General features: G+C 67.2%; 38 protein-coding genes and 5 pseudogenes. 22 read left to right on the top strand and 21 right to left on the bottom strand.

Annotated features, from left to right (window positions below):
* Window positions 1-402 precede the first annotated feature (402 nt).
* On the top strand, window positions 403-1,974 hold the full coding sequence (locus J0695_RS18850; protein ID WP_307798680.1) for a PucR family transcriptional regulator: 1,572 nt from the start codon (window positions 403-405) through the stop codon (window positions 1,972-1,974).
* 17 nt (window positions 1,975-1,991) lie between these two features.
* Here the strand turns inward: J0695_RS18850 and J0695_RS18845 are convergent, their stop codons facing one another.
* Entirely contained in the window at window positions 1,992-3,218 is a 1,227-nt protein-coding gene (locus tag J0695_RS18845) for a geranylgeranyl reductase family protein (RefSeq protein ID WP_206963249.1), read from the bottom strand.
* A 155-nt stretch (window positions 3,219-3,373) separates the two neighbouring features.
* Between J0695_RS18845 and J0695_RS18840 the strand changes: the two genes are divergently transcribed.
* Both J0695_RS18840 and J0695_RS18835 read left to right on the top strand, forming a co-directional pair.
* Window positions 3,374-4,738 carry a dipeptidase gene (locus J0695_RS18840; RefSeq protein WP_206963248.1) on the top strand — a complete coding sequence of 455 codons (1,365 nt, stop codon included), beginning with the start codon at window positions 3,374-3,376 and terminating at the stop codon, window positions 4,736-4,738.
* 133 nt (window positions 4,739-4,871) lie between these two features.
* Window positions 4,872-5,075, top strand: a complete 204-nt coding sequence (locus J0695_RS18835; protein ID WP_307798679.1) for an MBL fold metallo-hydrolase — start codon at window positions 4,872-4,874, stop codon at window positions 5,073-5,075.
* A 12-nt stretch (window positions 5,076-5,087) separates the two neighbouring features.
* On the opposite strand, the gene J0695_RS18830 is transcribed toward J0695_RS18835, so the two are convergent.
* The gene (locus tag J0695_RS18830; RefSeq protein ID WP_206963258.1) at window positions 5,088-6,125 is read right to left on the bottom strand and encodes an NUDIX hydrolase; all 1,038 of its coding nucleotides are present in this window, start codon (window positions 6,123-6,125) and stop codon (window positions 5,088-5,090) included.
* Window positions 6,126-6,692: 567 nt separating this feature from the next.
* On the opposite strand from J0695_RS18830, the gene J0695_RS18825 reads away from it, so the two are divergent.
* From J0695_RS18825 to J0695_RS43955, 5 genes and pseudogenes are all read left to right on the top strand, one after another.
* On the top strand, window positions 6,693-6,896 hold the full coding sequence (locus tag J0695_RS18825) for a hypothetical protein (protein WP_206963247.1): 204 nt from the start codon (window positions 6,693-6,695) through the stop codon (window positions 6,894-6,896).
* Window positions 6,897-7,421: 525 nt separating this feature from the next.
* Window positions 7,422-7,661 (top strand): annotated as a pseudogene (locus J0695_RS18820) (transposase); the annotation flags it as partial.
* A 727-nt stretch (window positions 7,662-8,388) separates the two neighbouring features.
* Window positions 8,389-12,075 carry a laminin G domain-containing protein gene (locus tag J0695_RS18815; protein ID WP_206963257.1) on the top strand — a complete coding sequence of 1,229 codons (3,687 nt, stop codon included), beginning with the start codon at window positions 8,389-8,391 and terminating at the stop codon, window positions 12,073-12,075.
* Between the two features lie 216 nt (window positions 12,076-12,291).
* Window positions 12,292-18,747, top strand: coding sequence for an RHS repeat-associated core domain-containing protein (locus J0695_RS18810; RefSeq protein WP_307798678.1), 6,456 nt, complete (start codon window positions 12,292-12,294; stop codon window positions 18,745-18,747).
* 642 nt (window positions 18,748-19,389) lie between these two features.
* Window positions 19,390-19,617 (top strand): annotated as a pseudogene (locus J0695_RS43955) (NF041680 family putative transposase); the annotation flags it as partial.
* Window positions 19,618-19,647: 30 nt separating this feature from the next.
* On the opposite strand, the gene J0695_RS18805 reads toward J0695_RS43955, so the two are convergent.
* On the bottom strand, window positions 19,648-19,824 hold the full coding sequence (locus J0695_RS18805; protein WP_206963246.1) for an integrase core domain-containing protein: 177 nt from the start codon (window positions 19,822-19,824) through the stop codon (window positions 19,648-19,650).
* A gap of 480 nt (window positions 19,825-20,304) precedes the next feature.
* On the opposite strand from J0695_RS18805, the pseudogene J0695_RS18800 reads away from it, so the two are divergent.
* Window positions 20,305-20,478, top strand: a pseudogene (locus J0695_RS18800) (transcriptional regulator); the annotation flags it as partial.
* A gap of 27 nt (window positions 20,479-20,505) precedes the next feature.
* Here J0695_RS18800 and J0695_RS18795 read toward each other — a convergent pair.
* The 4 genes and pseudogenes from J0695_RS18795 to J0695_RS18780 all read right to left on the bottom strand — a co-directional run.
* Window positions 20,506-20,736 (bottom strand): annotated as a pseudogene (locus J0695_RS18795) (IS256 family transposase); the annotation flags it as partial.
* Window positions 20,737-21,185: 449 nt separating this feature from the next.
* On the bottom strand, window positions 21,186-21,650 hold the full coding sequence (locus J0695_RS18790; protein ID WP_206963245.1) for a hypothetical protein: 465 nt from the start codon (window positions 21,648-21,650) through the stop codon (window positions 21,186-21,188).
* 432 nt (window positions 21,651-22,082) lie between these two features.
* Entirely contained in the window at window positions 22,083-22,553 is a 471-nt protein-coding gene (locus tag J0695_RS18785) for an NUDIX domain-containing protein (protein ID WP_206963244.1), read from the bottom strand.
* Between the two features lie 2 nt (window positions 22,554-22,555).
* Complete coding sequence (locus J0695_RS18780; protein ID WP_206963255.1) at window positions 22,556-23,275, bottom strand: helix-turn-helix domain-containing protein; 720 nt, start codon at window positions 23,273-23,275, stop codon at window positions 22,556-22,558.
* Window positions 23,276-23,548: 273 nt separating this feature from the next.
* On the opposite strand from J0695_RS18780, the gene J0695_RS18775 reads away from it, so the two are divergent.
* Together J0695_RS18775 and J0695_RS18770 are read left to right on the top strand one after the other, a co-directional pair.
* On the top strand, window positions 23,549-23,800 hold the full coding sequence (locus J0695_RS18775; protein WP_206963254.1) for a hypothetical protein: 252 nt from the start codon (window positions 23,549-23,551) through the stop codon (window positions 23,798-23,800).
* On the top strand, window positions 23,788-24,033 hold the full coding sequence (locus tag J0695_RS18770; protein WP_206963243.1) for a DUF7848 domain-containing protein: 246 nt from the start codon (window positions 23,788-23,790) through the stop codon (window positions 24,031-24,033). Before J0695_RS18775 ends, J0695_RS18770 begins: the two co-directional genes overlap by 13 nt.
* A 665-nt stretch (window positions 24,034-24,698) precedes the next feature.
* Here J0695_RS18770 and J0695_RS18765 read toward each other — a convergent pair.
* On the bottom strand, window positions 24,699-25,079 hold the full coding sequence (locus J0695_RS18765) for a winged helix-turn-helix domain-containing protein (RefSeq protein WP_307798677.1): 381 nt from the start codon (window positions 25,077-25,079) through the stop codon (window positions 24,699-24,701).
* A gap of 353 nt (window positions 25,080-25,432) precedes the next feature.
* On the opposite strand from J0695_RS18765, the pseudogene J0695_RS18760 reads away from it, so the two are divergent.
* The 3 genes and pseudogenes from J0695_RS18760 to J0695_RS18750 all read left to right on the top strand — a co-directional run bounded on the left by J0695_RS18760 (window position 25,433) and on the right by J0695_RS18750 (window position 28,598).
* Window positions 25,433-27,112: pseudogene (locus tag J0695_RS18760) on the top strand (replication initiator).
* Entirely contained in the window at window positions 27,109-27,294 is a 186-nt protein-coding gene (locus tag J0695_RS18755) for a helix-turn-helix domain-containing protein (RefSeq protein ID WP_206963241.1), read from the top strand. Before J0695_RS18760 ends, J0695_RS18755 begins: the two are co-directional and overlap by 4 nt.
* A complete protein-coding gene (locus tag J0695_RS18750) occupies window positions 27,294-28,598 on the top strand; it encodes a tyrosine-type recombinase/integrase (RefSeq protein ID WP_206963240.1) in 1,305 nt (434 codons plus the stop codon). The genes J0695_RS18755 and J0695_RS18750 overlap by 1 nt, the downstream gene beginning before the upstream one ends.
* Before the next feature lie 92 nt (window positions 28,599-28,690).
* Here J0695_RS18750 and J0695_RS18745 read toward each other — a convergent pair whose 3' ends face one another.
* The 3 genes from J0695_RS18745 to J0695_RS18735 form a co-directional block, all read right to left on the bottom strand.
* Window positions 28,691-28,948, bottom strand: a complete 258-nt coding sequence (locus tag J0695_RS18745; protein WP_206963239.1) for a hypothetical protein — start codon at window positions 28,946-28,948, stop codon at window positions 28,691-28,693.
* Between the two features lie 591 nt (window positions 28,949-29,539).
* Window positions 29,540-30,049 (bottom strand): hypothetical protein, encoded by a 510-nt coding sequence (locus tag J0695_RS18740; protein ID WP_206963238.1) that lies wholly within the window; start codon window positions 30,047-30,049, stop codon window positions 29,540-29,542.
* Between the two features lie 272 nt (window positions 30,050-30,321).
* Window positions 30,322-31,563: an IS256 family transposase gene (locus tag J0695_RS18735; RefSeq protein ID WP_206963253.1), complete on the bottom strand. Its 1,242-nt coding sequence runs from the start codon at window positions 31,561-31,563 to the stop codon at window positions 30,322-30,324.
* A 196-nt stretch (window positions 31,564-31,759) separates the two neighbouring features.
* Here J0695_RS18735 and J0695_RS18730 point away from each other — a divergent pair, with 196 nt between their 5' ends.
* Window positions 31,760-32,728, top strand: coding sequence for an ATP-dependent DNA ligase (locus J0695_RS18730; protein WP_206963237.1), 969 nt, complete (start codon window positions 31,760-31,762; stop codon window positions 32,726-32,728).
* On the opposite strand, the gene J0695_RS18725 is transcribed toward J0695_RS18730, so the two are convergent.
* Together J0695_RS18725 and J0695_RS18720 are read right to left on the bottom strand one after the other, a co-directional pair.
* Window positions 32,718-33,704: an endonuclease/exonuclease/phosphatase family protein gene (locus J0695_RS18725; protein ID WP_206963252.1), complete on the bottom strand. Its 987-nt coding sequence runs from the start codon at window positions 33,702-33,704 to the stop codon at window positions 32,718-32,720. The genes J0695_RS18730 and J0695_RS18725 overlap by 11 nt on opposite strands.
* 116 nt (window positions 33,705-33,820) lie before the next feature.
* On the bottom strand, window positions 33,821-34,483 hold the full coding sequence (locus tag J0695_RS18720) for a M15 family metallopeptidase (RefSeq protein WP_206963236.1): 663 nt from the start codon (window positions 34,481-34,483) through the stop codon (window positions 33,821-33,823).
* 87 nt (window positions 34,484-34,570) lie between these two features.
* Between J0695_RS18720 and J0695_RS18715 the strand changes: the two genes are divergently transcribed.
* Both J0695_RS18715 and J0695_RS18710 read left to right on the top strand, forming a co-directional pair.
* Complete coding sequence (locus J0695_RS18715) at window positions 34,571-35,266, top strand: response regulator transcription factor (protein ID WP_206963235.1); 696 nt, start codon at window positions 34,571-34,573, stop codon at window positions 35,264-35,266.
* Complete coding sequence (locus J0695_RS18710; RefSeq protein WP_206963234.1) at window positions 35,259-36,362, top strand: sensor histidine kinase; 1,104 nt, start codon at window positions 35,259-35,261, stop codon at window positions 36,360-36,362. Before J0695_RS18715 ends, J0695_RS18710 begins: the two co-directional genes overlap by 8 nt.
* On the opposite strand, the gene ligD is transcribed toward J0695_RS18710, so the two are convergent.
* Window positions 36,337-37,221 (bottom strand): non-homologous end-joining DNA ligase, encoded by an 885-nt coding sequence (gene ligD, locus J0695_RS18705; protein ID WP_206963233.1) that lies wholly within the window; start codon window positions 37,219-37,221, stop codon window positions 36,337-36,339. The genes J0695_RS18710 and ligD overlap by 26 nt on opposite strands.
* Window positions 37,222-37,274: 53 nt before the next feature.
* Here ligD and ku point away from each other — a divergent pair, with 53 nt between their 5' ends.
* From ku to nadE, 3 genes are all read left to right on the top strand, one after another.
* Window positions 37,275-38,231 carry a non-homologous end joining protein Ku gene (gene ku / locus J0695_RS18700; protein ID WP_206963232.1) on the top strand — a complete coding sequence of 319 codons (957 nt, stop codon included), beginning with the start codon at window positions 37,275-37,277 and terminating at the stop codon, window positions 38,229-38,231.
* Window positions 38,232-38,430: 199 nt separating this feature from the next.
* Window positions 38,431-38,601, top strand: coding sequence for a DUF8839 family protein (locus tag J0695_RS18695; RefSeq protein WP_206963231.1), 171 nt, complete (start codon window positions 38,431-38,433; stop codon window positions 38,599-38,601).
* A 76-nt stretch (window positions 38,602-38,677) separates the two neighbouring features.
* A complete protein-coding gene (gene nadE, locus J0695_RS18690; protein WP_206963230.1) occupies window positions 38,678-39,508 on the top strand; it encodes an NAD(+) synthase in 831 nt (276 codons plus the stop codon).
* Between the two features lie 67 nt (window positions 39,509-39,575).
* Here nadE and J0695_RS18685 read toward each other — a convergent pair whose 3' ends face one another.
* Genes J0695_RS18685 through J0695_RS18675 form a run of 3 tightly spaced genes read right to left on the bottom strand, consistent with a single transcriptional unit; the run spans window position 39,576 to window position 42,739 of the window.
* Window positions 39,576-40,493, bottom strand: coding sequence for a carbohydrate ABC transporter permease (locus tag J0695_RS18685; RefSeq protein ID WP_206963229.1), 918 nt, complete (start codon window positions 40,491-40,493; stop codon window positions 39,576-39,578).
* A complete protein-coding gene (locus J0695_RS18680; protein WP_206963228.1) occupies window positions 40,490-41,404 on the bottom strand; it encodes a carbohydrate ABC transporter permease in 915 nt (304 codons plus the stop codon). The genes J0695_RS18685 and J0695_RS18680 overlap by 4 nt, the downstream gene beginning before the upstream one ends.
* Before the next feature lie 39 nt (window positions 41,405-41,443).
* Window positions 41,444-42,739, bottom strand: coding sequence for an ABC transporter substrate-binding protein (locus J0695_RS18675; RefSeq protein ID WP_206963251.1), 1,296 nt, complete (start codon window positions 42,737-42,739; stop codon window positions 41,444-41,446).
* Between the two features lie 268 nt (window positions 42,740-43,007).
* Between J0695_RS18675 and J0695_RS18670 the strand changes: the two genes are divergently transcribed.
* A complete protein-coding gene (locus J0695_RS18670) occupies window positions 43,008-45,041 on the top strand; it encodes an NPCBM/NEW2 domain-containing protein (RefSeq protein WP_206963227.1) in 2,034 nt (677 codons plus the stop codon).
* Between the two features lie 3 nt (window positions 45,042-45,044).
* On the opposite strand, the gene J0695_RS18665 is transcribed toward J0695_RS18670, so the two are convergent.
* Window positions 45,045-46,001 carry an ROK family protein gene (locus J0695_RS18665; RefSeq protein WP_206963226.1) on the bottom strand — a complete coding sequence of 319 codons (957 nt, stop codon included), beginning with the start codon at window positions 45,999-46,001 and terminating at the stop codon, window positions 45,045-45,047.
* A 139-nt stretch (window positions 46,002-46,140) separates the two neighbouring features.
* Between J0695_RS18665 and J0695_RS18660 the strand changes: the two genes are divergently transcribed.
* Window positions 46,141-47,175, top strand: a complete 1,035-nt coding sequence (locus J0695_RS18660; RefSeq protein ID WP_206963225.1) for a LacI family DNA-binding transcriptional regulator — start codon at window positions 46,141-46,143, stop codon at window positions 47,173-47,175.
* Between the two features lie 20 nt (window positions 47,176-47,195).
* On the opposite strand, the gene J0695_RS18655 is transcribed toward J0695_RS18660, so the two are convergent.
* The 3 genes from J0695_RS18655 to J0695_RS18645 form a co-directional block, all read right to left on the bottom strand.
* Window positions 47,196-48,494, bottom strand: a complete 1,299-nt coding sequence (locus J0695_RS18655) for a DUF6986 family protein (RefSeq protein WP_206963224.1) — start codon at window positions 48,492-48,494, stop codon at window positions 47,196-47,198.
* A gap of 105 nt (window positions 48,495-48,599) precedes the next feature.
* On the bottom strand, window positions 48,600-49,562 hold the full coding sequence (locus tag J0695_RS18650; RefSeq protein WP_206963223.1) for an electron transfer flavoprotein subunit alpha/FixB family protein: 963 nt from the start codon (window positions 49,560-49,562) through the stop codon (window positions 48,600-48,602).
* A 61-nt stretch (window positions 49,563-49,623) separates the two neighbouring features.
* Window positions 49,624-50,409 carry an electron transfer flavoprotein subunit beta/FixA family protein gene (locus J0695_RS18645; protein ID WP_206963222.1) on the bottom strand — a complete coding sequence of 262 codons (786 nt, stop codon included), beginning with the start codon at window positions 50,407-50,409 and terminating at the stop codon, window positions 49,624-49,626.
* Window positions 50,410-50,423 lie beyond the last annotated feature (14 nt).

The raw sequence follows: 50,423 nt of genomic DNA, 5'->3' as shown, positions 1-50,423 counted from the left end.
GGCGACCAGTCCGGCGAGCGGGCCCGCGAGCGTCCGGGCCGCCTCGAACTGCTCGGCGATGGTGGCGGTGGGGCCGCCGCGCAGCAGTGCGTTCCCGCCGATGGCCACGACGGTCACACCGGCGGGAGTGATGCGGGTCTCGGGATTTGGGGGCATGGCCGCAACCTTAGGAACTGGCCGGTTTCCGGTCATGAGCAGCGGCTGCCAGCGGCGGAGGCCGTCCGTTGACGCCGGATGACAGCGGGGCGAACTCGGCCCCGTTTCCGCCCGGTTAACGTCCCGTTACCAGCCCGTACTCCGTTTACACACGCCTCTGACCTGCTCATAGTGAAGGGCGTGGCAGGCACAGCACACCTCTCGTCAGCGGCGCCATCGGTGCCTCCCTCCCCCCTTTCGCTCCCCGTGGAGCCGCCCGGGGCCGACCCGTTTCCCGGTGTCGGCATCACGGTCGCGGAGGCCCTCGCGCTGCCGTGTCTGGCCGGTGCGCGTCTGGTCGCCGGACGGCAGGGGGCGGAGCGGCGCGTGCGCGTCGTCAACATCATGGAGGTGCCGGACATCGTCCGCTGGATGCGCGGCGGCGAACTCCTCCTGACGACGGCGTACGCGCTGCGCGGCGACGAGGACGCGCTGAGCGCCCTCGTGCCCTCCCTCGCCGCGCGCGGCCTGGCGGGCCTCGGCGTCAAGGTCGGCCCCTACCTTCCGCGTCTGCCGCGCGCCATGCTCGAAGCGGCCGACGAGCTCGGCTTCCCCGTCGTGGAGTTGCCGGGCGAGGTGATGTTCAACGACATACTCGCCGAGGTCATCGGCACCGTGCTCAATCGCCGGGCGCTGTCCCTGGAGCGTTCCCAGAAGGTGCACGAAAAGCTCACCACCGCCCTCCTGCGCGACGGTTCGTACCAGGAACTCACCTCCGTCCTCGCCGACCTGGCCCACTGTCCGGCCGCCGTGCTGGGCCCCGACGGTACGGTGCTCGCCTCGGCCGGCGATCCCCCGGACGACGCCGAAGTGTCCACGCAGCGTGCCATCGGCGCGAACGCGCGTCCCTTCGCGGCGCACGCCTCGGCCGCGCTCGGCAGGGTCGCCCTGTGGTGCGGTCAACCACCCACCGAAGACCAGCTCGCCGCGCTCGAACACGCGGCGACCCTCGCGGGGATGGTCGCCGTCCAGGAACGCGCGGTGGCGGGCCGGGAGCGCCGCTCTCGCGCCCTGCTTCTGACGGAGCTGGTCTCGGCCGCCCCGCAGGACCGCGCCGAGACCGCGCGCAGAGCCGCCGCCATGGGCTGGGAACTGCAAGTGCCGCGCGCGGCCGTGCTGGTGGAACTGGGTGACGTCCGCGAGAGCCCGGGGACGGCGGAGCTCAGCCCCGAGGAGCGGCTGCTGCCCTTCGTACGGGCCATCGTGGGGCCGCGGGCCATCGGGTGGGGGGTGAGTTCGGGTCTCGCGCTGCTCGTCGAGCCCGGCGAGTCGCTTCACACCGTCGTACGGGCCGTGTACGACGCCGTATCCACGGCGCTCCCGAAGGCGCGGGTACGGGTGGCCGCGGGCGGCGTGCAGGCGGACTTCGCTGACCTGCACCTCAGCTACCGGGAGGCCGTCGCGACCATGACCCTGGGCCGGGAGCTGCACGGCACCGACTTTGTCTGCGAACACCGGGACCTGGGCGTGTACCGGCTCCTGAACCAGCTCCCGGGGCGCGAGCTGACACGCCTGGTCGAGGAGGCCCTGGGCACCCTGCTCGCCTACGACAGCCTGCACGAGGGCAGTCTCGTACACAGCCTCGGCGTGTACCTGGCCCGCGACCGCAACGGTGTGGAGGCCGCCGAGCTCCTCCACATCCACTACAACACCCTGCGCTACCGTCTGAAGCAGATCGAGCGGCTCACCGGAGGATTCGACCGCGATCCGATGAGCCGCCTGCAGACCGAACTGGCAGTGCACGCACACCGGTTGCTGACGGCGCGGGCCCGCGGCTGACGGAGTACCCGGAGTGCCTAGTCCCGGTCCATCGCGGACAGCGCACGCTGGGCCAGCGGGTGGGTACGCACCAATTCACCCAGCGAGGTCGAGCCGCGGGTGATGTCCGCGAAGGCGTTCCACGCGGGCCGCAGACCGGTGATCGCCAGGTGCAGCAGCATCGGACGGCGCTCGAAGGCCGCGAGCATGCGCCGCCCCACCGCCATCTCCACACCGAGCCCGGCCTTGATGGCGAACGCGTAGTTCAGCGCCTGGCGGCGGGCGTCGACCGCGTCGTGCGACTCGGCCACCCGCACAGCCCACTCCCCCGCAAGACGGCCCGAGCGCAGGGCGAAGGAGATTCCCTCGCGCGTCCACGGCTCAAGAAGTCCGGCCGCGTCCCCGCAGACCAGCACCCGGCCGCGCGACAGTGGCGAGTCGTCGCTGCGGCACCGCGTCAGATGCCCCGAGGAGACGGCGGGCTCGAAACCGGCCAGCCCGAGGCGGGCGACGAAGTCCTCCATGTACCGCTTGGTGGCCGCGCCCTCGCCGCGCGCGGAGATCACCCCGACGGTCAGGGTGTCGCCCTTGGGGAACACCCAGCCGTAACTCCCGGGAATGGGGCCCCAGTCGATGAGCACCCGCCCCGCCCAGTCCTCCGCGACGGTCTGCGGCACCGGGATCTCCGCCTCCAGGCCGAGGTCCACCTGGTCGAGCTTCACCCCGACATGAGCCCCTATGCGGCTGGCACTGCCATCGGCGCCGACGACCGCCCTGGCCAGTACCGTCTCCCCGTCGGAGAGCACCACGGCGACGGTCCGCCGGTCCGGTACGGCCGATCCGTGCTGCTCGACACGCGAGACCGTGACACCGGTCCGCAGCTCGGCGCCCGCCTTCTGCGCCGACTCGACCAGGGCCTGGTCGAACTCGGGCCGGTTGATCAGCCCGAAGAGCATCTGCTTGGACCGGCGGGTGCGGGTCAGCTTTCCGTTCAAGGAGAACGTCACCGCGTGCACCCGGTCCCGCAGCGGAAGTTCGAAGCCGGGCGGCAGGGAATCGCGCGAGGGGCCGATGATTCCACCGCCGCACGTCTTGTAGCGCGGCAGTTCGGCCTTCTCCAAGAGGAGCACCCGCCGTCCCGCGACCGCCGCGGCGTGGGCGGCCGAGGCCCCCGCGGGCCCTGCGCCGACCACGACGACGTCCCACACCGACAGGTCGTTCTCCGCGCCTGCGTCCGTGCCTGCGTCTGCGTTCTCGCTGCTCACGATGTGCTGCTGCTCCTGATCCGACCAGTGGCCCGTGCTGTCGACGGCATCCTACGGCGCGGTTGCGCTCGATCCCGCTGTGGGAGGATCGATCTCACCTTCGTCGTACAAACACGTACACGTATCCCAACGTCGCACCCACGAGGAGCGTGCCCATGAGCGCGAATCCGATCGCCGAGACCGTCGCTTCGCTGATGCCCCGCGCGAAGGCGGAGCTCACCGAACTGGTGGCGTTCCATTCGGTGGCGGACGTGGCCGTGGCCCCGCGGAGCGAGTGCGAGGGGGCCGCCAACTGGGTCGCGGACGCGCTGCGCTCCGAGGGTTTCCAGGACGTCGCCCTCCTCGACACGCCTGACGGCACCCAGTCGGTGTACGGCTTGCTGCCCGGCCCCGAGGGCGCGCCGACCGTACTCCTCTACGCGCACTACGACGTACAGCCGATGCTCGACGAGGCCGCCTGGGTCTCGCCGCCCTTCGAGCTGACCGATCGCGACGGCCGCTGGTACGGGCGCGGTGCGGCCGACTGCAAGGGCGGCGTGATCATGCACCTGCTCGCGCTGCGCGCCCTCAAGGCCAACGGCGGCATCCCGGTCTCCGTGAAGGTGATCGTGGAGGGTTCGGAGGAGCAGGGCACGGGCGGTCTCGAGCGGTACGCCGAGGCGCACCCCGATCTCCTCGTCGCCGACTCCATCGTGATCGGTGACGCGGGCAACTTCCGGGTCGGTCTGCCCACCGTCACGGCGACGCTGCGCGGCATGACGATGATCCGGGTCACCCTGGAGACCCTTGAGGGCAATCTGCACTCCGGTCAGTTCGGCGGCGCGGCCCCCGACGCGCTGGCCGCGCTCATTCGCGTACTGGACTCGCTGCGAGCCGAGGACGGCTCCACGGTCGTCGACGGGCTCGCGGCCGACGCCGCCTGGGACGGCCTGGCGTACCCGGAGGCCGACTTCCGCAAGGACGCCAAGGTGCTGGACGGCGTGCGCCTGATCGGCAACGGTACGGTGGCCGACCGCATCTGGGCCCGTCCCGCCGTCACTGTCATCGGCATCGACTGCTCGCCGGTGGCCGGCGCGACGCCGTCCGTCCCGGCCAGTGCCCGCGCCCAGATCAGCCTGCGGGTGCCGCCCGGCCAGGACGCCGCCGAGGCCACGAAGCTGCTGTTCGCGCACATCGAGAAGCACACTCCGTGGGGCGCGCGAGTCTCGTTCGAGCAGGTGGGCCAGGGACAGGCGTTCCAGGCGGACACCACCAGCCCGGCGTACACCTCGATGGCCGAGGCGATGCGGATCGCCTACCCCGGCCAGGAGATGCAGTCCTCGGGCATGGGCGGCTCGATCCCGCTGTGCAACACTCTCGCCGCGCTCTACCCGGAGTCGGAGATCCTGCTGATCGGCCTCAGCGAGCCGGAGGCGCAGATCCACGCGGTGAACGAGAGCGTGTCGCCGGACGAACTGGAGCGGCTCTCGGTCGCCGAGGCGCACTTCCTCGTCAACTACGCCCGTTCCAAGCAGGGTTAAGCGCTCAGCGCAGGTCCGTGCGGCGGACGGCCGTCCTTCCGTACGTTCGCCGCACGGACCTCGTCGAAGTACTCCCCCGCCTGCACCTGCTCCGCTGACCCTGATCGACGCGGGGTACGCGGACGGCGCCGCCGTGTCCCCCGTCGGCGCGGCGCAAGAGCTCGCCGACCGCCCCGGTCACACGGACGGCTCGATCGCCGCCGTCGGCCAGGTCATGCTGGGCGTCCTCAACACCGACCGCACCCGAGCCATCGCTTCGTGCCGCCGCCTGGCCACTCTCGCGCCGGACACGGTCTGCTTCGGCCACGGCGACCCGCTCACCGAGAACGCGGCATAAGTCCTGCGGGCCTCAGCCGACCGGGACACCGGCCTCGAGGTTGATCACGGCTGACCGCTCCCTGGCCCGCAGCGCCCAGCGCAGCCGCTTGAAGTGGTTGGGCGGCAACAGCCCGGCCGCCTCCTCCTCGGTGGCGAACCGCCAGCCGCGCAGCTCGGACCCCTGCAGCGAGAGCCTCCCCGCCTCGGCGGGGCCCAGCAGCCCGCCGTCGAACAGCATCCGCAGGCCGCCGTACGCCGGCGGCCGGGGCGGCTCCCAGTCCACCACCAACAGCCTTGGCACCCGGTCCAGTTGGATCCCGATCTCCTCGGCCACCTCACGTATCCCCGCGCGGGCGGGCGCCTCGCCCCGCTCCACTATCCCGCCGGGGAACTCCCAGCCGGGCTTGTACGTCGGGTCGACGAGCAGCACCCTGTTCTCCTCGTCGAAGAGGAGCACCCCGGCGGCGACGGTCTCGCCGGTCGGCTCGGGGGTCTGGACGATCTCGCAGATCCCGGCCGCCCCGGTCCGTATCGCCTCGGCTATGCGCTCGGCGGTCCCGGACGGGGTGAGCGCACTGTTGTCGATCACATGGGCGTCACCGCGGAGCCAGCCGAGGGCCGTGCGGTACGGGTCGATGTGGTCGTACGCCCACTGCCGTACGCGCTCGCTGCCCTCGGGGTCGCCGTCCGACTCCTCACGGGCGGCGATACGTTGGCGCAGGATCGTTTCGTCAGTTGCCAGCAGCACATGCCGGACCGGGATGCGACGGGCGGCCAGGGACCCGAAGATCTCGTCCCGGTACTCCTGCCTGAGCAACGTCATCGGCACCACGAGCACCCCGCCCACCTCGGCGAGCAGCGCCGCGGCAGCGTCGACCACCATGCGCCGCCAGATCGGCAGGTCCTGGTAGTCGGTGACCTCCGCGAGCCGCTTCTGCGGCAGCAGGAAGCGCAGCGCCCCGCCGATCACTTCGGGGTCGTAGAAGGTGCTGTTCGGGATCAGATCGATCAGTTCTCGCGCGGCCGTGGTCTTGCCCGCACTGAACGCACCGTTGATCCAGACGACAATCACTGATACTCCAGGATGGGAAGGCCGCTGAACAGCGGCGGAGCCGGTTTCGCGGAGCCATCTGGGAGAGGTATGGGAAATGAGAGTGTCGATACCCAACTATCCACTCCTCCACCGCGATCGTCACCTCGCTGTACGTACCCTCCACACCGGGCAGCTCATGCCGGGTGGGACCGCATAGTCGGTGTCCGTGGTGACCCTGCCGGTCTTGCGGTCGGTGCGGTGGCGCTTCATCTGGACGGTAGATCTCAAGCCAAATAAGACGTTTGTGGTGCTATGAACCTTGTGGTTCGGGTTCTCTGCGTTTGGCGGGGTCGTTGATCCAGACGCCCGCGTCAGACGAGGACCGGGCAACCGAGCGCTGACTGCGGGACGAGCGGCTCGACTGGTTACCTCCGGCACTCGCCTCACTCGACCGGCCGTTCGTCATCGAGCACCCCGATGAACTGCGCGACCTCGTCACCGCGCTCACCTATCGCTTGGAGGAAGGCGCTCGCGTGCCTTATCGCGGGTGAAGCCCTGCCCACAGTCTTCCCCGGCGTATACCGTGCCGATACAGAACGGGTCGTGATCAAGAAACTGAAGTCGCGCGATCTGCCCGTGTCGGCCTTCGCCGCCCTGCCCCTGCTCGCCACGGCCGCTCCGGTCGCCGCCGACCCCGTACCGGCGCGCGAACTGCGCTTCATCACTTACCCCCCGTCCAGACTCCTCCCCGTGCGTGGGGGTATCTGGTGTGTCAGATGCCGATCACGGCAGCGGCCACCGCGCTGAGGACGGCGAGCACGAGGAAGATATCTGCCGTCCAGGCGTGTCATGCGGTGCTTCTCTTCGGCTGCTCCGGGACGGGTGCGGCGTGAGGTGCCCGCGAGCCGGGCGGCATTGACACGTTCTACCGCACGTTCCGTGCTACCTACGAAGGAATCGAGCAGGGATCCTCCGAACGCTGTGACATAGACGGGGTCCCCGGCGGCTCGGTGCACAGTCAGGGTTGCGCTCCGGTCGGTGCTCACCTGTCGGATGGATCGGTACGGAATCTGGTGCGTGACGAGTGGGTTCACCACGGTTACCCCGCTGTCCAGAAGGATCTTCGAGCCGAGGATCCGCCGAGCCAGGGCTACGGCGCCGAAGCAGACCGCCGTTCCTGCTAGCGGACCTCCACTGGAGCGTGTCGTTAGCCTCGGGCTTTCGCGAGGTGGGTTGTCCGATGCTTGATCAAATAAGCGGAGAGTGCTCCTGACCTGCAACAATGGGACTTGTCTAGGGTCCAGTCAGCCGCAGGAAAGAAGCACTCTCCAGGTGAGTAAGCGTATCGGGTTGTACCCGCGTGTCCGCGTCGAGGGCGGTGGCAGCGGGACGGTCTCGCAGGCGGGGGCGGTGTTGCTGGTCGAGGCGGTCCGCAAGGTGGGCCTGGACACCGCGATATCGACGGCATTGGCTCCGTGGCAGAAGTCTCGGACGGTGCACGACCCCGGCAAGGTCCTGCTGGATGCCGCACTCGCGACGGCCCTGGGCGGGGACTGCCTGGCCGATGTCGCTTCGAGAGGAGTATCCCAACCGCCACCGACAGAAGACTGCCCACGCCCAACGGCGTAGACGACGAAGCGGTTGCCGTCACTCCGAATCCCGTATCGGGCAGGGCGCCTTGACGTCAACACCGGCCTGCAGTACGGGCACCGCAACTACACGCAACTGAGTCACAGATGCAGGGGACGAAAATCGAACGGTGCGGCCCGTGCCTCGAGTTCGGTGCAGGCCAGGGCTGTCGGCGCGGATCCGACCTATTCCTGTTGCGGGACCGAATGTCCGCAGTGCAGCCACATAGTTTGCCGTCATCCCGCCGCCACCTCGCGGGGTCATCGATGCACTCCCCCCCCCCCGATGCCGTTCTGGAGGAGGCGCCCCCTTCGGGCTGACGCTTGTGGTCCTGTTTCTGGAGCTCGCCTGCCGCGCGCCCCCTCCAGTTGTGAGCGTTCGCATAGTTCCTTGCGTATGCGGAGGAGATGTGCGTTCCGATTGGCTGCCCGAATCGCGTGCCAATGCTCTGACCTGGGGCTTTCAAGCACCTGGCAGGTTCATGAAGTCATCACATGTCTTCCAGGATTTCCTTGCGTGAACCCATTCTTTACCTCTAACTTACCCACAGGATCCTCACTGGATCATGAGCAAGGCGGGGCCTGGGGAGGCTCCGGAGGGGTGGGTTGGTTCAGTCATGTCCATTTTCACAAGATCGACTTCGCGGCTCGGTGCCGCGTTGTTGAGCATCATGCTGACGGGGGTGGTGCCCGCCTACGCATCCAGCCCGGACATCCGCGCTGCGACGACCGCCTCGGACGCCCCGCAGACCGAGGAACAAGCCGCCCTGCAACAGGCCGCCACCTCCGGCGAGCGCGTGGAGGTCACCGGGCAACGCACCGAGCGCGAGACGACATTCGCGAACCCGGACGGCGAGACCTTCACGCTGGAGAAGTCCATCACCCCCGTGCGGGTGGAGAAGCCGGGCGGTGGCTGGGCCGTGCCGGATGCCACGTTGGTGAAGCGCGACGACGGGTCGGTCGGGCCGAAGGCAGCTGTTGCGGGAGTGACGTTCTCCGCCGGTGGTGACGGCAAGGATCTCGTCAAAATCAGCGAGGACGGCCGGTCGGTTTCCCTCGGCTGGCCGGGCACGCTGCCCGCGCCGAAGCTCGACGGGACTCGTGCGACGTACGAGAACGTGCTCCCGGATGTCAATCTGATCATGACTGCGACGGTCGAGGGCTTCCACCAGGTCCTCGAGGTCCGCACCGAGGAAGCTGCCGCGAATCCGGCACTCCAGCGCATCGACTACGCGCTGGACGCTGATGGGCTGAAGATCAGGGACGGCGCCGGCGGCGGGGCGGAGGCCGTCGATGGCAACGGGCAGGTTGTCTTCCGGTCGCCTGCGGCACGGATGTGGAACTCGGCCGGCGACGTAGCGCAGGAGTCCGCCGACGGGGGATCCGCGGCGCAGACTGCCGGACTCGCCCGCATAGGCGCTGCCGATCCCGAGCCGGGAGCCACTGTTGACGTGGCACCGGGTGAGGAAGGTGACCCCCTCACCGGCCCTGGTGCCGGTGACGAATCGGCCGTGCTGGATCTGGCGTTGGGGAGCAGTTCCGTCACGGTGAGGCCTGACTCCGAGCTGCTGTCGAAGGCCGGACCGGCCACCCTGCCGTATTACATCGATCCGTCGATCGAGCTGAACGAGGACGAGCGCACAGTGTTGTCCTCCGACGGGGATGTGTTCTACAACTTCTCCGGCGGCGATAACGGCATGAGCGTCGGCAAATGCGGCTCGGCGGTCATCGGCGGCGTCACCTACACCTGCGGCAACGGCTACGTGAACCGCATGTACTTCGAGTTCAGCCCCAGCAAACTCAAGGGCAAGGAGGTACTCGACGCGTCCTTCAACGTGACGGAGACCTGGTCCTTCTCGTGTGACGCCCGCTGGATCGATCTTGAACGCACCGACAACATCTCGGCATCCTCGAAGTGGCCGGGCCCCAAGAAGCTCGACCAGATGGTCGACCGGAACGTCTCGGCAGGACGCGGCTCGGCGTGCAGCCCCTCCCAGCCCCGCTCCGCAATCGAGTTCCACGACTACGCGCCCGAGCCGGACGAGAACCTCACCCCGACCGTCAAGGCGTTCGCCGACGGGAAGATGTCGCGCCTCACCCTGATGCTGATGGCGAAGAGCGAATCAGACACCATCTCGTGGAAGCGGTTCGACGACGACGCCGTCCTCAAAGTGACCTACATCGGCAAGCCGGCGCTGCCCGGCGATATCGGCATCGCCGCCGGATCCGGGCGCGTATGTTCCACTGACTCTTCGAAGCCGAGCATCGTCTCCAGCCCCCAGCCCACGCTCCAAGCGCGCCCCCGCACGATGCCGGGCGGAGAGGCAGGCGCCACGCTCAAGGCAGCGATGGATGTCGACAAGCAGACGGGCAGCACCTGGGCCGAAGTGATGACTGACTCAGGGCAGCCCACCACCTCCACGGTCGGCAGCAACACCATGGTGGCGGCCACCACTCCAAAGCTGACCGAAGGCGTCCTCCACCGCTACCGGGCCTGGACCCGCTCCTACGCGGGATCCGTACTGCGTTCAGGGCCATCCAACGCCTCCGCCACCGGCCCCGGCTGGTGCTACTTCATCGTCGATGCCACCGCACCGAAGGCACCGACGATCAAGTTCAACGGCCCATACACCCCCTGCACCACGAACGACTGCGCGGCGAACGGCAAGCCGGGTGTTTCCGGATCGTTCACCTTCAGCCCGGCCGCCGGAGACAACATCATTGGCTACCGCTACCGGCTCTCCACAGACGCCTACGCGAACCCGGACTGGACGTACTCCACCACCGGATCAGCCGTCGCTGTCATGCCACCCACCTCCGGCACCGTCACCATGACAGTCGAGGCACAGGACGCGGTCGGAACCAAGCGCTGGGGCGCCGACAACATCGTCGACTTCGCGGTTAGCCGGGGCGCCGCCCCCGTCGGGCACTGGAGCTTCGATGAGAAGGACGGCAACGCGCTGGACTCCTCCGCTACGGACACCGCGTCCAAGGACGACGCCGCCCTGTCCGGCGGAGGCACACGAGCGGGAGACGGGCGGCGCGGTGAGCTCCTGATCAAGCCGGCCACCGAGACCACCGAAGCGGAATGGGCCAACGACACCGGGCTCACCCTCAACGGCACCACCGCCTACGCGGCCACACTAAAATCAGTCCTGGACACCCGGGCCTCCTACACCCTCGCCGCCTGGGTACGGCTCAGCGCGAAGGGCCATACCTCTACCGTTCTCAGCCAGGACGGAACGCACAGCGCCTCCTTCGACCTGGCGTACTGCGAGGACACCAAAACCTGGTGCATGCGCCTCGCCGATACCGACACCACCACCACCTCCCTCAACACCCAGCGCGTCAACGCTCTTTCCCCCGCCGCCGTAGGGGTCTGGACGCAACTCGCCGCGGTCGTGGACACCACGAAGAACACTGTCACGCTGTACGTCAACGGGATTCCGCAGGGCAGTGACGCGCTCGGCACCTCCTGGGACGCCTCGGGTCCTGTGCAGATCGGTCGCGCCAAGGCGAAGGACGCTTACACCGACTACTTCCCCGGCGTCATCGACGAGGCGTCCATCTGGGCGGAAGCCAGGGGCGAGCAGGACGTGGCCAAGGACGCCGCCCTCCGGGACAAGGACACCGGCGACGCCTACGCCGAACTGGTCGCCGCCTGGAACCCGGCCGGCAAGACAGACACGACGCTCGCCGATTCGTCCGGCTACCACCACGACCTGACCCTGACCTCCGGCGCCCTGGACGGCGAGGCCATCTCCCTCAACGGCACCACGGCCGCCGGAACCACCCCAGGCCCGCTGGTCGACGACTCGGGCTCCTTCACCGTCACCGCCAACGCAGCCGTCGACTCCGACCTGCTGGCCGACAAGCCCGAAGGCTACAAGGCCCAAATCCTCGGGCAGCGCACCGCGACCGACTCGTCATGGAGCCTGTGGTTCGAAAAGACCAAGACCACCACAGAACCGGTCCTGGACGAGTTCGGCGACCCAGTACTCGACGGGGACGGAAACCCGATCACCCAGCCGATGCAGAACGGCCGGTGGCACTTCGGCCGACTCACCGCCGACGGCACGGGCACCGAGGTCGAAAGCACCGAAGGGGCGCTGTTGGACTCGCCGGCACGCCTGACCGGCGTCTACGACGCCCAGGCCAAGACCATCACCTTGTACCTGTCCTCAGAACCCGGTGAGCCCAAGGCATACACCGCGGCCCTGGGCACCGGCGAGTTCACCGTCGGCAAGGGCTACCTCAAGAGCGTCTGGGGCAACTACCTGCCCGGCCGGATCGATGACGTCCGACTGTGGGCCGGTGCGCTGAAGGACGGCGACCAGGTCGCAGCCATCGTCGGCTAGCGCCCGTCCCCGCTCTAACCCCTGCACCATCCGGCCGGGGACGCCCTGTCGTCCCCGGCCGTGATCCCTTATTTGCCTCACCGTGCTGCCGCCTGCCGCCAGCCGGACTTGTCCTGGAGAAACCGCATGCCCCAAACCTTCCTCACCCGCAGGAGGCCAGCGCCCCACGGCGCCGACTCGCGGGCCAACCCCGCGCGCAAATACCGCATACCGCTGGTGGGCGCACTGGTCCTGGCACTGTCCGTGCCCGCCGGACTGATCCCACTGGCTGTTGCTGCCGACCCGCTGGGGCGCCCCGACGTCCCCAAGCCCAGGGTCAGCAACGTCAAGGCCATCACCACTCCAGGCGCCAAGGCAGCGCGTGATCGGGTCGCGAAGGGCAAAGCCGCCAATAGGGCCCAAGCTGACAGGGCCCACGCAGAGCAGCACAGCACCTGGCCCAAAGCCTCGAAAATCACCCATGACATCGGCGCCAGGCCGAACACCGACGCCCTCGTGGGCCTCGAAGCGGTGAAGCCCGACAAGACCAAGCGCACCGCGACACCATCCGCAGATGGCAAGGCTTCGGTGAACGTCCTGGGCCAGGACGCAGCCAAGAAGGCCGGCATCACCGGCGTGCTCTTCACCGCGGCCGCCGAACAGTCCGGCACAGCCCAGGTCAGCTTCGACTACAGCACATTTGCGTCGGCTGTCGGCGGCAGCTGGTCCACACGCCTCGGTCTGCTCCGGTTCCCCGCATGCGTACTGAACACCCCGGAGAAACCCGGCTGCCGCAAGGCAACCCCGGTCGCCTCCACCAACAACCTGGCCCAGCAGACCGTGAACGCCCCTGTAACGTTGGCCGCCCAGTCAGGTGCGGCGGGAGCCACAGCGGTCTTCGCGCTCGCAGCCACCACAGCTACCTCGACCAAGGGCGCGGGCGACTTCAAAGCCACCCCGCTGGCCGCGTCGTCCACCTGGGAGGCGGGCGGCTCCTCCGGTTCGTTCACCTGGTCCTATCCGCTGAGCGTGCCCCCGGCCGCCGCCGGACCCATGCCCTCGCTCGGGCTCTCCTACGACTCCGGCAGCATCGACGGCCGCACAGCCAACACCAACAACCAGGGTTCCATGGTCGGCGAGGGCTTGGGGATGACCGAGTCCTACATCGAGCGCAAGTACGGCTCGTGCGACGACGACGGGCAGACGGACAAGTTCGACCTCTGCTGGAAATACGAGAACGCCTCGATCGTCCTCAAGGGCAAGGCCAGCGAGCTTGTCAAGGACGACACCAAGGGCATCTGGCACCTCAAAGACGATGACGCCTCCAAGGTCACTGTGACCACCGGCGCCGACAATGGGGACGACGACGGCGAGGTGTGGACGGTCGTCACGGGCGAAGGCACCACCTACACCTTCGGCCTGAACAAGCTGCCCGGTGCCGGAACCCAGCGCACCAACTCAGTCTGGACCGCACCTGTCTTCGGTGACGACGAGGGTGAGACCGGCTACAAGAAGGGCACCACGTTCGCGGACCGCTCCGAGGACCAGGCTTGGCGCTGGAACCTGGACATGGTCCAGGACATTCACGGCAACGCCTCGACGTACTGGTACCACGCGGACACCAACTACTACGCGAAGAACGGCGACAAGGACCACCTCGCCGAGTACACCCGGGGCGGCTACCTGGAAGAGATCCGCTACGGGCAAAAGGCGGACAGTCTGTTCACCGGCACGGCCTCCGGGAAGGTCACCTTCGACTACACCGAGCGGTGCACAGCAGCCGACTGCTCCTCGCTGACCAAGGGAACGGCCGACAACTGGCCCGACGTCCCCTTCGACGCTATCTGTGCCGCGACCGCGACGGACTGCCTCGCCACAGGTCCGGCATTCTTCACCCGCAAGCGGTTGACTAGCATCGACACCTTCGCTTGGTCGACCGCTGCCGAGCCGGACGCGTACAAGCCCGTCGACTCCTACAAGCTCACCCAGGAGTTCCTCGACGGCAACGACATCGGCAACAGCTCAGACCACGTTCTGACGCTGAAGTCCCTGCAGCACATCGCCCGGAACGGCACTGAGATCAAGGTCCCGCCCGTCGACTTCACGTACCACATGTACGCCAACCGGGTGGATGCACCTGACGATGAGATTCCTGTTGACGACATACTTCCGCTGACCCGCCCGCGCATCTACACCATCACCTCCGAAGCTGGCGCAATCACGACCGTCAACCTCTCCGACCCGCAGTGCGTCCGCGGCACCAAGATGCCAACGGCCGAGGACAACAACGCGCTGTCCTGCTATCCGGTGAGGTGGGCGCCCAACGGCGGCGACACGACTGAGCTGGACTGGTTCCACAAGTACAACGTCACGGCCGTCTCGACCGCCGACCCGGCAGGCCAGAACGCGCTCGTAGAGAACTCCTACACCTACGAGAACCCGGCCTGGCACTACAACGACGACCCGATGACACCCAACAAGGACCGCACCTGGTCCATCTGGCGCGGCTACGGCAAGGTCACCAGCAAGGTGGGTGACACCAACCATCCCCAGTCCAAGACGGTCTCGGTCTACCTACAGGGGATGAACGGCGACAAGAAGGCCGACGGCACGTCCCGTTCCGTCTCCGTGCCCGGAATTAGCTTCACCGGTGCCACGGTGGCCTCACTGACCGACTCCGATCAGTACGCGGGCACCCTGCGCGAGCAGATCACCTACAACGGATCCACCCCGGTCTCCTTCACCGTCAACACCCCGTGGTCGAAGAGCACGGCCACACAGCACAAGTCATACGCTGACACCGAGGCCTACTTCGTCGGCACCCAGCGTGCCTGGGCCTTCACTTACCTGACCGCCACTAGCAGCTGGCGCCAGACCCTTACCGAGACCTCGTACGACGACTACGGGATGGCCTCCTCGGTCTACAACTCGGGGGACTACAGCAAGTCCGGAGACGAGTCCTGCACCCGCACCTGGTACGCGCGCAATGACGACAAGGGCCTCACCGGACTGGTCTCCCGCACCCGCGTCGTCGGCAGCGCCTGCACGGACAGCAGCAACAAGCCCATTACCGACGAAAAACTGACCCTCCCCACCACCACTGCCACCCGAGGCGACGTCCTCTCCGATGACGCCATTGTCTACGACAACACCTCGGCCACCGGCTGGACCGCCACTCAGACCCCAACCCTGGGCCTGCCCACGTGGACCGGCCGTGCGAAGGCCTACCCGGCCGCCAACGGAACCGCCGACCGCGATCCGGCCACCAGCACCGGGTGGCAGACCCTCACCAAGACGACCTACGACACAACAACGGCCAAGCTCGGCCGCCCGCTGACCATCACGGACGCCGACGGAAACCTCACGAGCACCGCCTACTACCCCGCCGACAAAGGCCCACTGACCTCCACCATCATCACTGCACCGAAGCTGATGCTCAACGGACAGCAACACAAGGCCTACACCTATCTCGACCCGGCCCGCGGCTCGGTCACCAGCACCCTCGATGCCAACCTGAAGAAAACCGAGAACACCTACGACGCCCTCGGCCGCCTTACCAACACCTGGCTGCCCAACCGCCAGGCTGCGAACGACAGCCCGAACGCGAAGTACAACTACTCTCTGGAACGCGGAAAGCAGCCCTGGACCTCGGTCTCCACGCTCAAAGCCGACGGCACGACGTACCAGACCACCTACGCCATCACCGACGCGTTGCTGCGTCCGCTCCAGACCCAGACTCCCTCCGCACTGGGCGGGGGCCGAATCTTGACCGACACGCGCTACGACACGCGCGGTCTGGCCTATGAGTCGTACGCCGACATCTACGACGACAAGTCGACGCCCAACGGGACCTACACCCGCGCCGAGTACGGCGGAGCCCCGAAGCAGACCAACCTCTCCTTCGACGCCGCTGGCCGGCCGACCACCTCAGATCTGCTGGTCTTCGGCGTGAAGAAGTGGTCGACGACCACGTCCTACACTGGCGACTCCGTAGCTGCCACCGCGCCAGCGGGCGGCACCGCATCCCGCACCATCACCGACGCAATGGGCCGCACCACGGAGACCCGCACCTACGGCGGCACCACTCCTGCGGACACCAGTTACGGATCGGCCACCGGCAGCGCGTACACCAGCGTCAAGCAGAGTTACACCCGGGACGGCAAGCCCCTGCTGGTCACCGGCCCCGACGACGCCAAGTGGTCGTACACCTATGACCTGTTCGGCCGCCAGGTCACGGCGACCGACCCGGACAAGGGCACGACCAGCACCACGTACACCGCCCTGGACCAGACAGCCACCACCCAGGACGCCAACAAGGCCACCCTGGTCTACAAGTACGACGAACTCGGCCGCAAAACCGCCGGGTTCAAGACCGACACGACGCCGGCGAACCAGCTCGCTGCCTGGACGTACGACGGCCTTCTCAAGGGACTCCCGGACGCGTCCATCCGCTACGAGGGCGGCACCACTGGCAAGGCCTACACCAAGAAGGTCTCCGCCTACGATTCCCTGGGCCGCGCCACCAGCACGGACCTGATCCTGCCCAGCGATGACCCGCTGGTCACCTCCGGGGCCGTCACCTCGACCACCACCTTCAGTACCTCTTACCGTCTCGACGGCACGGTCAACACCACCACAGAGCCGGCCGCGGGCGGCCTGCCCTCCGAGATCGTTCAGCCGAAATACAACGGTGCAGGCCTCCCGGTCAGCCTCTCCGGCACCACCGACTACCTGCAGAACGTCGCGTACTCCACGATCGGCGAGCCGCAGCAGCTCACGCTGGCCACCTCCTCGGACACGAGCGCGAAGAAGGCGTTCGTCAACAACACCTTCGAACAGGGCACCGGCCGCCTCCTCGACTCCAACGTCACGGACGAGACCCACCCCTGGAAGGCTCAGGACCTCGCCTACACCTATGACCCGGCCGGCAACGTCACCTCCATCGAGGACCCGGCCACCCTTGGCGGCACGAGCAAGCCCGACTACCAATGCTTCACCTACGACGCCCAGCGTCGCCTGACCGAAGCCTGGACACCAAAAACCGCCGACTGCGCCGATACAGGCCGTACCACAGCCAACATCGACGGCCCCGCCACGTACTGGACCAGCTATACGTATACCGCGTCAGGGCAACGCGCGACGGAAACCCAGAAGACCGGCACACCGGCAACCACCACGTACTGCTACGACCCCGCCCGCAAGCACGCCCTGACGGCGACTACAAAGGCCGCCGACTGCACCGACGTCACTCCGCAGTACACCTACTACGCAGATGGCAGCACCAAGACGCGTTCGGAGACGGCCGGCAGCACCACCAGCCAGACCCTGCTCTGGAACCCCGAGGGCAAGCTGAGCAAGCTCACCGAGGGCACCACAAGCACGGACTACCTCTACGACGCAGATGGCAGCCAACTCATCCGACGTAACGCCAACGGCGAGACGGTCCTCTATCTCGGCACCACAGAGGTTCACCTCAAAGCAGGCAAGAAATGGGCCAGCCGCTACTACAGCGCAGCCGGCTCCACGATCGCCGTCCGCACGAATGAGACCGGCACGGCCAAGCTGTCGTTCCTTGCCTCCGATGCACACGGAACCTCCAGCCTCTCGCTGGACAGTGCGACCCAAGCGATCACTAAGCGCTACACCACCCCGTTCGGTTCCTCACGCGGAACCCCAGCAAGCTCCTGGCCCGATGACAAGGCATTCCTCGGTAAGCCAGCGGACACCTCCACAGGCCTCACCCACGTAGGTGCTCGCGAATATGACCCCACCATTGGCCAGTTCATCAGCATCGACCCGCTCCTAGAACTCGACAAACATCAAACACTCAACGGCTACAGCTACGGGGCCAACAATCCCAACACCTTCTCCGACCCCACAGGTAGGGGGCTCGCCTGCGGCCGCAACTCGACTGACGGAATCCCCTGCCCCAAGACCGGCAGTAAAGGCCGGGGTGACGGTGGCGATCTGGGCGTTGGCGGCGACGGCACGGCCTCTACGGACAGCACAGGAAGCGCCGGAGGAGACTGTTCAAGCTACGGATATCATGCACTGGAAGCCTGTACGGCCGCAGTCGCACAGGCTAGCGACACGCCTGACGCAATTCATCCCAACCTCTCAGCTCCTGGCATGAGAGAAGCCTTCGGGATACCTGACCTTGGGTGCGAAGACGGGGATCATCTTTGCAAGATACGTCAATCGGAACTCGATTTCTCAATTCCAACGGGGACGCTGGGCGGGGCTGTCGGATTCTTTGCGGTGCGCCCCGGGGCCCGGTGGAATATTCTGATTGGACTTCCCGAGGGAATCTCGAGAGTGCAATTCAATGCAATGAAGGGGGTTTTCGCCAAAAAATTGGATATTGAGGCGGACGTTGCCGTCCAAGGAAGTCGGGTCACAGGCAATGTGACTGGCGGTTCCGATATAGACATAGCGGTCCGTGTCTCACCTGAGGCATTCGATGCAATGGTGCAAAAGAGTTGGAAAAACCCGAATCCCGGATCCTCCAAAGCACGCACGCGAGATCATGCGGTCGAAACAGGGAAGATTACTGCGGGTGATGCGCGACCCAAGCTCAGTGGGATCCGTGACGAGATCCAAGGAATCCTCGGTGATACCGTGAGTCACGTGGATGTCTCGATCATCAGAAGGGGAGGACCCTTTGACAACGGACCGTTCCTCGAAGTCAAGTAGCGAGTTTAGCGAGATGGAAATGGACTGCAGTGTTTATGTAGACACTCGCAACTTGGAGTGGTTGCGCGATTTCCTTTGCGAAGCGCTCCAAGGTGACCTGTTTTCCTCCAGTCAAGTCATCTGCTCTGCTGCTCGAATCTATGTGGCACACAACGACTATGAAACAGACGGAAACGATCCGTCTGACTTCATACAGTGGCCCTCGGTTCTCGAGTGTGAGCCGCTCCCTGAAGTCGAGAATCAAGACTTCGTTGCATTCGTCAATAGGCTCCTTCAATCCATTTGGGGGACGGAACGTCGCGCCGTAGCAGCTTGTGATTTTGAGGATCTCCTACCAAATTCTGGTGGGCGGGACCTCTATGTTCATTAGTGCTCGTATTGTGACGGCGAAGTTGGACCAAGTTCATCGCAGAATAGGTTGGGATAATCCCCAACTCCTCTCAGTACGAGGGTGATGGCGCGGGGGGCTCTCTCGGGTTGACCTCTAGCGTGTTTCCCAGGCAAATACCCGTCTGGGAAACACGCTAAGCTTGACGTTTAACGACCTGCGTCGACCGGCACCTCGAACTTGGTGTGTTTTCGCAGTTCAGCGGACATGCGGGCGGCCTTCGCCTGATCCTGTGCTCCGACCAAGGAGCGCACATGACCGTGACGAAGGCCGTGGAGACAAGTCTGTCGCACGAGGATGTCCGCCAGGAGGCATTCGCGAAAGCGTCACACTTCCGGTCGGAGTTCTATGGGTGCCTGGCCAGGCGGGGCGACGAGCTGTTCGAGTTGTGCGACGCTCTGCTGTGCACTGAGGGGCCAGTACGGACTCTGGTCGATCTCGCGTTAGCGCCTGAGCACCGCCGCGGGCACGGCGCGTTGTGGGCTGTGCCCCACTACGTGGACACCTGCGAACTATACAACCAAGTTCAGGCTACCTGAGTTGATCGAGCGCCGTTCGAATTCGACTGGGCTGATGTGGCCGAGCGCGGAATGCCGGCGCCGGTTGTTGTACCAGGCCAGCCAGGAGAACATCGCCATGCGCGCCTCGGAATTCTCCAACCACCTCTCTGAACCGCCCCGGTTTCCCATGGGAGACGGATGGGAGAAAGATCTTCCCAATCAAGGCAAACTACGGCTAGTTGAAGCTAAGTAGGGCTGGGTTTCGGGGGGGGGATGGAAGCAGTTAGGGACGCTGACCGGGCCTTGCGTCGATACAACAGTTGATCCAGACGACAATCACTGGTACTCCAGGATGGGAAGGCCGCTGAACAGCGGCGGAGCCGGATTCACAGGGCCATCTGGGAGAGGTATGGGAAATGAGAGTGTCGATACCCAACTATCCGCTCCTCCATCGCGATCGTCACCTCGCTGTACGTACCCTCCACACCGGGCAGCTCATGCCGGGTGGGACCGCATAGACGGTGGCCATGGTGACCTTGCCGGTCTTGCGGTCGGTGCGGTGGCGCTTCATCTGGACGGCAGATGTCAAGTCAAATGAGACGTGCGTGGTGCTATGAACCTTGTGGTTCGGGTTCTCTGCGTTTGGCGGGGTCGTTGATCCAGACGCCCGCGTCAGACGAGGACCGGGCAACCGAGCGCTGGCTGCGGGCCGAGCGGCTCGACTGGTCGCCTCCGGTACTCGCCTCACTCGACCGGCCGTTCGTCATCGAGCACCCCGATGAACTGCGCGACCTCGTCACCGCGCTCACCTATCGCCTCACGTCCTACGCCCGGCAAGCCTGACAGTGAGGAACCAATGTCATGAGATGGCACAATTAGGGCACCAGCAAGCCCGGTCGTCACCTTCCGCGGCTGATGGAAGCCGTTGCGCACGACCAGACGGCGCCCGGATTCGTCTCACTGATCGGTCAACTCGGCTATGTAGGCGTTGACTTCTGTTTCCAGGGCGGCGGCCAGCATCCGCCTCGCGCCCTCCCGGACGATCTCGTCAATCAGGGAGCCGTGTGGCGTCGTTCCGTCTTCGGTGACTACCGTGAGCACGGGCGTGCCTTCCCGACCGACGCAGCGAACGTCGGCCTACTCGATGACCATCACAGGATCATTCGGGAAGGTACGCCCTTCGCGTGCCAACCCGAGCCCGATCCAAAGGTCTTGAGCATCGCTCGTGCGTCTCGCCGAGCAGCGGCAATGGATCGAAGTGGGGCTCCGCAGGATCTGCCACACGATCGGGTGACATCTTCACCCAACCCTGCAGCAGACCCTAACGTCCAACAATGCGATGGCGTCCGTGTGCGTTATCGACAGGAGTGCGGGGATACGCGTTTTTCGCCGTCCGGGCCGGTCATGCAGTCGGTGCCGGGCCACACGATGACACCCCCAAGGCCGGCACGATGCCCCCTGCCGCTGGCCAGGCAGTCGCGGGCAAACAGCCCTCCGTTCATACTCGGTGTCAGTTGAACACGCCTGCGATTGGGTGCGGACTAGAGAAGTCATGCGTCAGCACTGAAGAGGTTCCGTGGGAATCCGTAGTGTTCGCCACCTGCAGCGAAGAACCGCCACATTTCTACGCGTCCAGAGCAATCCGGGAAGACTTGCAAGATAATGGACGGGCCAAACCTGAGCACCAAAAGCCCCTGGTCCATCATTGTGAAACTATCAACCTTTGAGCGAAGGCGCGCAAGAATTCGGTTTAGAATCTTCGACCTTTCGTCGAATATCGATCCGCGAGGCTCGTCGGAATCTTTTCCATCCAGCCGCTTTTGGGGGAAATTCATATCGTCGGAGCCGATCATCATGTCGCCATCATGGAGCACCCTGAATGGGCATTGAATATGAAGGAATAGAGCCACATTTCCCGTCTCGGAGGTGAACTCGAAAATCCCCAGATCCGCCGCCCGGCCGACTGCATTGACAATCGCACCGTCAAACATGCCCAGCGCCTCTTCAAGCTCCATGCTTAACAGCCCTTGAACAAAGATCGACCCTCTTCGACGATGCGATTGTAATCGCATCCTCTTTTTGTGATTTCGTCATGCAATTTCCGTTCTTCCGCTTTGGTAAGAGCCCTACCCACGTCTCGTTGAATAGTTTTTATGGCTCGCCTAAATTCCTTGTCCTGCTCCTCCCTATCAGTCGGGGCATTATAGCCATCATCATTTGCATTTCCGGGATCCCAAGTTTTCCTGAGTTCAGCAAACGGATCAGAGTCGCCAGCGTCCGAATTATGCACCAGAACGGGTGTGGTGCCGACCATCACATAGTACGTGTGCTACGCGAAGCCTTCGGCCTGCCTTTTCGCAGGTCAAGTGCGGTTTGCTGGTCCAGTGACGTGCGTGGGTGTCCGTGGTTGTCCGGGGTTGTTGCCGTCGCTACTGCCGTCAGGCGGTTCAGCCCAGGTACGGCTTCTCGCGCTGTTCCAGGAAGTGCTGGAGCCTGAGTCGTTGGGTGTGGTGCATCGGCAACTGCTCGATCTCTTCCGACGGTACGAACCGGAGTTCGGTGGACTCGTCGGAGATCTCCAGTCGGCCGCCGGTAATGCGGGCGGTGAAGCAGACGTTGAACTGTCGGCGGACCTCGCCGTCGGTGTAAGCGATGATGTGTTTCGGATCGGTGTAGGTGCCGACCAGGCCGGTGATCTCGACGTCGAGGCCGGTCTCCTCTTTGACCTCGCGGACGGCTGTGCCTGGCAGGGAGTCGGTGAGGTCCATGCCGCCTCCGGGCAGGGCCCACAGGTCGTTGTCGCGGCGGCGCTGGAGGAGGATGCGCCCGTGGTCGTCGGTGACGACGGCGGAAGCGGCGACGACCATGCTGTTCGGCTTGGGTGCGTTGTGGTCGTCGTAGTACTCGGTGCGGGCCACGGTCAGCCTTCCTCTCGTACGGGCGTCGCCGTCGCCCACACGGCGTCGAAACTCTCGGCGTAGGTGTCGAACATGCCACCTGTCTCGTGTCGGCGAAGATGCCATACGGGGGCGGCGTAGGCGTTGACACCCCAGACGTGTGCGTTGACGAGTTGCTGGTCGTCGGCGCGGTAGAGGGAGTTGTAGAGCGTGGTGGCGTGGGTGCGGACTTCGATGCCGGGGGTGCCGGCGAGCGGCCGGTAGTGCATGAGCGCGAGGCGGCAGCGGGATTCGATGCCGTGCCCGAACCGCTCCTCCTGGCCCCGGGCTTGGACGGTATCGCTGTCGGCGTCCCCGATCGCGATGCGGACGGTGCAGCCTTCGGCGGCGCGTTCGGTGAGGAGTTCGTTCAGCCGCGGGTACGCCTCGTGGAGGAAGACTGCCGCGTAGACAAGGATGTCGATCCGTTCCCGGGCCTGGGCCATCAGGTCGGTGAACGCCGAGACGGGGATATCGGCCCGCTGCTCGTAGAGCGCGACCAGTTCGGGGCTGATGGCGCGGGCGGGGCGGGCCTGGCGGAGCGCCGGCCAGAGTGCGTGCACGTCTTCTCCCAGGGCCTTGGCCGCCTGGAGGGCGGTAGCACGACGTGGGATACGCCCGAGGTTCACCCAGCGCTCGACCGACTTGGGGTCGACCTCGACCTGCTGAGCGAGTGCGGCGTACGTCCAGCCTCCCGCCGCCATGACGGCTCGTAATCTCTCGTTCGGCACGAGTCTCCCCCTTCGTCTCAGGACGGCACTACGGACGTTCTACACGGTGCAGGACGTCCCGAAGTGGGGTTTGGTGGAGGTTCCTTCGTCCCGGTGACCGGCATGAGGATCGGTGCCGACCCTGCGGCACCAACAGGCCCAGGGGCACGCATCAACGCCGCCGAGGAGCGTCACCGTGCGAATGAGCGCCACCCCATGTGTTCCCGCCCTACGACTGGACGCCCGGTCGCGCGCCGCCTCGCCGGGGTGGTCACGATGACGGCCCCCACCCCTGATGCCGACGGGCACACCGTCTCGCCCGATGCCGGCGCTCTGGTGGTCGACCGGCGGAGCGGCAAGGTGGGCGTGGTGATGGGGCATGTGGGGACGTACGTGCAGCTTCGGCCACCGCGCGGTGGCCGGGAGTGGGACGTGCCGCCCGAGGACGTACGTACGCCGACTCCGACGGAGGAGTTGAGCGCGAAGGTGGCCGCGGCCAACCGCAGGTGGGGACGGTGACCCCGCGCTCGGTCCTGCGCTACGAGACCTGGACGCTCCAGCCCGACCGCGAGCCGGACGCGGAGACGGTCCTGTACGCGATGCAGTGTGCCGTGGACGGAGAGACCTCACCGATGAGCAAGGACTTCGCCGAGCCTCAGGACTGGGTGCTGCGGCACTGCGGCCAGAACCCGTCCCACCACACCTACCGGGAGATCATCACCCGGCCCTGGCGGGCCTGGCGGCAGATGTGACCTGTCCTGCTCGCCCAGGCACCGCATCGCGCTGAGCCACCCGACTCCCGTCCCTGCCGGGCGCGGCCGATCGAGGCTCCCCGTCCTCGTCAGCACGGCAGGGGCGGGCCTTCACGTGCGGGCCACACTCATGGCCATGGTGTTCCGGCCGCCGAGTAGCCGAGGGGAATTTCACCCCTCGGCCCTCACAGGATGAACGGGCTTGACCAACAGGCACGCCGGCCGGGCGCCTTCCGGTGGCTCGGCGGTCGGCCGCCGGGTAGGCCCTCGCTCAGCGTGCGGTGGGACTCGGCCGGTCTGGTAGCGCGGGAGTTGGGCCGGGAGCTTTGTTCCTCGCTGGAAGCGATGCCAGCCACCGCCCTCGGTGAGCCAGGCGACGGATGCTGAGGGTCGGCCCCCTGGCTGGCCCTTGCCTGCGATCCGGCCGTAGGACGGTCGTAGGCGACAACTTGCTCCGCCAGGAGCCTTGTTGGGGTTGGCCCGACGGTCTGGCCGGTTGCCGTTTCCGCTGCCCGTAGAGCGTCCGGCTGGCGAGCGGCCCACTCCCTGAGGAGGCGGCGGTCGGACGGCGACGGCGGCCAGCCCTGGCGGGCGGGGCCCGCCTTGAACCTCGTAGAGAAAATCTGGACGCACGACTCCACCCTCTGACCGTCGCGGCCAAGGGGTCAGCAGCCTCGCTCGGTGCCGGCCGCTTCCAGGGCCTCCACGCGGGCCAGCAGAGCGGTGAGCTGATCAAGCGTCTCGGTAAGTGCCCGTTCCAGTGCCGCGACGCGCGCCGACGTCCCGCCGACGGGCGTCTTCCCCGCCTCCCCGTCACCTGAGTCACCGGCGACGTGAGGGTGAGCGACGAAGGCTCCCTTGCCGGGGCGGGAGATCGCGTAGCCGTCCTGCTTCAGCAGGGCCATGGCCTTCTGCACGGACAGGCTGGAGGCCCCGAACTCCGCCATCAACACGGCCTGCGTCGGCAGCGCGTCCCCCGGGTTCAGCCCGCCGGAGGAGATCCGCTCCCGCAGGGCCTCGGCGATGACCTCGAACGTCAGCAGCACCGTGCTACCCGCCGGCCGGCGCCCCCGCCGCCCGACCGTCACCGCAGGTCACCCGCCTTCTCTGCGCCATTACCACCGAAATCCGGCCCGTCCAAAACGGAAGTCCGGGGCCACAGTACGCGCGTCCCCACCGGCCACCGAAATAGATGAGGAGGGATGTACTTGAATGCGCGCTTGGAGCGATGCTACTTTCACGCACCGCCGCAGGGCAGCACCGCTGACCAGGGAAGATGTCCCCTGACCACCGCCTGCGCCCGCCATCGCACGCCCCGGCCCCTCGCGCACTGACGCCTCTCGGGTCGCCCCTCAGGCACCTCTCCTCTTCTCCCGACTCCTGCCGGAGGTCTGTCCCCATGCCCGCACAGCTCCAACTCCCGTCCCCCACAACCACGTCCGCGATCTCGAACACGACGTTCGCCGCACCAGCGCACACCCCGAAGGCGAATACATCCGCGAACGGGGGCTCGGCGCTGGAACGCCGGGCGCGGCTGACCGCCAGGCTGGCCAAGCTCGCTGCCGCCGGACACCTCGCGCCCCTGGCCCGGCAGATCGGCTCGCTGGGCGGCTGCGCACGTCCCATCCGGATGACCGGGCACCGCACCCGCCTCGACACCGCTACCGGCCAGATCCTCGACCACCTCGACACCCGCCACCTGCCCGCAGGCGAACTCCTGGTGCGCTGCGGCAATCGCCGCGCCGCGCGCTGCCCGGCCTGCTCCACCCGCTACCGCTACGACACCTATCAGCTCATCGCCGCCGGACTGCGCGGCGGGAAGACCGTCCCGGCCACCGTCGCCACCCATCCGCGCGTCTTCGCGACCCTCACCGCCCCCGGCTTCGGCCCCGTCCACAATCAGCCCGGTGCGGCCTCGTGTGTCTGCGGCACCCGGCACGGCGACGGCGACCCGTTCCTCGGCACGCCGCTGAACCCGCAGCGCTACGACTACACCGGCGCGGTGCTGTGGAACGCCCACGCCCCCGCGCTGTGGGCTCGCTTCACCACCCACCTGCGCCGCGAGATCGCCCACGCCGCCGGACTCACCCAGCGCACCCTGCGCCACCACGCGACCCTGTCGTACGCCAAGGTCGCCGAGTACCAGAAACGCGGCCAGATCCACTTCCACACCGTGATCCGCATCGACTGACCCACCGGCCCCGCCAGCACTCCGCCTGCCTGGGCCACCACAGAACTCCTCGACCACGCCGTCCGCGCCGCCGCCAAGCGCACCCGCGTCCAGCACCAACACCCCTCCGAGACAGCGACGGCCGACGGGTCACAGCAGCCGAAGCCCTCGGCGTTCCGGTTCGGGCGGCAGATCGACGTCCGCGCGATCCGCAGCACCGACTTCACCGGCGACGGACCCGTCACCGACCGGCACGTCGCCGCCTACATCGCCAAGTACGCCACCAATGGAGCCGAGACCACCACCGGCACCCTCGACCGCCGACTCCCCTTCCTTGCCGAACTCGCCCAGCATGAGCTCACCGACCACGCCCGCCGCATGATCCACACCGCCTGGCACCTCGGTGTGCGACCCGAGCACGCCCACCTGCGGCTGCGCCAGTGGGCCCACATGCTCGGCTTCCGAGGCCACTTCTCCACCCGCACCCGCCACTACTCCACCACTCTGGCCCACCTACGCGCCGAACGCACCGCCTGGCGCAGCCGCCAAAACGACGCCCCGGAGCGAGCCGATGACGGCCAGTCGGCCACTGACCGGCGCAGTGACCGCGATGACCACCGTGACCTGACCGCCGGTCACACCGACCCCGACGCCGATCACCGCAACGGTCACCGCAGGGAAGGCGGGCAGCACGGTCACACGGACACAACCCTGGTGATCTCGCACTGGCAGTACACCGGAACCGGCCTCCTGCCTGAACACGCCCATCTCGCCGACCTCCTGGCCGCTGCACCCAAGCCTCGGCCCGAGCAACCGATCCGTCCCCGGCAGGCGCGGCGCTCCGGTGACCAGGCTGGTCACTCCACTGGTCCGTTGATCGCCCCTTTCCAGTCGGAGGCGACCGCGTGACCACCGACGCCGAACTCCTCACCGTCCCCGAGGTCATGGCGCGCCTCAAAATCAGCCGCTCCACCGTCTACGACCTCATCCGCACCCGACAGCTCGCCTCCATCACCATCGGCCGCGCCCGCCGCATCCCCACCAACGCCCTGACCGTCCTCGTCCACCACCACCTCGAAGAGGCAGCCTGATGACCGCCGACGCCGACCCCACCCCCAGCACCACCTCCCGCAGTGTCCGCGCCAACGGCGACGGGACCGTCTACCAGCGCAAAGACGGCCGCTGGGAAGCCGCCGGATACGTCCTGGCCCCCGGCAACACCCGCCGCCGCGTCCGCGTCTACGCCACCACCCGCAGGGAAGCCCTCGCCAAACTCACCGAGAAGATCGCCGCCAGCAACCGCGGCCTCCCCGCCCCCTCCGCGCAGGGCGGCCTGGCCGCTTACCTGACGTACTGGCTTCAGAACGTCGCCGTCCACCAACTCCGCGAGAACACCCACACCCGCTACACCGCCGTCGCCCGGCTCTACCTCATCCCCGGACTGGGCAAGAAGAAGCTCGCCAGGCTCACCGCCAAGGACGTCCGCACCTGGCTCAACCAACTCCGCACCACCTGCCAGTGCTGCGCACGCGGCCTCGACACCGCCCGCGACCAGTCCCGCTGCTGCGCCGCTGGAACGTGCTGCTCGAAGCGGCTCTCAGCGCTGACCCTGGCCTACGTGCACTCGGTGCTCAAGTCCGCACTGGAGCACGCAGTGCGCGAGGAGGAGATCCCACGCAACGTCCGCACCGGCACACCCCGACCCCGCCGCTTCGAACCCCTCACCGCCGACGAAGCGCGCCATTTCCTTGCCGCCGCGCGCGGACACCGGTTGCACGCGCTGTTCGAACTCGCGCTGCGCACCGGGCTCCGCAAGGGCGAACTCCTCGGCCTACGCTGGGAAGACCTCGACCTGGCCGGCGGAACCGCCGGCATCCGCCGCACCCTCCAACGCACCAACAGCGGCGGCCTCACCGCCCTCCCGACCAAGACCCAGAGCTCGGAGCGGCGAATCGCCCTGCCCACCGAGTGCATGCGATCCCTCGAACAGCACCGCCACCGCCAGCATCAGGAACGCGAAGCGGCGGGGACCGGCTGGAAGGCGAGCGGCTACGTCTTCACCCGTCCCGACGGCGCCCCGATCGAAGGAGCCACCCTCACCCGCCACTTCAACACCCTGCTCCACCGGGCCGGGCTCCGCCGCATTCGCTTCCACGACCTCCGCCACTCGGCGGCAACCCTCCTCCTGGAGCAGGGCGTCGAACTCGTCGTGATCAAGGAACTGTTGGGCCACGCCCACATCGGCGTCACCGCCACCGTCTACGCTCACGTCCGACTCCGCCTCCAGCGCGACGCCATCGACCTTCTTGGTAACGCCCTCCGAGCCCCCACCGAGATCACCGACAAGCCCGACGACGGCAACGCACCACCCCTCTGCGCAACCCCCGTCCGCTGACGTTGCCGTCAACTACTGCCGTCAGACACCGCAGAAGCCCCACCCGAACCATGGTTCGGGTGGGGCTTCTGCGGTGCAGAGACCGGACGAGATCACTTCGAATCGCGCAAGCGCTCCGCTTCCAAGAATGCTTCCAGCTCATCGAAGAGCACAGTTACTGCTTGCACGCTCTCTTCACGCATGGCCGCCACCCCGAAATCATTACCCGTACCGGGATAGGCGATCCTGACCAGCAATACTGGCAACGCGAGATTCGCGCCAAGCCCCGACTTAGCTGCCAGGAATTCCCGGAATCCTTCCAGGAGTCGCCAATCAGTCGCAGCGTCAATGCCCGTCAGAAATGCGACCACTTCACCGAGTGTGCTGAGGCCGTATGCGCATGGACGTCTACGCACGTCAGCAAGTCGTTCATGCAGTTCCATAGTTCCACCTGCTACCTGGGAGCCGGATTGAAGACAAGGTCATCGCCGTACTCACAATTTGCTCGATAGTCGGCGATTGATTCGCCATGCCTCCCCGTGGTCGCGCAGGAAGCGTGGACGGCTCTCATCGATGACCTGAGGGCGCGGATGCCTCGGTAGAGCGTGGACGCTACCGAACCGTTGGCGGGGTCGGCAGGCTGCGGTTACGGAAGCAGGCCGTCGGTTGCACGTGGGACATAAAGCCTGCTGACTGGTGGTGTGTATGCGTGCATCTCGAGGCTGGGGCCAGGGCGGTAGCAGCGGCTCGATGAGCGCCCATAAGTTGTCATCCACGATCCACGGCCGAGTCGTCACAGACCACGAACGGCCCGATCGTCACACAAGTCACGCCCCACCGGCGCCGTTCAACAAGATCCTGTTACGAGCTCTGAGCGCGTGGCCCAACCTGCGACGCCCAGAAGCCCTCCCCAGGGCGACCGCAGGGAGGGCTTCTATAGATCACGCTCATTCCATGGACTGCTAATCAAGCCCGCTGTAGAGAATTACCTCTTCGCGCGCTGGCCCAGCCGCCGGAATGCGCTTCCACCACCACTCACGTTCACCCTCAGGGCGAGCGTGCACCTTTTCAATACGGAGCAGGGCATCCGGCTCAGTAAAGGAGGTAAAGCGCTCATCGACTTCCGAGAGTAGGCTGTCAAATCGTGACCTCAGCGGAGCATCGAGCGCACCCAATCCATCTTGGATTGAATCTCGGATAATCAACGCGGCGATCAAATCATGTGCCCCCCATACCGACCTGTCTGAGCTGGGCAACGAGATATCCGACTCAAGCTTCTCTACGTGAGCCTTCCACGAAGCCAATAGATGCGTGAGGGTGATGCCTCGCTGGTTGGACATCTGGATAGTCACCCTCTCCAGCGCACGAAGGTCGTCGAGCGATAGCTGTCCAGAAATCCAGGACAAGTTTGAGTCTGGCACGGTAGTCACGGCTTTCCAAGCGAACCGGGATAGTACGCCGTACTCTTCCACGGCAAATCATAGTTGACAATCACCCTGACACCGCCGTGGTCAAACTGGGCAGCGTTCTGCTTTCCGATGCGAACCGGTCCAGCCTTGCGCAAAGTCGTCTCAATTTCCGTTGGACTCGGCCTACCCATCGCCGGATTTCCACCTCCCGTGTGCCCATGAACAAATTGCACGATCTCATCAAGCGAGTACTCTTCCCCATGGAAATCGTCTTGGGGTGTGTCTTGTTTTCCGTGTAAGCCCTGATGCTGACGTTGCTTGGGTTTGGTTCGGTGTTACTGGTTGTCGATGACGCGGTCGCCGTAGAAGCCGGCGAGGACGTTGATCGCTTCCTTCCAGTTGTAGGTCCGGCCCGTCGGGTTGCGGCGGTTGGGCTGGCGGTCGCGGATCACAAGGTAGAGGACCTTCAGGGCGGCCTCCTCGTTGGGGAAGTGTCCGCGCCTTCGGGTGGCCTGGCGGAAGCGGGAGTTGAGGGACTCGATCATGTTGGTGGTGTAGACGATCTTGCGGATCTCCGGCGGGAATCGCAGGAACATCACGAAGTGCTCCCAACTTCTGCGCCAGACCCCGATCAGGGCCGGGTAGCGGGCTCCCCAGATCTCCTCGAACTCGGCGAACCGCTGCTCGGCGGCGTCCGCGTTCGCCGCCGTGTAGACCTGCCGCAGTTCCTTGGCGATCTGCGACCAGTGCTTGGTGGAGGCGTACTTGAGACTGGCCCGGACCATGTGGACCACGCAGAGCTGGACGTCGGCCAGCGGCCAGATCGCGGAGATCGAGTCCGGGAGCCCTTTCAGGCCGTCGCAGCAGGCGATCAGTACGTCGTCGACGCCGCGGTTCTTGAGCTCGGCGAGCCAGGCCATCCAGGTCTTGGCGCCCTCGCCGCCGGAGCCTACCCACATGCCCAGCACGTCACGCTCGCCCTCGAGATTGATCCCGACCGCGATATAGACCGGCCGGTTCGCGACCGCACCGTCCCTGATCTTCAGCACGATCGCGTCGATCATCAGCACCGCGTAGACGCGGTCCAGCGGCCGCTGGCGCCAGGCTTCCAGCTCCTCGGTGACCTTGTCGGTGGCCCGCGAGATCAGGTCCCGCGAGACGTCGATGTCGTAGATCTCCGCCAGATGCGCCTGGATCTCCCCGGTCGTCAGACCCTTGGCATAGAGGGACAGAATCGCCTCGTCAAAGCCTTCGACCCGACGGGCGTGCTTGGGCACAATCGCGGGACTGAAGCTGCCCGCCCTATCTCGGGGCACTTCCAGTTCGACCGCGCCGACGTCTGTCAACACCCGTTTGCGGGAGGTGCCGTTGCGCGAGTTGCCCGACCCTGCGCCGGCCGGATCGCCCTTCTCGTAGCCGAGATGCTCCGTCATCTCCGCCTCCAAAGCGCCCTCCAGGACCAGCTTCACCAGCCCCTTGAGCAATCCGTTCTCCCCGACCAGGTTCACCCCCTCGCTCCGCGCCCGGTTCACCAGGTGTTCGGCCAACTCCCGGTCGGTCTGTGCCAGTCGAGCCATCTCGGCCCCCGTCCGTACGATGCTGCGGTCACGGGGCTGTTCTTCCTTGATCCCCATCGTGATCCTTCCCGGCAGAGACCTCGTCTCATGCCGTACGGGTCACACCGGGGCATACACGAAAATCAGGACAGGCCCGCTGAGCGCGGAGAGCGCGCCGCGCTCTCCGCGTGCGTCGTGGCCGTGGTAGCAGTTGGCCATGGTCTGGACGCTGCCCGAGCCGATGCTCGCCGAGGCTGTGAGCAATCCGGTGCTGCCCAAGGGGTACGCGGCGGAGCCGAAGTGGGACGGCTATCGAGCTCTTGTGGCCCGGTACCCGGACGGCCAGGTGGTGATCCGCTCCCGACGCGGTACCGACATGACAAACGCATTCCCGGAGATCGCCGCGGCTGGGGACGCCCTGCCGGCGGACGTCGTCCTGGACGGGGAACTGGTGGTGTGGGACGGCGACAGGATCGCGTTCGAGCGACTGCACGGCCGCCTGCTCCGCAGCCCTGCCGGGGCTGCCACGCTGGCCTCCCAATGGCCGGCTCATTTCGTCGTGTTCGATCTGCTGCGCCTGGGCACCGACCTCACCTCGCGGCCCTACGAGGCACGGCGGGCGGCCCTGGAAGGGCTCTTCACCGACCGCGCGCTGGCAGCACCCTGGACGCTCTGCCCCTCGACCACCGATCCGGACACCGCGGCCGGCTGGCTGGAGTGGTCGCAGGTGGGCATGGAAGGCCTGGTCTTCAAGAAGACGACCGGTGTCTACCGGCCGGGCAGCCGGGGGTGGAAGAAGTACCGGACCGCGCACACCACCGACGCGGTGATCGCGGCGGTGAGCGGTTCGACGACCGATCCGCGCACGGTGCTGTTCGGCCGCTACGACGACGCGGGACGGCTGCACTACACCGGCCGCAGCAGTGTGCTGTCCCCTGCGGTGAACGCGGATCTGTCCACCAGACTGGTCGCCGCTGCCGGAGAGCACCCATGGACGGGAGAGACGTTCTCCTCCGGCTGGGAAGTGAAGGACGCGCTGCCGGTCGTACTGGTGAAACCTGAACTGGTCGCAGAGGTACGGGCCGACGTCACCCGGGATGCGGCCGGGAAATGGCGCCACCCGGTGAAGCTCCTCCGCCTGCGAGACGACTTGGAGCCCGGCGATGTTCCGCTGTTCACCAGCTGATACCGGCCGCCACCGGCAGGTGGTCGCTGCCCGTGGCCGGCAGCGACCACGCGCTCTCCGGCTTCACGCCGCGGACCAGGATCTGGTCGATCCGCACCACCGGGAACTTCGCCGGCCAGCTGAAGCCGAAGCCGTCCCCGGCCGCTTCCTGGACCGAGTCCAGCTGTGAGGTGAGACCGTCGAACGTACGGTCGTCCGTGGTGCCGTTCAGATCGCCGAGCAGCACCACCCGTTCGTTCTTCTCCGCGGCGACGGCCTCGCTGAGCGCCTGGGCGTTCCTGTCCCGCGACTCCGTCCAGAAGCCTGCCCTGGGATTCACCCGTACGGACCCCAGGTGGGCCACGTACACGGCGAGGGGCCCGTGGTCCGTGGCCACCGTGGTGCGCAGCGCCCGGGAGTCGGCCAACGTGACGTCGGCCGGCTTGGTGGCTGCCAGCGGCCCGACGTCCGTCTTGATGTCGACCGGCCGGGTGTCCGACAGCGGCAGCTTGCTCCACAGCCCGACCGTGCCCTGCACCGTGTGGTACGGGTACGCCTTCGCCAGCTCCTTCTCGTACGTGCCGCCGTCCTGCTGGGAGATCTCCTCCAGTCCCAGCACGTCCGCCCCGGAGGCGACCAGGTCGCGCGCGGTGCCGGCCGGGTCGGAATTGTCGGCGCCGACGTTGTGGCTGACCACGGTGAGGTCACCGGCCGGGTGGGACTTGTCGCCGAGCAGCCCGCCGAAGAGGTTCAGCCACACCATGACGGGCAGCAGCAGCGCGGCCACCGCTGAGGCGGAGCGCCGCCACATCGCCCCGGCCAGCAGTACCGGGATGAACAGGCCGAACCACGGCAGGAAGGTCTCCACCAGGCTGCCGAGGCCCCCGATCCTGTTCGGGATCGTCGCGTGCAACAGCAGGAACAGGCCCAGCAGCAGTGCCAGCGCCGCGAGCACCCGGCCGCGCTTCCAGGGTCCCGGCCGGGAGCCGACGAGCATCGCCCGGCGGATGCCCGCGCGCCAGGCGCCGGCGCCGGTGTCCCGGCGGCCGACGGCGCCCGGTCCGGGCTCCGCCGTGTCCACCTGCGTCATCGTCCGTGCTCGCTCACTGCCGGTCACTTCTGCATCCTCGGGTCCTGGGTGGGGTCGGCGTACATCCTCGGGCAGCCACGGTCGCTCGCATCGGCGCGCAGTTCGTAGTGCCAGGGTTCGTTCCGGTAGATCTGGCACAGCCCGTACTCGGCGCCGTGCTCGGACAGCCATGTCGTCGCATCGGAGTGCCCGATGTCGACCGCGTCCCCCGACACATGAGGGGACGTCGCCGCGGTGGCGACCCATCGGGCGGCCTCGTCCTCGGACCCGTACTTGGACACCGCCTCCTGAAGCAGCTGATCCTGGTACTCCGGGGAACGCCAGCCGCTGTTGACGTAGAACTCGACTCCGTCTGGCGCGGCGGCCCTCGCAGCCTGGTGGAGGGCCTTGAGGAGACCAGGGTCGAGGTTGGCCACCGCTGGAATCGCGTCGTCGAAGACCGTCACACCGTCGGGAACGACACCGTCGGTCACACCGGGCGCACCACGGTGCTCACCGCGATCAGTGTGCGAGGGCCGTGCAGCCGAGGGGGCCGGCGGGAGAACCGAAGGGGAAAAGGACGAGGATTTGGGCACCTGGTAGCCGAATAGTGCGGTGATCGCTGCGATGACGACCAGCAGGCCGAGGACGATGAGCCATCGAAACCGGCGGGTCGATGTTCGTGCTGATGGTGGGATTCGCGTCATACCGCCAGTCAAGGCAGCGGGGTGTTGCCGTCACGTATGCGGTTTTCGATATGCCGACGATATGCGTCGGCTCGTAGCATCGAGAGCATGCGTGTGCTGATCGTCGAGGACGAACCGTTTCTGGCGGAAGCCATCCGCGACGGCCTGCGCCTGGAGGCGATCGCGGCCGACATCGCAGGGGTCGGCGACACCGCTCTGGAGCTGCTGAGCATCAATTCCTACGACATCGCCGTCCTGGACCGCGACATCCCCGGACCGTCCGGTGACGAGATCGCCAAGCGCATCGTCGCCTCCGGCAGCGGCATGCCGATCCTCATGCTCACCGCAGCCGACCGGCTCGACGACAAGGCCTCGGGGTTCGAACTCGGCGCCGACGACTACCTCACGAAACCTTTCGAACTCCGGGAGCTCGTGCTCAGACTCAGAGCACTCGACCGCCGACGTGCCCACAACAGGCCTCCCGTGCGGGAGATCGCAGGTCTGCGGCTGGATCCGTTCCGCCGCGAGGTCCACCGCGACGACCGCTACGTCGCACTCACCCGGAAGCAGTTCGCCGTGCTCGAAGTCCTCGTCACCGCCGAGGGCGGTGTCGTCAGTGCCGAGGAACTCCTGGAACGCGCGTGGGACGAGAACGCCGACCCCTTCACCAACGCCGTACGCATCACCGTCTCGGCACTGCGCAAACGGCTCGGCGAACCCTGGGTCATCGCCACCGTGCCCGGCGTCGGCTACCGCATCGACGCGGCACCCGGCACCGGACGTGAGGGAGGAGACCGTGGATAGAGCGCCCGGATTGAGCGTTCGCCTCAGGCTCACCCTCAGCTACGCCGGATTCATCATGCTGGCCGGCGTTCTGCTGCTCGCGGTGGTGTGGGTGTTCGTCCTGCGCCACCTGCCCGCCTATACGAACGTCTCCGGAGGGGTGCTCGTCCGCTCCTTCCTGCTGCGCGACTTCGCGTCGGCCGCGGGCACGGTGATGGTCTTCCTGCTGGCATTCGGTCTCCTGGGCGGCTGGATCCTCGCGGGCCGCATGCTCGCCCCGCTGACCCGGATCACGGACGCCACCCGCCTGGCCACGAACGGATCCCTCTCCCACCGGATCCAACTACCGGGCCGCAAGGACGAGTTCCGCGAACTCGCCGACGCCTTCGACATGATGCTCGTACGGCTCGAAGCGCACGTCACCGAACAGCAGAGATTCGCGGCCAACGCCTCTCATGAGCTGCGCACCCCCCTCGCCATCTCGAAGACACTGATCGACGTGGCCCGCACCGATCCGCACCACGACACCGGCGAACTTCTCGACCGCCTCCACGCCGTCAACACCCGGGCCATCGACCTCACCGAGGCACTGCTCGTGCTCAGCCGCGCCAACCACCGGTCCTTCACCCGCGAACATGTCGACCTGTCCCTCATGGCGGAAGAAGCCACCGAAACACTCCTCCCCCTCGCGGAAAAGCGCGGCGTCACCCTCGAGACCAGCGGCGACATCGCCCACACGATCGGATCGCAGGCGCTCCTGCTGCAGCTGGCCACGAACCTCGTGCACAACGCGATCGTCCACAACCGGCCCGAGGGCACCGTGTGGGTGAACACCGGCGTCCGCGCCGGGACCGTGGTGCTCACCGTCGAAAACACCGGCGTGAAGCTCACCCCGGAGCTGACCGCGACACTCACCGAACCGTTCCAGCGCGGCACCGAACGCATCCACGCCGGCCATGGGGGCGTCGGCCTCGGCCTGGCCATCGTCAAAACCATCACCCAGGCACACGACGGAACGCTCACGCTCACCCCGCGCCCTGCCGGCGGGATCCGCGTCACGGTGGAACTGCCCGCGGTATCGCCGCACACCGTCACGGCAGGGGCCTGGCGCGGTTGAGATTGATCAGCGGCCCGAGGAGGTCGCCGTACCGCTCCAGGCGCGGTGCGATGTCGTCCATCAGGAATTCCAGCTCCTCGGCGGCTCCGCAGTCGCGGACCTCGTCCCAGGTGACGGGCGTGGAGACGGTCGGCAAGGGCCGGGCGCGCAGCGTGTAGGGCGTGGCGGTGGTCTTCGCCGCGGAGTTCTGGCTGTAGTCCACGAAAACCTTCCCGGGGCGCTTGGCGCGGGCCATCGTATGGACGACGAGGGCGGGCAGATCGGCCTCCGCCTCGACGGCGATGCGCTTGGCGTAGGCGCTCACGTCCTCGGAAGGAGTGGGTTCGAGCGGGACGAGTACGTGCAGCCCCTTCGACCCGCTGGTCTTGGCGTACGCGTGCAGCCCGTCGGCCGCGAGGCGCTCGCGCAGCCACATCGCGACGGTGCAGCACTCGACGGCCGTGGCGGGCGCGCCGGGGTCCAGGTCCAGTACGAGGCGGTCGGCGACCCCCGGGGTCTCCGCCTGCCACTGCGGTGCGTGGAACTCGGCGACCAGGTTCGCGGCCCACATCAGAGTGGCCACGTCCTGTACGAGGACCTGGCGTGCGGTCTTCCCGCCGGAACGCGGCACCTCGGCGGTACGGACCCAGGAGGGCGCCCCCGGCGGAACGTTCTTGGTGAAGAAATGCTGGCCGTCGGGCCCATTGGGGTAGCGCAGGAAGGAGACCGGCCGGTTGTACAGATGCGCGAGGAGGGATCCGGCGGTGGTGGCGTAATAGTGGAGGACCTCGCCCTTGGTGGTGCCCGTGGACGGGTACAGGACCTTGTCCAGATTGCTGAGCGCCAGCCTTCGGCCCTCCACCTCGGTCATCGGCGACATACCATGAGAATCCCACGATTCACGACAAACAGACCCCTCGGGCAGGAGTCATCGTGCGATCCATATGGAACGGCGCCATCTCGTTCGGCCTGGTCAGCATCCCTATCAAGCTGGTGAACGCCACCGAGAACCACTCGATCGGCTTCAAGATGATCCACACCGCCGACGGCGGACGTATCCGCTACCGGAAGGTGTGCGAGCTGGACGAGGAGGAGGTGGCGTCCGCCGACATCGGCAAGGGGTACGAGGACGCCGACGGCTCGATCATCCCGATCACCGACGAGGACATGGCCACGCTGCCCCTGCCGACCGCCAAGACCATCGAGATCGTCTCCTTCGCCCCGGCCGACTCGATCGATCCGCTCCAGCTCAGCTCGGCGTACTACCTCGTCGCGAACGGCGTCCCCGCCGCGAAGCCGTACACCCTGCTGCGTGAGGCGCTCAAACGCAGCGAGAAGGTGGGGGTCGCGAAGTTCGCCCTGCACGGGCGCGAGCGGCTCGGGATGCTGCGTGTGGTCGACGACGTGATCGCGATGCACGGACTGCTCTGGCCCGACGAGATCCGTACCCCCGAAGGAGTCGCGCCCGAGGGCGCGGTGTCGGTCAGCGACGCCGAGCTCGATCTGGCGGACACCCTGATGAGCACGCTCGGCGAAGTCGAGATGGCGTCGTTGCGCGACGGCTACCGCGAGGCCATGGAAGAGATGGTCGCCGCGAAGGCGTCCGGCGGGGCGGCGACGCCGGACTCCGGCGGGACGCCGTCCGGGGGCAAGGTCATCGACCTCATGGCCGCGTTGCAGAACAGCGTGCGCGAGGCCAAGGAGGCCCGCGGCGACGAGACCGGAACCACCGCCAAGGTCACGGCGCTGCGCCCCGGGCAGAAGAAGTCGACCCCGAAGAAGGCCGCGGCCAAGAAGACGGCCACGAAGCAGTCGGCCTCGAAGAAGTCGGCGGCGAAACGGGCTCCGGCCAAGAAGACACCGGCGGCGAAGAAGCGCGCGACGGCCTGAGCGCGTACCTCCCCCGTACGGAAGCCCGACATCCGTGACGGGATTGTTGCCCGCCCCGCCGCAACGTTCCGTACTCCCCACGGCGTCCTTCTACGCGAGTAGTCCTTCCACGGGGGAAGGGGAGACCGTGACGCATGTGCACGGCATCTCGTTGGGTTCTCCAGCACCGGAAAACCCGAGTGGGACAAGGGAGTTCGACATGAACCGCATGGTGGTGCAGCAGTTTCCGGCCGGGGGCCCGCGGGGCAGCTGGCCCGCGGAGGAGTTCGCGGCGGCGCAGCGCGAGCTGGGGCACGCGGTCGACGTCGTGATGGATCTCGACGCGGACGCGTTCCTCGTGGTGGCCAGGCAGCTGGAGTCCGTCGAGTAGCCGATCCCGCTCCGCCGGATGCCCCTGGATAGAGTGGCCGCGACAGCAACATCATGAAGCGGAACAAGGAGCAGACGTGAGCGAGTCGGCGTCCATCGCCCTGCAGCAGGAGATCGCCCGGGAAACCCAGGTCGCCGAGACCTTCGAGGCCGAGCGCGAGATCGAGCGCCGGGTGGCCTTCCTCGCCGAGCGGCTGACTTCCACCGGTCTGCGCGCCCTCGTGCTCGGCATCAGCGGCGGCGTCGACTCGACCACCACCGGCCGGCTGTGCCAGCTCGCCGTCGAGCGGGCGCGCGCCGCCGGGCACGAGGCGCGGTTCTACGCGATGCGGCTGCCGTACGGCGTCCAGGCCGACGAGCACGACGCCCAGCTCGCGCTCTCCTTCATCCAGGCCGACCAGGTGCTGACCGTGGACGTCAGGCCCGCGAGCGACGCCGCGCTCGATTCCGCGGTGGCCGGGGGCGTGAGCTTCCGCGACGCCCACCACCAGGACTTCGTACTCGGCAACATCAAGGCCCGGCAGCGCATGATCGCCCAGTACGTGGTGGCCGGCGCGCACAGCGGCCTGGTCGTCGGCACCGACCACGCGGCCGAGGCCGTCTCCGGTTTCTTCACCAAGTTCGGTGACGGCGCCGCCGACCTGGTCCCGCTGACCGGCCTGACCAAGCGCCGGGTGCGCGCCGTCGCGGACGCGCTGGGCGCGCCCTCGGAGCTGGTCTGGAAGGCTCCGACGGCCGACCTGGAGACGCTTGACCCGGGCAAGACGGACGAGGACGCGCTCGGGGTCACGTACGACGACATCGACGACTTCCTTGAGGGCAAGCCGGTGGACGAGCGGGCCTTCGAGACGATCGTCACCCGCTACCGCCTCACCGAGCACAAGCGCCAGCTGCCCGTCGGCCCCTGAGGCCCCTAGATTCCTGAGGGCGGCGCCGTGGCGTGCCGCCGTGCAGGCGGCACGCCACGCGTCGTATCTATCCCTTGCTGGAGCCGAGCGTCAGTCCTGCGATGAAGTGCCTCTGGAGCAGCAGGAAGACGATCAGCGTGGGCAGGGCGACGATCACCGAGCCCGCGGCGAGCAGGTTGTAGTCGGTGAAGAACTGGCCGCGGAGGTTGTTCAGCGCCGAGGTGATCGGGAGCTTGTCGCCGTCGGACATGAAGACCAGCGCCCACAGGAAGTCGTTGTACATCCAGGTGAACTGAAGCGTGCCCAGTGCGGCGAGTGCCGGGCGGCACAGCGGCAGCGTGATGCGCCAGTACTGCGTCCAGACCCCCGCACCGTCGACGATCGCCGCCTCCAGGATCTCCTGCGGCAGCGTCCGCATGAAGTTGGCGAGCACGAAGACGCAGAAGCCCATCTGGAATCCGACCTGGACGGCGACGACGGCCCAGTACGAGTCGAACATCGTCATCGAGTCGGACATCCAGTACGGCAGCGGGATGCGGTTGAAGACGACGTACAGCGGAGTGACGATCACCTGCTGCGGCAGCAGATTGCCCGCTGTGAAAAGCATCAGCAGGACGATGCCGCCCTTCAGCCGCAGCCGGGAGACGGCGAAGGCCACGAAGGACGCCAGGAACAGCGTGACGATCACACCGGGGATCGCGATGATCATGGTGTTGACGAAGTACTTCGTCATCCCCGAGTCGCTGAAGGCCTGCTGGTAGTAGTCGAAGGAGAGATGCCTCGGCAGGGAGAAGTAGCCGTACTTCGAGGTCTCGTCGTACGGCCTCAGCGAGGCGTAGACGGCGAGCAGCAGCGGCGCCAGGAAGGCGAGCGAGACAGCCATGAGGAAGGCGTGCACGCCGAGGCGGCCGGGCCGGACGGTGCGCCGGCGCGCGGGTTTCGCCGGCGCCGGGGCCGCGACGTCCACCGTGGTGTCGAGCGTCATCGGTTCTTCTCCCCTCGGATCTCCTGGACCAGGTACGTCACGACGAATCCCATGGAGACGGCCAGCAGCACCACCGCGATCGCGGAGCCGAAGCCGATCCGGCTGGCCTCGCCGATGATGTTGTCCGTGACGAGCACCGAGAGCACTTCCAGGCCGTTGCGGCCATGGTTGACCGCGTAGACGATGTCGAAGGCGCGCAGCGACTCGATGACGGTGATGACGCCGACGATGACATTGACCGGCCGCAGCGTCGGGAAGACGACGCGGAAGAAGATCTGCCGCTCGTTCGCCCCGTCGATGGAGGCCGCTTCCTTGAGCGTCGGGTCGACGGCCTTGAGCCCGGCCAGGTAGAGGATCATGACGTACCCGGTGTGCCGCCAGGCCGCGGCGATCAGGATCATCCAGATGTTCAGGTTCGGATCGCCGAGCCAGTCGGTGGGGTTGTCCTTGTTGCCCAGTACGGCGTTGAGCACCCCTTGGTCGCGGGAGAAGACCAGTTGGGCGATGAAGCCGACGATGGCCAGGGAGAGCACCACGGGCATGTAGATCGTCGACTGGTAGAAGCGGCTGAACCGCACGCCCCGGTCGATGACCACGGCGAGCAGCAGGCCGAACGGCGTGGCGATGAGCCCGAGGAAGCCCAGCCACATCAGGTTGTGCCGTACCGCCGGCCAGAACGGCGGGTAGTTGGTGAAGAGGTTCGTGTAGTTCTGCGTACCGACCCAGTGGATCGATCCGATGCCGTCCCAGCTGGTGAACGACAGGACTATGGAGGCGAGCGTCGGGCCCCACACGATGGCGATGTCGAGCAGGACCGGAATGCCCAGCAGCACGCCGAGTACAACGAGGTCACGGCGGGTGAAGCGCCGTGGGCCTCGTCGCTTGGCGCGCCGCGCGGAGGTGAGCGACACGTCTGTGAACTCCCGGTGGGTCTGGTCGGTAGGAGCCGGTCAGCCTTCGGTGGCGAAGATGGTCTTCTTCTGCCGTTCGATCCCGTTGACCAGGCCGTCGACGTCCTTGGGGTTGTTGATGAAGCTCTGGATGGCCGGGATCATCACGGTGGAGGCGAAGTCCGGGCGGGTGTCGCGGTCCAGGAACTGGGAGATCTGCTTGGCCCCCGAGACCAGTTCGACCGCCTTCTTCTGCAGCGACGAGTAGGTCGAGGTGCTGGCTCCGCTGTTGACCGCGATGTTGTTGGGGTCACCGGCGAGGTAGGTGTCCTCGGCCTTGGGCGTGGCCAGATAGGCGAGCAGGTCCTTCGCGCTCTCCAGCGTCTTCTTGTTCTTCAGCGTCTTCGAGTTCTTCGCCAGCAGGAATCCGTCGATGGGTGCCTCGACGGCGTCCTGGCCGTGCTCCGGATTGATCTCCGGGAACGGAAAGAAGTCGATGTCGGTCTGTTCCGCCTTGGGGAACTGGGCGCCGGGGTGCGGCATCCCGAAGACCGCCATGCCCGTCTTGCGCTGCTGGAGGCTGGTGGCCGCCTCCTGCCAGGTGCGGCCGTTGGCGCCGGGCTGGCAGTACGGGAGCAGACTGCGCCAGGTGTCGAAGACGTCCTTGACCCGCTTGTCGGTCCAGGCTTCCTTGCCCGCCATCAGGGACTTGTGGAACTCATAGCCGTTGGTCCGCATGTTGATGTAGTCGAAGGTGCCCATGGCGGGCCAGCCGTCCTTGTCGCAGAAGGCGATCGGGATCAGCTTGTCCTTCTGCATCTGCTTGGCGAGCGCGATGTACTCGTCCAGCGTCTTCGGGGCGGTGTAGCCGTGCTGGTCGAAGAGGCTCTTGCGGTGGAAAACAGCCCACGGATAGTAGTAGTACGGCGTGAAGTACTGCTTGCCGTCCTCGCCCGTCGACTGGTCCTTCAGCGCGGGAGAGAAGCCCTGGTAGGTCTTCCAGAGGTCGCTGATGTCGAGCAGCAGCCCCTTCTTCGCGAAGAACTGCATGCGGTAGCCGGCGAACCACATGAAGACATCGTCCGGCTTGCCCTGCAGATAGCGGTTGATGTTCTCCTGGAAGGTGTTGTGGTCAACGGTGTTGACCTTGATCTTCCGGCCCGCCTTGGACTGCTTCTCGTACGCGGCGAACGCGTCCGCGAAGGCTTTTTTCGGCACCGGGTCCGAGGAGTTCGACCCCATCCTGATGGTTTTGGAGTCACCCCCGGGGCCGCTGCTGCAGGCGGCGAGCAGCGAAGGCAGCGCCACGGCACCAGTGCCGGCCGCCGCGCCGCGCAGAAGATTTCGACGGGACATCCGATGTCCGGCCACGCTTCCAGGTATGGCTGAACCGTTGTACGAAGACTGCGCCATGTCCCCCTCCTCCAGGGTGGAACCCAACACAACCGAACGCGAGGCTTGGATCTCACTCCCAAGTGGGGGACCAGTCAAGGGGTTTAACGAGATATCGAACAACCGTTACCGCATCTCTTCCAACAGACTTCAACAGGCTCTAACGTAAACGCGCGTCTCTGACGCGTACATGAAGTGATCCGATGACTGGCGAACACGGAGGAACGTAACGATGCGTCATCTTCCACCCCGCACCACCTACCGAAGAATCCTCGGAGCGCTGGCCACCGCCCTGTTGTGTGCCGGCGGTCTGGCTGCTCCGGCGGCGGCACACGGCGCCGAGGCCCCGGCCACGAGCACAGCCGCGCCGCAGTTGGACAACGGTCTCGCCCTCACCCCTCCGATGGGTTTCAACAACTGGAACTCCACCGGATGCAGGGCCGAGTTCAACGAGTCGATGGTCGAGGGCATCGCCGACCTCTTCGTCGACAAGGGCCTCAAGGCCGCCGGATACCAGTACGTCAATCTCGACGACTGCTGGGCACTCCCGCAGCGTGACGCGGCCGGCAAGCTCGTGCCCGACCCGGTGCGCTTCCCCCACGGGATCAAGGCAGTTGCGGACTATGTGCACTCCAAGGGGCTGAAGCTCGGCATCTACACGAGTGCCGGGACCAAGACCTGCAACAGCGCCGGATTCCCCGGCGGGCTCGGCCATGAGTACAGCGACGCCCAGCAGTTCGCCGACTGGGGCGTCGACTACCTCAAGTACGACAACTGCAACAACCAGGGCGTGGATGCCGTACAGCGCTATACGACGATGCGCGACGCGCTCAAGGCCACCGGGCGCCCCATCGTCTACAGCATCTGCGAGTGGGGTTCCAACAAGCCGTGGGAGTGGGCGGCGGACGTCGGCAACCTCTGGCGCACCACCGGTGACATCAGCGACAGCTGGGGATCGATGCTGTCGATCATGAAGCAGAACCTGCCGCTCGCATCGGCCGCAGGCCCCGGGCACTGGAACGACCCGGACATGCTGGAGGTCGGCAACGGCGGCATGACCGGCACCGAGTACCGCACGCACTTCTCGATGTGGTCCGTCATGGCGTCCCCCCTGCTGATCGGCTCCGATCTGCGCAAGGCGACGCCCGAGACCTTCGACATCGTCACCAACCGTGAAGTCATCGCGGTCGATCAGGATCCCCTCGGCAAGCAGGGCACCGTGCTCTCCTCCGAGGACGGCCGCTGGGTCGTGTCCAAGGAGATGGCGGACGGCAGCCGTACGATCGCCCTCTTCAACGAGACCGGCAGCGCACAGCGCATCGCCACCACCGCACAGGCAGCGGGGCTGCCCAAGGCGGCCGCGTACACCGAGCGCGACCTGTGGACCCACCAGAGCTTCAATACCGCGGGCACCGTCTCGGCGACCGTGCCCGCGCACGGCACCGTGCTGCTGCGCGTCTCGGCGGACAAGGAGTGGGCGAAGAACCCGCCTGCGGTCGAACTCGGCCTGGACGGGAACCCGTTGGCGGAGGCGGGCAAGACGGTTGATCTGACCACCACGGTCACCGACCTCGGCCGTACGCCTGCGCAGAAGGTCGCCGTCTCGCTGACGGGACCCGCCGGCTGGAAGGTCACGCCGCACAGCCCGACGTCCAAGGCGTCCGTGCCGACAGGCAAGGCACTGACCACGAAGTGGCAGGTGACCGTGCCCGCGAGCGCGGCCGTGGGGGCGTACGACTTCACGCTCACCGCGACGTATCGCTCGCCCTCGGGTACGCACGTGGAGACCCGGCTGCCCTTCCAGGGCAGCGTGGTGGTGCCGCCGCCCGCCGGTGTCTCCTCCCTCGGCGACCTGCCCTGGATGTCGTCCAGCAACGGCTGGGGGCCCGTGGAGCGCAACACCAGCAACGGTGAGAGCGCCGCGGGCGACGGCACCCCGATCACCCTCGGCGGAACCGTCTACGCCAAGGGGATCGGGGCGCACGCGGACAGCGCCATCGAGTACTACACGGGTGCAAGGTGCAGTTCCGTCACGGCGCAGGTGGGCGTCGACGACGAGAAGGGGGCCAAGGGCACGGTCACCTTCGAGATCTGGGCCGATGGAAAGAGGGTCGCCTCGACCGGGGTGCTGACCAACGCCATGCCCGCACAGCCGCTCTCGGCCGATGTGAGCGGCGCGAAGGTCGTACGCCTGGTGGTCACCGACGGCGGGGACGGCAACGACTCCGACCACGCCGACTGGGCGGACGCCACACTCAGCTGCTAGCCGCTAGCTGCCGACGGCTGCCGTCTCGCCCTGCGCACTGAGCGAGGCGGCGGCCGCCGCACCCACCAGGCCCGCGTCCGTGCCCATCAGCGCGGGAGCGATCTTCAGATGCTGTACGAAGGAGAGCGTCGCGTAGTCGTGCAGCGCGCGCCGCAGCGGGGCGAAGAGCACCTCGCCCGCGCCCGCCACTCCCCCGCCGATCACCGCGATGTCGATCTCGACCAGTGTCGCGGTGGCGGCGATCCCCGCGGCCAGTGCCTGGGCGGCGCGCTGGTACGAGGCGACGGCGACCGGGTCGCCCGCACGCGCCGCCGCGGCCACGGCGGCCGCTGTGGCGTCGCCGTCGGGGCCCGGCTGCCAGCCGCTCTCCAGCGCCCGGCGGGCGATGTTGGGGCCGCTGGCGATCCGCTCGACGCAGCCGCGCCCTCCGCAGGGGCACGGGTCCCCGTCGAGGTCGACGCTGATGTGGCCGATGTGGCCCGCGTTGCCGGTGGGTCCGGGGTGGAGCTTGCCGCCGAGGACCAGACCGCCGCCCACCCCCGTGGAGACCACCATGCACAGGGCGTTGTCATAGCCGCGGGCCGCGCCCTGCCAGTGCTCGGCGGCCGTCATCGCGACGCCGTCGCCGACCAGCGTGACGGGCAGTCCGCCGGTGGCGTTCCGTACCCGCTCGACCAGCGGGAAGCCGCGCCAGCCAGGGACGTTGACGGGACTGACCGTACCTGCGGACGCGTCCACGGGGCCCGCGCTGCCGATGCCGAGGGCGCTCGCCCGTCCCCAGCGGGGGTCGGCGATCAGGGTGTCGAGCACCGTACTGACGGCTCCCATGACCCTTGCGCCGTCCTCCCGAGCGGGGGTCGGAGCCTGCGAACGGAGAAGGATCCGTCCGTCACCGCTGACCAGCGCGCCGGCGATCTTGGTGCCGCCGATGTCGAGCGCGGCGTAGAGGTCGTTGTGCATCGGTGTCGGATCTCCAGGTGGCAAGGGGTACTGAAGGCTGCGACGACCAGTCTCCATTCCCCTGACAACGTTGTCCAGGCTCTATGCTCGACGCCACAGCCCGCACAGCCCTCTGCAGTCGACGACAGGACAGCGCACCGTGGCCGAGACCGCCCGCCACTCCGAGCCCCGCTACGGCAATCGGCCGACCATGAAGGACGTCGCGGCCCGCGCCGGGGTCGGCCTCAAAACGGTCTCCCGGGTGGTGAACGGCGAGTCGGGTGTCACCTCCGACACGGAGCGCCGCGTCCAGGAGGCGATCGAAGCCCTCGGCTTCCGGCGCAACGACAGCGCCCGAGTGCTGCGCAAGGGCCGCACCGCGAGCATCGGTCTCGTACTGGAAGACCTCGCCGACCCCTTCTACGGCCCGCTGAACCGCGCGGTCGAGGAGGTCGCCCGCGCGCACGGCGCCCTGCTCATCAACGGATCGAGCGCCGAGGACCCGGAGCGCGAGCAGGAGTTGGTGCTCGCCCTCTGCGCGCGCCGGGTGGACGGACTGATCGTCATCCCGGCCGGGGACGACCACCGTTATCTGGAGCCGGAGATCGCGGCCGGGGTGGCCACCGTGTTCGTGGACCGTCCCGCCGGGAAGATCGACGCGGACGTCGTACGGTCCGACAGCTTCGGGGGCGCCCGGGACGGCGTCGCCCATCTGATCGCGAACGGCCACCGGCGGATCGGCTTCATCGGTGACCAGCCGCGCATCCACACCGCGATAGAACGCCTCCGCGGCTACCACGCCGCGATGGAGGACGCCTCGCTGCGGGTCGACGAGTCCTGGGTCTCGCTGGGCACCACCGCCCCGGACCGGGTCGCGACCGCCGTCACCACGCTGCTCGACGCCCCCGATCCGGTCACCGCGATCTTCTCGGGCAACAACCGTGTGACCGTCACCGCGGTACGCACGCTGGCCGGGCGGAAGCGCCCCACCGCTCTTGTCGGATTCGACGACATCGAGCTGGCCGATCTGCTGGGCATCACCGTGGTGTCCCAGGATGCCGCGGCCCTGGGACGGACGGCGGCCGAGAGCCTCTTCCGCCGCCTGGAGGGGGCGGGCGGCGCGCCGGACCAGAAGGTTCTGCCGACGCGCCTGATCGCCCGGGGTTCGGGGGAGATCCCGCCCCACGAGGGCTGATCCGTACGTACCCGGGGGCCTTACGGGGCGGTGACCGTCAGGGCCGCGCGGCGCGGACTGGAGAAGGAGTCCAGGTCCGCGCGGGAAAGACCGGTCAGCCGGGTGACCTCTTCGTCGTCGAGCGCCCCGCAGTCCAGACCGCGCAGCAGGAAGCCGCTGAGCGCCTTGGCGGTGGCGGGCTCGTCCATCACGTCGCCGCCGGCCTTGGCCACGTACGCGGCGAGACGAGCGGCGGCCGCGTCGAGACCCTCGCGGTAGAAGGCGTAGACGGCGGCGTATCGCGTCGGCAGATGACCGGGGTGCATGTCCCAGCCCTGGTAGTACGCACGGGCCAGGGCGCGCCGGGTCAGTCCGTAGTGGAGCTTCCACGCCTCGTGGACCTGGGCGGTCGGGCCGACGGGGAGGACGTTGGTGGAACCGTCCGACACGCGTACTCCGGTGCCCGCGGCCGCGACCTGCATGACGGCCTTCGCGTGGTCGGCTGCCGGGTGGTCACTGGCCTGATAGGCGGCGCTGACGCCTACACAGGCGCTGTAGTCGAAGGTGCCGTAGTGCAGGCCGGTGGCCCTGCCCTGAGCGGCACCGATCATCCGGGCGACGGTCGCGGTGCCGTCGGAGGCCAGGATGGACTGGCTGGTCTCGATCTGGATCTCGAAGCCGATGCGGCCCGACGTCAGCCCGTGGGCCTTCTCGAACGCTTCAAGCAGCTGCACGAACGCGGTGACCTGCTCGGCGTACGTCACCTTGGGAAGGGTGAGGACCAGACCCTCGGGGAGGCCGCCGGCCTGCATCAGCCCGCTGAGGAACACGTCCGTGGTGCGGATGCCCCGATCGCGCACCGGCGCTTCCATGCACTTCATGCGGACGCCCATGTACGGCGCCGCCGTGCCGTTCTTGTACGCCTCCGAGACCAGCCGGGCCGCACGGGCGGCAGCCTCGTCCTCCTCCGCGTCGGGGCGCGGACCGTAACCGTCCTCGAAGTCGATGCGCAGGTCTTCGACGGGCTCACGCTCCAGCTTGGCGCGCACCCGGTCGTACACGGGCGCCGCGAGCTCGTCGGAGATGCCGAGCACGTGCGCGAGCGCGCCCGCGTCCGGTGCGTGCCGGTCGAGGGCCTCCAGCGCCTGGTCGCCCCAGGACCGAATGGTCTCGGGGGCGAAGACGTCGCCGGGTACGTACACCGTGTGCACGGGCTGGCGGGTGCCGGGATCTCCCGGGTAGCGGAAGGCCAGTTCCGCGTCCACTGCCGCGAGGGAGGCGCTGATGTCCTCGCTGACCGTACCGGCGAGGCTCGTTGCCACCTTCTCCTGCTGACCCATGCGTACACCCTCCACTTTTCCGCTCTGCGGATTCAACAATCCGTAGAACGAAAGTAGCCGGGGCCGTTGACAAGGTCAACGGCCCCGGCCAGGGAAGTGGAACGCTCAGCCCTTGCGGGTGTTGATCTCGTTGGTGAGTTGGGGGACGACGTTGAAGAGGTCGCCGACGATGCCGTAGTCGACGAGGTCGAAGATGGGGGCTTCGGCGTCTTTGTTGACGGCGATGATGGTCTTGGAGGTTTGCATGCCGGCGCGGTGCTGGATGGCGCCGGAGATGCCGTTGGCGATGTAGAGCTGGGGGGAGACGCTCTTGCCGGTCTGGCCGACCTGGTTGGAGTGGGGGTACCAGCCGGCGTCGACGGCGGCGCGGGAGGCGCCGACGGCAGCTCCCAGGGAGTCGGCGAGGGCTTCGATGAGGTGGAAGTTCTCCGCCCCGTTCACGCCGCGTCCACCCGAGACGACGATCGCGGCCTCGGTCAGCTCCGGGCGTCCGGTGGACTCGCGCGCGGTGCGCGAGACGACCTTCGTGCCGGTGGCCTGCGCCGAGAAGGACACCGTGAGGGGCTGAACCGTGCCGGCGGCCGGGGCCGCCTCGACGGGGGCGGAGTTGGGCTTGACGGTGATGACCGGAACACCCTTGGTGATCCGGGACTTGGTGGTGAAGGAGGCGGCGAACGCCGCCTGGGTGGCGATAGGGCCGTCGGTGCCGGCTTCGAGGTCGGTGGCGTCGGTGATGATGCCCGACCCGATCCGGACCGCGAGGCGGGCGGCGATCTCCTTGCCCTCTGCGGAGGACGGCACCAGCACCGCAACCGGGGACACCAGCTCGTGCGCGGCCTGCAGGGCATCGACCTTTGGCACGACGAGGTAGTCGGCGTACTCCGGGGCGTCGGAGGTGAGGACCTTGACCGCGCCATGCTCGGCCAGCACGGGGGCGGTCGCCTGGGCGCCGGCGCCGAGGGCGAGGGCGACGGGGTCGCCGAGGCGGCGGGCCAGCGTCAGCAGTTCCAGGGTGGGCTTGCGGACGGCACCGTCGACGTGGTCGACGTAGACGAGAACTTCAGCCATGACAAAGCACTCCAGCGAGAAAGGAAGGAAGGAGGGTGGGTTGAGGGGGCTCGCGGGAGCCTTAGATGAACTTCTGGCTCACGAGGAACTCGGCGAGCTGCTTGCCGCCCTCGCCCTCGTCCTTGACGATCGTGCCCGCCGTCCGCGCGGGGCGCTGCGTCGCAGAGTCCACCGCACTCCAGGAACCGGCCAGACCGACCTCGGCCGCGTCGATCTCCAGATCCTCCAGGTCCAGGGACTGCACCGGCTTCTTCTTCGCCGCCATGATCCCCTTGAACGAGGGGTAACGCGCCTCACCCGACTGGTCCGTCACCGACACCACCGCCGGCAGGGACGCCTGCAGCTGCTCGGACGCGCTGTCACCGTCCCGGCGGCCGGTGACCGTGCCGTCCTCGACCTTCACCTCGGACAACAACGTCACCTGCGGAACACCCAACCGCTCGGCGAGGATCGCCGGCAGCACACCCATCGTGCCGTCCGTCGACGCCATCCCGCAGATCACCAGGTCGTAACCCGTCTTCTCGACCGCCTTCGCCAGCACCAGCGAGGTCGCCATCACATCCGAACCGTGCAGCTCGTCGTCCTCGACATGCACCGCCTTGTCCGCACCCATCGACAACGCCTTGCGCAACGCGTCCTTCGCGTCCTCGCCACCGACCGTCAGCACGGTGATCTCCGCGTCGTCCGCCGCATCCGCGATCTGCAACGCCTGCTCGACCGCATACTCATCCAGCTCCGACAGCAGACCATCCACGTCATCACGATCGACCGTCAGGTCACCGGCAAAATGCCGGTCACCCGTCGCATCGGGCACGTACTTCACACAGACAACGATCCTCAAGCTCACGCCGGCTCTCCTAC

This window comes from Streptomyces beijiangensis, from assembly GCF_017315755.1.
Lineage (GTDB): Bacteria > Actinomycetota > Actinomycetes > Streptomycetales > Streptomycetaceae > Streptomyces > Streptomyces beijiangensis.
Note: the sequence above shows the minus strand (reverse complement) of the source record. Positions and strands in the feature narration are given on the sequence as shown.

Bases quoted from the DNA above. Each gene is read 5' to 3' on its own strand.
- J0695_RS18655 (WP_206963224.1), bottom strand. From the start codon at position 48,494: ATGGGTCAGCAGGAGAAGGTGGCAACGAGCCTCGCCGGTACGGTCAGC.
- J0695_RS18840 (WP_206963248.1), top strand. From the start codon at position 3,374: ATGAGCGCGAATCCGATCGCCGAGACCGTCGCTTCGCTGATGCCCCGC.
- J0695_RS18650 (WP_206963223.1), bottom strand. From the start codon at position 49,562: ATGGCTGAAGTTCTCGTCTACGTCGACCACGTCGACGGTGCCGTCCGC.
- J0695_RS18735 (WP_206963253.1), bottom strand. From the start codon at position 31,563: ATGGCTCGACTGGCACAGACCGACCGGGAGTTGGCCGAACACCTGGTG.
- J0695_RS18675 (WP_206963251.1), bottom strand. From the start codon at position 42,739: ATGTCCCGTCGAAATCTTCTGCGCGGCGCGGCGGCCGGCACTGGTGCC.
- J0695_RS18720 (WP_206963236.1), bottom strand. From the start codon at position 34,483: ATGACGCGAATCCCACCATCAGCACGAACATCGACCCGCCGGTTTCGA.
- J0695_RS18730 (WP_206963237.1), top strand. From the start codon at position 31,760: ATGGTCTGGACGCTGCCCGAGCCGATGCTCGCCGAGGCTGTGAGCAAT.
- J0695_RS18815 (WP_206963257.1), top strand. From the start codon at position 8,389: ATGCTGACGGGGGTGGTGCCCGCCTACGCATCCAGCCCGGACATCCGC.
- ligD (WP_206963233.1), bottom strand. From the start codon at position 37,221: ATGTCGCCGATGACCGAGGTGGAGGGCCGAAGGCTGGCGCTCAGCAAT.
- J0695_RS18790 (WP_206963245.1), bottom strand. From the start codon at position 21,650: ATGGAGCTTGAAGAGGCGCTGGGCATGTTTGACGGTGCGATTGTCAAT.
- J0695_RS18695 (WP_206963231.1), top strand. From the start codon at position 38,431: ATGAACCGCATGGTGGTGCAGCAGTTTCCGGCCGGGGGCCCGCGGGGC.
- J0695_RS18750 (WP_206963240.1), top strand. From the start codon at position 27,294: ATGACCGCCGACGCCGACCCCACCCCCAGCACCACCTCCCGCAGTGTC.
- J0695_RS18780 (WP_206963255.1), bottom strand. From the start codon at position 23,275: ATGGCGGCGGGAGGCTGGACGTACGCCGCACTCGCTCAGCAGGTCGAG.
- J0695_RS18685 (WP_206963229.1), bottom strand. From the start codon at position 40,493: ATGACGCTCGACACCACGGTGGACGTCGCGGCCCCGGCGCCGGCGAAA.
- J0695_RS18665 (WP_206963226.1), bottom strand. From the start codon at position 46,001: ATGCACAACGACCTCTACGCCGCGCTCGACATCGGCGGCACCAAGATC.
- J0695_RS18670 (WP_206963227.1), top strand. From the start codon at position 43,008: ATGCGTCATCTTCCACCCCGCACCACCTACCGAAGAATCCTCGGAGCG.
- J0695_RS18805 (WP_206963246.1), bottom strand. From the start codon at position 19,824: ATGGGAAACCGGGGCGGTTCAGAGAGGTGGTTGGAGAATTCCGAGGCG.
- J0695_RS18715 (WP_206963235.1), top strand. From the start codon at position 34,571: ATGCGTGTGCTGATCGTCGAGGACGAACCGTTTCTGGCGGAAGCCATC.
- J0695_RS18725 (WP_206963252.1), bottom strand. From the start codon at position 33,704: ATGCTCGTCGGCTCCCGGCCGGGACCCTGGAAGCGCGGCCGGGTGCTC.